The organism is Microbulbifer maximicatervae (SeqCode) (genome assembly GCF_056231245.1).
Genome location: NZ_CP174334.1, coordinates 1,633,871 through 1,691,541, shown reverse-complemented (window position 1 = coordinate 1,691,541; position 57,671 = coordinate 1,633,871). Strand labels below are relative to the sequence as shown.

At 47.0% G+C, this 57,671-nt stretch carries 60 protein-coding genes and 5 tRNA genes (1 of these 65 cut by a window edge); 14 read left to right on the top strand and 51 right to left on the bottom strand.

Annotated elements, in window-relative coordinates:
* Positions 1-146: 146 nt before the first annotated feature.
* The 8 genes from ACJJIS_RS07345 to cysC all read right to left on the bottom strand — a co-directional run bounded on the left by ACJJIS_RS07345 (position 147) and on the right by cysC (position 9,924).
* Positions 147-803 (bottom strand): sulfotransferase family protein, encoded by a 657-nt coding sequence (locus ACJJIS_RS07345; RefSeq protein ID WP_475709870.1) that lies wholly within the window; start codon positions 801-803, stop codon positions 147-149.
* Positions 804-806: 3 nt separating this feature from the next.
* Positions 807-4,076, bottom strand: a complete 3,270-nt coding sequence (locus ACJJIS_RS07340; RefSeq protein WP_475709869.1) for an HAD-IA family hydrolase — start codon at positions 4,074-4,076, stop codon at positions 807-809.
* A gap of 96 nt (positions 4,077-4,172) precedes the next feature.
* On the bottom strand, positions 4,173-5,042 hold the full coding sequence (locus tag ACJJIS_RS07335; RefSeq protein WP_475709868.1) for an NAD(+) kinase: 870 nt from the start codon (positions 5,040-5,042) through the stop codon (positions 4,173-4,175).
* A 185-nt stretch (positions 5,043-5,227) separates the two neighbouring features.
* On the bottom strand, positions 5,228-6,214 hold the full coding sequence (locus ACJJIS_RS07330) for a 1-aminocyclopropane-1-carboxylate deaminase/D-cysteine desulfhydrase (protein WP_475709867.1): 987 nt from the start codon (positions 6,212-6,214) through the stop codon (positions 5,228-5,230).
* Between the two features lie 240 nt (positions 6,215-6,454).
* A tRNA-Asp gene (locus ACJJIS_RS07325) sits at positions 6,455-6,531 on the bottom strand.
* 27 nt (positions 6,532-6,558) lie between these two features.
* Positions 6,559-6,634: transfer RNA gene (locus ACJJIS_RS07320), tRNA-Val, on the bottom strand.
* A 100-nt stretch (positions 6,635-6,734) separates the two neighbouring features.
* Complete coding sequence (locus tag ACJJIS_RS07315) at positions 6,735-9,101, bottom strand: DUF6351 family protein (protein ID WP_475709866.1); 2,367 nt, start codon at positions 9,099-9,101, stop codon at positions 6,735-6,737.
* A gap of 193 nt (positions 9,102-9,294) precedes the next feature.
* Positions 9,295-9,924, bottom strand: a complete 630-nt coding sequence (cysC, locus tag ACJJIS_RS07310) for an adenylyl-sulfate kinase (RefSeq protein ID WP_475709865.1) — start codon at positions 9,922-9,924, stop codon at positions 9,295-9,297.
* Positions 9,925-10,956: 1,032 nt separating this feature from the next.
* Between cysC and nhaA the strand changes: the two genes are divergently transcribed.
* Positions 10,957-12,387 (top strand): Na+/H+ antiporter NhaA, encoded by a 1,431-nt coding sequence (gene nhaA, locus ACJJIS_RS07305; RefSeq protein WP_475709864.1) that lies wholly within the window; start codon positions 10,957-10,959, stop codon positions 12,385-12,387.
* 114 nt (positions 12,388-12,501) lie between these two features.
* On the opposite strand, the gene ACJJIS_RS07300 is transcribed toward nhaA, so the two are convergent.
* Positions 12,502-12,897 carry a universal stress protein gene (locus ACJJIS_RS07300; RefSeq protein WP_444933558.1) on the bottom strand — a complete coding sequence of 132 codons (396 nt, stop codon included), beginning with the start codon at positions 12,895-12,897 and terminating at the stop codon, positions 12,502-12,504.
* Between the two features lie 864 nt (positions 12,898-13,761).
* Here ACJJIS_RS07300 and ACJJIS_RS07295 point away from each other — a divergent pair.
* Positions 13,762-14,900, top strand: a protein-coding gene (locus ACJJIS_RS07295; RefSeq protein WP_475708187.1) for an IS3 family transposase whose coding sequence is annotated in 2 segments (ribosomal slippage) — positions 13,762-14,011 and positions 14,011-14,900 — 1,140 coding nt in all. Because the reading frame shifts where the segments join, the coding sequence is not laid out codon by codon here.
* Between the two features lie 132 nt (positions 14,901-15,032).
* On the top strand, positions 15,033-15,173 hold the full coding sequence (locus ACJJIS_RS07290) for a DNA-processing protein DprA (RefSeq protein ID WP_475710341.1): 141 nt from the start codon (positions 15,033-15,035) through the stop codon (positions 15,171-15,173).
* Between the two features lie 185 nt (positions 15,174-15,358).
* Here the strand turns inward: ACJJIS_RS07290 and ACJJIS_RS07285 are convergent, their stop codons facing one another.
* A complete protein-coding gene (locus tag ACJJIS_RS07285) occupies positions 15,359-16,189 on the bottom strand; it encodes a glycerophosphodiester phosphodiesterase family protein (protein ID WP_475709863.1) in 831 nt (276 codons plus the stop codon).
* A gap of 829 nt (positions 16,190-17,018) precedes the next feature.
* Here ACJJIS_RS07285 and ACJJIS_RS07280 point away from each other — a divergent pair.
* Complete coding sequence (locus ACJJIS_RS07280) at positions 17,019-17,297, top strand: hypothetical protein (protein ID WP_475709862.1); 279 nt, start codon at positions 17,019-17,021, stop codon at positions 17,295-17,297.
* 1,607 nt (positions 17,298-18,904) lie between these two features.
* Here the strand turns inward: ACJJIS_RS07280 and ACJJIS_RS07275 are convergent.
* The 38 genes from ACJJIS_RS07275 to ACJJIS_RS07090 all read right to left on the bottom strand — a co-directional run bounded on the left by ACJJIS_RS07275 (position 18,905) and on the right by ACJJIS_RS07090 (position 51,875).
* Positions 18,905-19,759 carry an RbmA family biofilm matrix protein gene (locus ACJJIS_RS07275; RefSeq protein ID WP_475710340.1) on the bottom strand — a complete coding sequence of 285 codons (855 nt, stop codon included), beginning with the start codon at positions 19,757-19,759 and terminating at the stop codon, positions 18,905-18,907.
* A 151-nt stretch (positions 19,760-19,910) separates the two neighbouring features.
* Complete coding sequence (locus ACJJIS_RS07270; RefSeq protein ID WP_475709861.1) at positions 19,911-20,780, bottom strand: RbmA family biofilm matrix protein; 870 nt, start codon at positions 20,778-20,780, stop codon at positions 19,911-19,913.
* Between the two features lie 144 nt (positions 20,781-20,924).
* Positions 20,925-21,794, bottom strand: coding sequence for an RbmA family biofilm matrix protein (locus tag ACJJIS_RS07265; protein WP_475709860.1), 870 nt, complete (start codon positions 21,792-21,794; stop codon positions 20,925-20,927).
* Between the two features lie 142 nt (positions 21,795-21,936).
* A complete protein-coding gene (locus ACJJIS_RS07260; RefSeq protein ID WP_475709859.1) occupies positions 21,937-22,812 on the bottom strand; it encodes an RbmA family biofilm matrix protein in 876 nt (291 codons plus the stop codon).
* Positions 22,813-22,956: 144 nt separating this feature from the next.
* Positions 22,957-23,832, bottom strand: coding sequence for an RbmA family biofilm matrix protein (locus tag ACJJIS_RS07255; protein WP_475709858.1), 876 nt, complete (start codon positions 23,830-23,832; stop codon positions 22,957-22,959).
* A 391-nt stretch (positions 23,833-24,223) separates the two neighbouring features.
* A complete protein-coding gene (locus ACJJIS_RS07250) occupies positions 24,224-24,610 on the bottom strand; it encodes a hypothetical protein (protein WP_475709857.1) in 387 nt (128 codons plus the stop codon).
* An 8-nt stretch (positions 24,611-24,618) separates the two neighbouring features.
* Complete coding sequence (locus ACJJIS_RS07245) at positions 24,619-29,934, bottom strand: hypothetical protein (protein ID WP_475709856.1); 5,316 nt, start codon at positions 29,932-29,934, stop codon at positions 24,619-24,621.
* 2 nt (positions 29,935-29,936) lie between these two features.
* Positions 29,937-30,332 carry a hypothetical protein gene (locus ACJJIS_RS07240; protein ID WP_413662480.1) on the bottom strand — a complete coding sequence of 132 codons (396 nt, stop codon included), beginning with the start codon at positions 30,330-30,332 and terminating at the stop codon, positions 29,937-29,939.
* A gap of 11 nt (positions 30,333-30,343) precedes the next feature.
* On the bottom strand, positions 30,344-32,554 hold the full coding sequence (locus ACJJIS_RS07235) for a hypothetical protein (RefSeq protein ID WP_475709855.1): 2,211 nt from the start codon (positions 32,552-32,554) through the stop codon (positions 30,344-30,346).
* Between the two features lie 3 nt (positions 32,555-32,557).
* Positions 32,558-32,824 (bottom strand): hypothetical protein, encoded by a 267-nt coding sequence (locus tag ACJJIS_RS07230; protein ID WP_475709854.1) that lies wholly within the window; start codon positions 32,822-32,824, stop codon positions 32,558-32,560.
* Complete coding sequence (locus tag ACJJIS_RS07225; protein ID WP_475709853.1) at positions 32,824-33,249, bottom strand: phage minor tail protein domain-containing protein; 426 nt, start codon at positions 33,247-33,249, stop codon at positions 32,824-32,826. Before ACJJIS_RS07225 ends, ACJJIS_RS07230 begins: the two co-directional genes overlap by 1 nt.
* Before the next feature lie 2 nt (positions 33,250-33,251).
* The gene (locus ACJJIS_RS07220) at positions 33,252-33,665 is read right to left on the bottom strand and encodes a phage tail tube protein (protein ID WP_475709852.1); all 414 of its coding nucleotides are present in this window, start codon (positions 33,663-33,665) and stop codon (positions 33,252-33,254) included.
* A 26-nt stretch (positions 33,666-33,691) separates the two neighbouring features.
* Positions 33,692-34,099 carry a hypothetical protein gene (locus ACJJIS_RS07215; protein ID WP_475709851.1) on the bottom strand — a complete coding sequence of 136 codons (408 nt, stop codon included), beginning with the start codon at positions 34,097-34,099 and terminating at the stop codon, positions 33,692-33,694.
* A 73-nt stretch (positions 34,100-34,172) separates the two neighbouring features.
* Entirely contained in the window at positions 34,173-34,832 is a 660-nt protein-coding gene (locus ACJJIS_RS07210) for a hypothetical protein (protein WP_475709850.1), read from the bottom strand.
* 206 nt (positions 34,833-35,038) lie between these two features.
* Positions 35,039-35,278: a hypothetical protein gene (locus ACJJIS_RS07205; protein WP_475709849.1), complete on the bottom strand. Its 240-nt coding sequence runs from the start codon at positions 35,276-35,278 to the stop codon at positions 35,039-35,041.
* A gap of 116 nt (positions 35,279-35,394) precedes the next feature.
* Positions 35,395-36,213 carry a BRO-N domain-containing protein gene (locus ACJJIS_RS07200; protein WP_475709848.1) on the bottom strand — a complete coding sequence of 273 codons (819 nt, stop codon included), beginning with the start codon at positions 36,211-36,213 and terminating at the stop codon, positions 35,395-35,397.
* A 16-nt stretch (positions 36,214-36,229) separates the two neighbouring features.
* Positions 36,230-36,472, bottom strand: coding sequence for a hypothetical protein (locus ACJJIS_RS07195; protein WP_475709847.1), 243 nt, complete (start codon positions 36,470-36,472; stop codon positions 36,230-36,232).
* 401 nt (positions 36,473-36,873) lie between these two features.
* Entirely contained in the window at positions 36,874-37,299 is a 426-nt protein-coding gene (locus ACJJIS_RS07190; RefSeq protein WP_475709846.1) for a type II toxin-antitoxin system death-on-curing family toxin, read from the bottom strand.
* Positions 37,300-37,311: 12 nt separating this feature from the next.
* Positions 37,312-37,476, bottom strand: coding sequence for a hypothetical protein (locus ACJJIS_RS07185; protein ID WP_475709845.1), 165 nt, complete (start codon positions 37,474-37,476; stop codon positions 37,312-37,314).
* Between the two features lie 139 nt (positions 37,477-37,615).
* Entirely contained in the window at positions 37,616-37,912 is a 297-nt protein-coding gene (locus ACJJIS_RS07180; protein ID WP_475709844.1) for a head-tail joining protein, read from the bottom strand.
* Positions 37,913-37,919: 7 nt separating this feature from the next.
* Positions 37,920-38,291 carry a capsid cement protein gene (locus ACJJIS_RS07175; protein WP_475709843.1) on the bottom strand — a complete coding sequence of 124 codons (372 nt, stop codon included), beginning with the start codon at positions 38,289-38,291 and terminating at the stop codon, positions 37,920-37,922.
* A gap of 81 nt (positions 38,292-38,372) precedes the next feature.
* Positions 38,373-38,705 (bottom strand): hypothetical protein, encoded by a 333-nt coding sequence (locus tag ACJJIS_RS07170; protein WP_475709842.1) that lies wholly within the window; start codon positions 38,703-38,705, stop codon positions 38,373-38,375.
* A 53-nt stretch (positions 38,706-38,758) separates the two neighbouring features.
* The gene (locus ACJJIS_RS07165) at positions 38,759-40,111 is read right to left on the bottom strand and encodes a phage major capsid protein (RefSeq protein ID WP_475709841.1); all 1,353 of its coding nucleotides are present in this window, start codon (positions 40,109-40,111) and stop codon (positions 38,759-38,761) included.
* Positions 40,002-40,877 (bottom strand): head maturation protease, ClpP-related, encoded by an 876-nt coding sequence (locus tag ACJJIS_RS07160; protein WP_475709840.1) that lies wholly within the window; start codon positions 40,875-40,877, stop codon positions 40,002-40,004. The genes ACJJIS_RS07165 and ACJJIS_RS07160 overlap by 110 nt, the downstream gene beginning before the upstream one ends.
* 9 nt (positions 40,878-40,886) lie before the next feature.
* A complete protein-coding gene (locus ACJJIS_RS07155) occupies positions 40,887-42,371 on the bottom strand; it encodes a phage portal protein (protein ID WP_475709839.1) in 1,485 nt (494 codons plus the stop codon).
* Positions 42,371-42,586 (bottom strand): DUF6148 family protein, encoded by a 216-nt coding sequence (locus tag ACJJIS_RS07150; protein WP_444933587.1) that lies wholly within the window; start codon positions 42,584-42,586, stop codon positions 42,371-42,373. Before ACJJIS_RS07150 ends, ACJJIS_RS07155 begins: the two co-directional genes overlap by 1 nt.
* Positions 42,535-44,592 (bottom strand): terminase gpA endonuclease subunit, encoded by a 2,058-nt coding sequence (locus tag ACJJIS_RS07145; protein WP_475709838.1) that lies wholly within the window; start codon positions 44,590-44,592, stop codon positions 42,535-42,537. Before ACJJIS_RS07145 ends, ACJJIS_RS07150 begins: the two co-directional genes overlap by 52 nt.
* Positions 44,555-45,076: a hypothetical protein gene (locus ACJJIS_RS07140; RefSeq protein ID WP_475709837.1), complete on the bottom strand. Its 522-nt coding sequence runs from the start codon at positions 45,074-45,076 to the stop codon at positions 44,555-44,557. The genes ACJJIS_RS07145 and ACJJIS_RS07140 overlap by 38 nt, the downstream gene beginning before the upstream one ends.
* Positions 45,077-45,162: 86 nt before the next feature.
* Positions 45,163-45,888 carry a hypothetical protein gene (locus tag ACJJIS_RS07135; RefSeq protein ID WP_475709836.1) on the bottom strand — a complete coding sequence of 242 codons (726 nt, stop codon included), beginning with the start codon at positions 45,886-45,888 and terminating at the stop codon, positions 45,163-45,165.
* Positions 45,875-46,102 carry a holin gene (locus ACJJIS_RS07130; protein WP_475709835.1) on the bottom strand — a complete coding sequence of 76 codons (228 nt, stop codon included), beginning with the start codon at positions 46,100-46,102 and terminating at the stop codon, positions 45,875-45,877. Before ACJJIS_RS07130 ends, ACJJIS_RS07135 begins: the two co-directional genes overlap by 14 nt.
* Entirely contained in the window at positions 46,099-46,455 is a 357-nt protein-coding gene (locus ACJJIS_RS07125) for a hypothetical protein (RefSeq protein ID WP_475709834.1), read from the bottom strand. The genes ACJJIS_RS07130 and ACJJIS_RS07125 overlap by 4 nt, the downstream gene beginning before the upstream one ends.
* Positions 46,455-46,850, bottom strand: a complete 396-nt coding sequence (locus tag ACJJIS_RS07120) for a DUF5675 family protein (protein WP_252472899.1) — start codon at positions 46,848-46,850, stop codon at positions 46,455-46,457. Before ACJJIS_RS07120 ends, ACJJIS_RS07125 begins: the two co-directional genes overlap by 1 nt.
* A gap of 219 nt (positions 46,851-47,069) precedes the next feature.
* Positions 47,070-47,921 carry a hypothetical protein gene (locus ACJJIS_RS07115; protein WP_475709833.1) on the bottom strand — a complete coding sequence of 284 codons (852 nt, stop codon included), beginning with the start codon at positions 47,919-47,921 and terminating at the stop codon, positions 47,070-47,072.
* A gap of 675 nt (positions 47,922-48,596) precedes the next feature.
* Positions 48,597-49,430: a hypothetical protein gene (locus ACJJIS_RS07110; RefSeq protein WP_475709832.1), complete on the bottom strand. Its 834-nt coding sequence runs from the start codon at positions 49,428-49,430 to the stop codon at positions 48,597-48,599.
* Between the two features lie 386 nt (positions 49,431-49,816).
* Positions 49,817-50,479, bottom strand: coding sequence for a hypothetical protein (locus tag ACJJIS_RS07105; protein WP_475709831.1), 663 nt, complete (start codon positions 50,477-50,479; stop codon positions 49,817-49,819).
* Between the two features lie 52 nt (positions 50,480-50,531).
* The gene (locus ACJJIS_RS07100) at positions 50,532-50,777 is read right to left on the bottom strand and encodes a hypothetical protein (RefSeq protein ID WP_413662507.1); all 246 of its coding nucleotides are present in this window, start codon (positions 50,775-50,777) and stop codon (positions 50,532-50,534) included.
* A 26-nt stretch (positions 50,778-50,803) separates the two neighbouring features.
* Positions 50,804-51,523: a helix-turn-helix domain-containing protein gene (locus ACJJIS_RS07095; protein WP_475709830.1), complete on the bottom strand. Its 720-nt coding sequence runs from the start codon at positions 51,521-51,523 to the stop codon at positions 50,804-50,806.
* Positions 51,524-51,644: 121 nt separating this feature from the next.
* Positions 51,645-51,875: a hypothetical protein gene (locus tag ACJJIS_RS07090; RefSeq protein ID WP_475709829.1), complete on the bottom strand. Its 231-nt coding sequence runs from the start codon at positions 51,873-51,875 to the stop codon at positions 51,645-51,647.
* Between the two features lie 100 nt (positions 51,876-51,975).
* Between ACJJIS_RS07090 and ACJJIS_RS07085 the strand changes: the two genes are divergently transcribed.
* The 9 genes from ACJJIS_RS07085 (at position 51,976) to ACJJIS_RS07045 (ending at position 56,008) form a co-directional block, all read left to right on the top strand.
* Positions 51,976-52,638, top strand: a complete 663-nt coding sequence (locus ACJJIS_RS07085) for a LexA family protein (protein ID WP_475709828.1) — start codon at positions 51,976-51,978, stop codon at positions 52,636-52,638.
* 211 nt (positions 52,639-52,849) lie between these two features.
* Entirely contained in the window at positions 52,850-53,191 is a 342-nt protein-coding gene (locus ACJJIS_RS07080; RefSeq protein WP_475709827.1) for a response regulator transcription factor, read from the top strand.
* Complete coding sequence (locus tag ACJJIS_RS07075; protein ID WP_475709826.1) at positions 53,188-53,379, top strand: hypothetical protein; 192 nt, start codon at positions 53,188-53,190, stop codon at positions 53,377-53,379. The genes ACJJIS_RS07080 and ACJJIS_RS07075 overlap by 4 nt, the downstream gene beginning before the upstream one ends.
* A complete protein-coding gene (locus tag ACJJIS_RS07070; RefSeq protein WP_475709825.1) occupies positions 53,376-53,678 on the top strand; it encodes a DUF7673 family protein in 303 nt (100 codons plus the stop codon). The genes ACJJIS_RS07075 and ACJJIS_RS07070 overlap by 4 nt, the downstream gene beginning before the upstream one ends.
* Positions 53,679-53,846: 168 nt before the next feature.
* Entirely contained in the window at positions 53,847-54,011 is a 165-nt protein-coding gene (locus ACJJIS_RS07065; protein WP_475709824.1) for a hypothetical protein, read from the top strand.
* On the top strand, positions 54,008-54,295 hold the full coding sequence (locus ACJJIS_RS07060) for a phage antirepressor KilAC domain-containing protein (protein WP_475709823.1): 288 nt from the start codon (positions 54,008-54,010) through the stop codon (positions 54,293-54,295). The genes ACJJIS_RS07065 and ACJJIS_RS07060 overlap by 4 nt, the downstream gene beginning before the upstream one ends.
* 89 nt (positions 54,296-54,384) lie before the next feature.
* Positions 54,385-54,657, top strand: a complete 273-nt coding sequence (locus tag ACJJIS_RS07055) for a hypothetical protein (RefSeq protein ID WP_475709822.1) — start codon at positions 54,385-54,387, stop codon at positions 54,655-54,657.
* A gap of 77 nt (positions 54,658-54,734) precedes the next feature.
* Positions 54,735-54,974, top strand: a complete 240-nt coding sequence (locus ACJJIS_RS07050) for a hypothetical protein (RefSeq protein ID WP_475709821.1) — start codon at positions 54,735-54,737, stop codon at positions 54,972-54,974.
* Complete coding sequence (locus tag ACJJIS_RS07045) at positions 54,974-56,008, top strand: tyrosine-type recombinase/integrase (protein ID WP_475709820.1); 1,035 nt, start codon at positions 54,974-54,976, stop codon at positions 56,006-56,008. The genes ACJJIS_RS07050 and ACJJIS_RS07045 overlap by 1 nt, the downstream gene beginning before the upstream one ends.
* A 141-nt stretch (positions 56,009-56,149) precedes the next feature.
* Here ACJJIS_RS07045 and ACJJIS_RS07040 read toward each other — a convergent pair.
* The 3 genes from ACJJIS_RS07040 to ACJJIS_RS07030 all read right to left on the bottom strand — a co-directional run bounded on the left by ACJJIS_RS07040 (position 56,150) and on the right by ACJJIS_RS07030 (position 56,512).
* Positions 56,150-56,225 (bottom strand) — tRNA-His (locus tag ACJJIS_RS07040).
* A gap of 115 nt (positions 56,226-56,340) precedes the next feature.
* Positions 56,341-56,417: transfer RNA gene (locus ACJJIS_RS07035), tRNA-Arg, on the bottom strand.
* 18 nt (positions 56,418-56,435) lie between these two features.
* Positions 56,436-56,512 (bottom strand) — tRNA-Pro (locus ACJJIS_RS07030).
* 340 nt (positions 56,513-56,852) lie between these two features.
* On the opposite strand from ACJJIS_RS07030, the gene folD reads away from it, so the two are divergent.
* On the top strand, positions 56,853-57,671 hold the 5' portion of the coding sequence (gene folD / locus ACJJIS_RS07025; RefSeq protein WP_445358093.1) for a bifunctional methylenetetrahydrofolate dehydrogenase/methenyltetrahydrofolate cyclohydrolase FolD. It continues 27 nt past the right edge of the window; the window shows 819 of its 846 coding nt (coding positions 1-819); its start codon is at positions 56,853-56,855; its stop codon lies off the right edge, out of view.

Genomic DNA, 57,671 nt, shown 5'->3' with positions numbered 1-57,671 from the left:
AAGCTATTACATTTATACTTACGTAAAAATCCAAATAGCCAATACAACCTCTTAAAATATACAAAGAGGACTTGAGAGCCCTCAGCTTCTACAAAGCCTCATTTATACAAGCTCTGTAGAAGCACCAACCTAACTTATTCTATCAATCAGAAATCGTAACCAAATAATGTTACATCAGAAGAAAATCTATCTCCCACCTTGTTTTTTGTGGCTCGCGTATAATATTCACCATAATACCTATGCTTTTTAGAGTTACTAATAAGCATCTCAGGCAAATCCTTCCCCACAAAACCCTCAATAATTTTTGCACAGCTTTTCCAGTGAGAGTTTAAATTCTCCATTCTTAAAATTAAATTTGGCATCAACCTACCATCATGAAAGATCAGAGAAGTTTGTGAGCGCAGATGTATATCAAGATCCTGATCCTTAGTGACACTGATTATATCAACATACTCCTCAAAGGGCATACCAGTATACATACCTAGCTTAAGTAACGGAGGGTGAATATTAGCCCTACAAACTTTATCGTTATAACTAGATACAAGCCTGTCCCAAGGATTTCGCACAACAGTAAACACAAATAAGCCATCAATTTTCTTTGATAGCGCCTTCGAGCTTTTATAATTGAAAGGATATTTCTCTCTATTGTGGATATTTTTTGCCTTGACAGCTTCAGAAAAGTCAACACCTACTAGAGGAGCCAAAACCTTTTTCACACTCGAATTAGCTGCTTTAGGAATCCCAATATATGCAAACGAGTAGCTTTCAAAAAGTATCGTGTTGCTATGACTTACACCGTCCATAAATTACCGCCTGTACTCGCCATGAACTATCAATGAATATATATTAATAATATCTTTTTTGATCTGCCCTCGATCACTCAGCATTTTCTTAAAATTCCTTCTTATAAATCCATTCCCTGTTTTAACATTAACATAATCATATTCTTGGCCTAAACTACCACTTAGAGTTCCGTTAGCCTGCTTCCAAAGCCCTGGGACCTGGCCATTCCCGACAACATACTCCAAACTTCTGCCGCTATACTTGTTCTCAAATGTGACCTCTTTAAACATTACAATATCTTGACGTTCAGGGCTCTCGATTAGCTCTAAGTAAGGCCCTATCGATTCATATGGCTCAAGTACAAACTCAACTCCCAGCCTACAAATCGTCTCCTCCAGATCTAAGCAAAACTCAACCACCCCTTGGTGCAAGTTAGCAGAAAATCCAGATCGGACTTCATCCCCTTCAAAAGGTAAAAACTCAGCCTCAACCTTTCTTTCACTTGTAAACTTACACCTAACAAATGACTGCTCCTTACTTAAGAACGCCAACTCAAACATGACCAAATTTTTTCGGTAAGGATGTTCTGGGCTGTTTATATCCATAAACTCTCCCAGATACCCTGAAGCGCTCATCCCTCTATCAATTATGTTGGACTGAACTCCAGCATATGTAACAAAATAATATCCTTTAAGATTCTCGATACCCATGAACCTAGAAATATAATTTTGTAATGTGCCATTATGCCCGATATCAATGATAGAGCACTTTTCACCATCAAAAGCACTAGAATTACTATAGTATTCCTTGAGGGCAGCCCGCTCTCTCTCAGCAACATCCAACAAGTGTTTTTCGCAAAGACGTAAAACTTCCCCTAACTTTTCAATATCGGATTCACTTGCAGATTTCACCTGCTTTTGGTGCTTAAAAATACTCCTAACTACAGGGCCTACAACCTCAGGATCTAGACCATAGCGGGCAGACAATAGAGTTACTGGGTCAACTGGAGAGAAGTTATTTTTCAGTATACCCAATGCATCATCTAGAGTGTGTATTGAAACAACACTCAAACTACGCCTAGAGGCATATAGATAATGCGTCTTAACACCTGCTTTCCCTGTTTTTTTCAGAAGATTATCGACGACATCTTTAACTACATGGCCATCACGTGACAAAAAGACTAAGTCAGTCACACCATCTTCCGACGCCTTACCTAAAATCCACTTAGCAAAACCATATATAAACAGGCCGACTGAACGATATCCCAGCTCAATCGCACTACCACCACCCACAGTTCTGCTTATCGTTTTAGTCAAGAAACTATCATTTCTTTGAGCTAACAAGCCTTTGAAAATTGAGTTTGAAATCTCATCCGATAGGTAAGCTTTGCTAGAAAGCCTACTAGATCGCTTGAAAAAATCCTCAATACTAGGCAGATGAATCCCTTGTACTCCATGAAGATTTGCTTTTTCAACATCTGAGATTTTATTATCGCCAATATGAACTACTGCTTTAGGTGAAACCTCAAGAGCCTCAATTACTTGAGGGAAAATATTCCCAGTATATTTAGTTAACCCCACCTCTGAAGAACTAAATAACCTGAAATAGCCTTTGTAACCGAATTCTAACAGCAGCTCTTCTATCAGCTCTACAGGATAATAGGTGTCCGTTACAATGATAACCTTTTTGCCCTTAGCCAAGGCGTAATCAAATAGCTTCTTACCGACAGGTCTTACACTTAAACACTTCAAATCAAGTGCAAACTCCCCTCTTTCAAGCTCCTTTCCAGAGGTCTGTAGTTCACTCCAGACTTCTTCCCTAAGAAGCACATCATACCTATCTCGCAGTAAGACTTCCTCTTTTAACCCGCTACTTTCAGCATTTCGTCGGCTTATATTCCTCGCTTTAGAAAAGCTACGAGCAGTTGCTAGTTGATGCTCACAAACCTGCTTAGAAAACAGATCAATGAGGTCTCCAGGCTTTTCTAGGCAACGGAAAACCAAAGTGTCAAAGAGATCAAAGGAAACAAAATCAACCTTATCAATCGACAACTTTATGCTATCTATATCAAAAGCCTGAAACTGCTGGCCAGAAGCTTTAATTGACGCTGCAGCGCCCTCTACACTTCCAGTAGATTTCCTTTTATTTAGCTGAGGGAGAGTCTTGGCAATTTTTGCAACTTTATTATCAAGGGCTCGCACAGTTCTCCGCAAGTTCTCCAATTTATTTATCTCTGGATAACTCCAATAGAACCCGAGCATATCCCTTAGGTTTTCCCCTGAAGTCAAATACTCAACGTTTGGGGCAGAGGTTGTCGCAATTACTGGAGAAAGCACCTCGGACCAAAAGCGAGGGTTAACTATACTTTTGAATATCGTCACATAGCTCCTGGTTGAATACTTCTCATACAGCTCCAATACAGGTCTATGCAGGAATTCTACTTCTTTCTCAAAATACTTTGCTTCACATGCGACAGAAGAAGAAATGGTAAGTACTTTCTTCACATCAGGATGAGCTAAAAGGTGATACGCGGGATAGCTAGTCAAACTAATATTAGAGCTGCTCTTAATATACTCCAGAATACTTTCATCACCACGCTTAACATATGGATGGCGACTATATAACACTTCGGCATATTCATTTGACGCCTTATCCAACCTATCAATAAAATCTATTGCCGTAAGCATCTTGCCATTTTTAGCAACAGCCTTGTCATATAAAGTCTGTCCAATAAACAGGGCGGTGTTTGGTTTTATACTGACCTTATCGAGAACTCGCCGCCAGCCTTTATAGGTAGATATCTTATATTTAGTGGCATACTGATATAAATATTCTTCATTTAGCTCATATTTTTTCAGAGCTTGAAAGACTTCTTTTTTAGATGATGATACCCCAAATAATATATCATCCAAATATCTACATGGATGCAACCAGATGTCAACATATGCAATGTCAGCGCGGATTAAAACATCTCGAGTTTGCTCTGAAAGCTCATACCCGACAACCAGGGCATCGCCCAAACACTCTTTCAAGTACTGAAGGGAGTCAGTATTTATAGAGCTAGCATCATAGTGGTATTGCAGCTCCTGTATATCGAGAGAAATACCAGATTTCTTGAAAAAAACCGAACGATTGAAAGTAGCCCCACCAAAAAAATCGCTTCTAAGAGCTGCCGGGCAAATACCAGTACTTAGCTCTATAGGTCTTTTTAGCAAATCAAAAAACCACCGAAGATTTGAGTCTTGCTCATCTTCACGGGTCATTAAGAAATCTGATGAAATATAAACATTCATATATTGCTGCAACTTCAATTTAATATTTAATAATGAACTTAATACACAACACGCTTTATAGCTCTAAGTATTTGACGTGCACATCATAAATCAATTTCATTCAGCCCAACCAAGCTTGGATCTGCATGTTTCATAGAAGTTATGATCTATAGGATGTATCAAGGTAAGCCTATGGGGCTTTTTATGTATTCGAATAATATCACCAGGCTCAGTAACCACTTGATCATGACCATCACACGTGACGTAAGGCCTAGCTATACTCTGCCCGCCGACAATCAATTTAAATTCGCTACTTCCTTCCACGACAATAGGGCGACTGCTAAGCGTATGCGGGTTAAGTGGAACCAGGACAATCGCATCTAGCTTAGGATGCATTATTGGCCCCCCCCCGGACAAAGCATATGCTGTAGAGCCCGTAGGTGTGGAGATGATTAACCCATCAGACCGTTGCGTATAAACAAACTGCGAGTCTATATATAAATCAAACTCTATCATTCGAATAAATTCGCCGGGGTGCAACACCACATCATTTAGTGCAGAACCTTTACCGATAGGCTTGCCATCACGAGTAACAGACATATCTAATAAAAAACGGCTCTCGGCCATGTATTTACCTGACAAAACCTCCCCAACTTTCTGTTCAACCTGATCAGGTGTAATATCTGTTAGAAAACCTAAACGACCACGATTTATACCTAAAAGAGGAACACTATATCGCGCTAAGGCCCTTGCTGCCCCGAGAAGACTCCCATCCCCTCCAACTACAATTACAAGATCACACTGCTCTCCTAACCGCTCTCTTGATGAAACAAGCGCACTATAACCAGAAACAAATACAGCTGTGCCTTCCTCCAAAATAACGGTATAACCAGCTCCCTCGAGATAAGCAATTAAGCGTCTTAAAGAGATAACAGTACTTTCACTTTCCGCTCTCCCAATTAACCCGACATTCTGAAATTCCGACACATCTCCCCCGTGGCGCTTTGGTCGCCGTATCTTTGCAAATACAACAACTATCTCTAGCTGCCAGCCGCTTAGCTAAAAGCAACTGGCGCTCAACTCCCTATTATGCCGTAGACGTGCAAATGAGTCGAACCGACCAGCAGTTCTTATGTGATTGAAAGGTCAATGATGACTAGGTTACTGTATTTTCACTGATATCCACGGCAACCCTGTAAGCCGCCAGAGTGAATCAAAAGCACCCTGCTGCCCCTGCCAAGCTTACCTGCCTTTGAACAAATAGACAGCGCCAGAAATAACTTACCTGTATACACGGGGTCTAGAGGGATTCCAGTCCCCCTCTCAAACTTATCAATAAATCCCCTTAAGCTTATTGGGAACTTCCCGTATCCCCCACAGTGAAGCCCCCCTAATAATGTAAAACCACTCCCGATCGCTAAGTTCTGCCGACTTACATCATGGGCAATTTCACGGTCGAGCAAACTTGTCGATGTTCCCCCAAGCTGATCCAACCACAGAGAAGCACTAGACTGTATGCTGCCACCAGCCTTAAGTACCTCAACACCAACAACTGGAATCCGCTCCAGGCCAGCAATCAATCCGGCAAAGGTGGCTCCAGTTCCGCAGGCAACCCAAGCTTGATCAAACTTTACCGGTGAAGTCTCCTTTATCACCTGACCCAATAGTTTTGCCCCTTTCACTCCAAGCAGCCCTGCTCCCCCCTCCGGGACAAACGACAAAGATTCCGCGTCTATTCCAATTTCACGAAGAAATTCAACCTCTTGCCTGCGGCGATATTGGGCTCTTGTCACAAAAACTAAACGCATTCCCAATCGCTCAGCATCCTGCAGAGTCGCACTGAGACTGGGCGGTCTTTCCCCCCTGATAATCCCCAATGTAGAGAAACCAAAGCGAGCCCCTGCTGCGGCCGTTGCGTGGATATGATTAGACCAAGCCCCACCGCAAGTCGCTATTGTCTTCACCCCCCCCTCCCTAGCGTCAAGTAAACTAAAAATCAGCTTGTACGCCTTGTTTCCGGAAAGCAAAGGGTCAAGCTGGTCATCTCTACGGACCCATAACTCGACTCCTGGAAATAAATGACTACCGACACGATCATAACGAACCTTCACAGCTGCCTTAGTAAAAACTTCCAAGTCCAAGTGCTCAAGAAACCCCATAAAACCCACCAGAAAACCAGTTAAACTATTTTTCCCGCCAATTTACCAGATCGCACATCTCCAGGTATGCAATAGTCACAAGAGCACTCACGGACAACAACTTATGAAGCCAGCTCATATTTGAAGAACGAGGCAACAAGAGAAGAAGGGGCTCGATAAAGAGCCGGAAATATTGAGAGGGAACAGCAGCTACAGCCAGACACAAAAAAAGCCCTCACATGTGAGGGCTTTTTTTGTGTCTGGCGGACCGGACGGGACTCGAACCCGCGACCTCCGGCGTGACAGGCCGGCATTCTAACCAACTGAACTACCGGTCCTCGGTAGTAAACTTCCTCTAAGGAAGTTGGTGGGTGGTACAGGGGTCGAACCTGTGACCTACGGCTTGTAAGGCCGTCGCTCTCCCAACTGAGCTAACCACCCTGTGCTCTTTGTTTCAGGGGCCGTGCCCCCTTGAGCGAGGCGCATATTACCCGACTGTAGATTCCTGTCAACAATTTTCACGCCAAATAATCACGTCCGATTAATTTCCATCCGATTCGTCTGGTAAAGAGACAGGAACCCCCCTCATTTCCGCTTCTTCAGTACTTGCCCCCTGCAAGACCTTACCCTGCCGGTAGTCTGGGTCTAACAGATGCCCAGCTATCTTCACTGGGATCCCCCTCGGTATCAGCTGCTCTTTTGGGCGGGCCAAGTCTTGCTCGTTGTAATTACACACACCGGTAGGAAATATTCTCTTTAGATCTGCCACACGACTGGAAATTTCTTCAGTGAATGGACCGTAGACCCCCTTCGCCAACGCCCGCTCAACCGGCTGTAAAGCGCATTTAAAGACATCATCGGTCACCGGTGCCCCCGCCACTTGCCTTGATGTACTATGGATCGGGTATACCCTCATACACTTCCCGGGAGCCTGGCTATTCCAAGGCCCATTCCAGACCTTGTCTCCAGACGCCAGCAAATTTCCTTCCTTGTCAAAGCATCGGTCATTGGCGTCATCCGGGCGGTTCTCCACTACACCTTTACCTGGGTTTTCTATGATGCTCTGCATCCAACGGTCAACTAAATCCAGCGCCTCATGCAGCGGGTTGTAGCCTTTGTCACTCATCCAAATCAGTTGATTCTCCGCATGTCCACGGGCACGCCGAATACGCTCGCGTGCAGAAAAAGAGGCAGAGCTGTGGTGCATATCAGGCTCTTTATCGAGGTAGTGCCGCAAATCAATAATGGGGATCTCTACATCCCCCAGGAATACGTGCCCGGAACGATATATTCCATTAATAGCCTCCAGACTTGCGCGGCTGCGCTTCGCCGGCTTTTGGAGTGTTCCCATATTGAGGTTTTGCTCGCTCCAAAGGGACAAGCGAACCGGAAACATATTCCCATTCATAAACCACAACTGCTCTTGGCTCTGGTCTTCTGGTGCTTTCCAGCCACCTACAGCAGCATTGACACGTAAAAATGTATCTATATTGATTTCGCCGTTCACCAGGGCTTTCAGGCCGTACTGCACCCCCTCATTGTCCCAAGAACTATTTGCGTACCCTGATGCGTTTGCACCATAAAACTGGCGAAGGTCCTCCCAGTGCGTCCAATGCACTTTTGGGACAACCTCAGCAGCGAAACTCTTAGCAAAGTGAACAAAGTTAGGGTTATTAACCAACGGTACTAAGCCTCGCCACCCTTCGACGCATTCAGTGGTTCCCTGCATCCTATCTCGGTAGCGACTATCAAAAATCCCAGCAAAAAAGCTCAACACTCCAAATTTACTTGAACCATTCTCACTGGCAGCTAACCCCTGGATAACCGTGCGCTCCTCTGCTTTTTTCCAGCGTTGATTCTGCCTATCCACAATGTCAAAGAAGTACTCCAGTGGCTCACAGTCGAAGGCATAGATTGTTTGGGACACCATATCTGGGTAGGAATACAAGGGGATAGCGGCATCTAAGAGGCCCGGAGCATTCTGCGCAAATAGATACTGCTGGATCGCTCCACCTGACCCCCCAATGCCAACGGTGTACATTGGATCCCCGTATAACGATACAAATTGCTTTTTCACTCTACGAGCAGTGTCTTCTGCCAGCCACATGTTGTAGTGGTTTCTAGTCTGATTGGCGGTCGAATAGACAATCGCATAACCGCGCGCAAGCTCATCCATTCGCCGCGTGGTGATATCTCCTTTGTTGATTTTTCCCTGGCGCCCTCCAATGCCTACGCCACCACGAAACTGATAGATCAGCCGCTTATTCCAGTTACTACCACTTGGCCTACCTGCAGACTCACCCTCTCCCCTTAATACTGCTATTGCATAAAAGTGACGGTTGATCGTGCCTGTCTCTACACGAACAATAAAATCTACCTGCTTCCCGTTTACCGTCACCTTATCGATATCATTTCTGGCCTCATGCAGATAGTGAAACTGGCCATCAGTGGTACTACGGTAAAAATAGGTAACCTCTGTAGCATGACTGCAATCCCGGCTATACCCAATAACCTCTTTTGTCTTCCTGCCCTTATCATTTAGAGCAAAGATAGGCACCCCTTCACCATCCTGGTTGTCTACCAGGGGCTGCTTATTTGTAATATTGTTTTTCCCGCAATAAAGAGGGTACCTGGCTGGGCCACTGAATAGAGTCTCTACAGGCCCGACTTCTCCCAAGCCAATAGGAAATGGGAAATATTCAGGCGGGCGGGACATCATTCGGGGGTGAGGGCCGGAATAAGCTGGCGCAGGTTGATAGTCCAACACCCCTTCAGGAACCTTCAACACCGGAGCATCTACGCTCCCGTGGACTTTTGGCAGCTGGTTATACCCATACCAAGCTGCTGCCCCCAGGCCCACTAGCACCAAGAGCAAAATAGAGAGTATCCAGCCTCTCCTAACGGACATAAGCGCCTCCACAGGAAACATCACTTTCTGTACAGCTTGAGTATATGAACGGATGTCCCAGGCTACTGGCAGTTGGCGCCGAGGAAGACTTAAAGAGGGCAGGACTTGTAGAGCGGTGCGCAGAAGCGCAAATATCTTTAGGACAAAAACAAAAAAGGGGATCTAGTGATCCCCTTTTCGAAAGCAGTGCCGCCTAGTCTTTAGCGATAATGCCTTTCTCCTGGAGAGTGGAGAGAATCACTTCCACTTCCTCTTCAAGAGTCATTTCAGCAGTATTCAGGTGCAATTCTGGTGAAACAGGTGCCTCATAGGGGTCATCAATACCAGTAAAACCTTTGATCTCACCTGCGCGAGCTTTCTTATACAAGCCTTTGGGGTCGCGTGCCTCAGCCTCTTTCAGTGGGCAGTCTACGAACACTTCCATATACGGAAGATCACCTGCTTCATGCATCTTTCTTACTAAATCACGATCTTCACGGTACGGACTGATAAAACTGGATAAAACAACCACGCCAGTATCCGCAAACAACTTAGAAATTTCGCCTACACGTCGGATATTTTCCTGGCGGTCCTCAGCTGAGAAGCCAAGGTTAGAATTGATGCCCAAGCGGATGTTATCGCCATCCAGACGGTAACTGAGCACGCCACGAGCAGCCAGAGCCTTCTCTACGGCAACAGCCACAGTGCTCTTACCAGAGCCCGAAAGGCCGGTGAACCAGAGAGTCACGCCTTTGTGGCCGAGGATACTTGCCCGGTTTTCGCGGGTCACATCACCCTTATGCCAATGGACATTGGTCGCTTTTTGCTCAACTGTAGCTGTCACTGATTACTCCAAGTCTTGAATACAATCCTAGTGTCACAGGTATCAAGCATTTCATTGCACTCTGTGCCAATGCCTGCCTGTGATATGGGCGCTAATTATCGAGTATTTGGGCGGTAAGCGTAAAGCCCTCTGTTATAACGTGTCTATTCAACTCAAAGTCTTGAGTGCATAAGCAACAAAGTGGCATTGTTCTAATAGTGGGACCGAATGGGCAAAATAACGCTATAGACAGGACTTTTTTGCTTGGAATCTGCTCCAGTGGTACTACTGCAGGCAGCATCATTTAAACCATTCTACCACTACCATCCCTTCGTTACGCGAAGGCCGAGCAAGACATCAGAGTGTTACACTAACCCATCTATAACTAGGTACTTCTATTAGCTATTGAGTGAAATAAAGAATGGAGCAAGAAGTATCACTAGTCACAAACGCTCGCAACCAATACCCACCTACATATTTTGTAAATCTATAAATTCTCACCGGAGATGTAAGCTCCTTCCGTCAGCTCCTTTTACTCGCTCCAATGAATAATATGCCGTTGAATAATCATCAGCTGGGGAGCCAAAAACAGGTAGGAAAATTTGACAAGGAGGCTCCTATGCAATGCTACTCTCCTTAACCTCAAGCAAAGAAACTTAGTAGCACCGCTACCCTTTTGGACTAGCTAGGCAAACTAAAGTAGACCATTCAAATCCATAGACAATTGGTTATTACAGTTAACACAAAAAACTATTATTCCTTACAACCCGAATACAATAAAATTATATGATATTAGAATTAAACTTGTCACCTGCCGATAAAAAGCATCGTTTAATTTCAAGTCATCGACACCCTCAACTTTTTCACACGAAGCGAATAACCCCCCGACAACTGCGCAGGTTTTCTCATTCATCATATTTGCGGAAGGCTACCGAGTGACGCGCTTTAATCTAGTTAAAAATACAAGTTCCATGGTAATCTGTGAGCCGGAATCGAGAAAAAACAGCCCTATATTTCTTAGGGTCTATAGTCAGTAAAGGAGGATGCTCAACGATGAGTAAAGGGGTTTTAAATAGATTTAAAATTCGCAAAGGAAAAATTTTTGAAGCCCCGCTAGAAGAGGCATTTGGTCGCCTGGTTACTCCTTTTGAGGAATTTATTCATCGTCAAAGCAGCAGTGGTATATTACTAATGCTCTCTGCGCTTATCGCTTTGATTGTTGCTAACTCTCCCCTACAAGAGGCTTACAAGCACCTACTTCATATGCCTATTGCGATAGGTGCAGGAGACTGGACATTTTCCCTTTCCCTACATCACTGGATCAATGACGGCCTAATGGCCATCTTTTTCTTTCTAGTCGGCTTGGAATTAAAACGAGAGTTTCTTGTGGGAGAACTCTCAGATCTCCGTCAGGCAGTACTACCTGTGATGGCCGCTATCGGCGGCATGGTGGTGCCCGCCCTACTATACAGCTCCCTTAATTTAGGTACCGAAGCCGGTCCAGGCTGGGGTATCCCGATGGCAACAGACATTGCCTTTGCAGTAGGCTGTATTGCACTACTAGGCAACCGTGTACCACGAGCAGTAGTGACCTTTTTGGTCGCACTGGCGATCGTAGATGACTTAGGGGCAATTCTCGTTATTGCCATCTGGTACACAGAACAAGTAAACATGACAGCACTCATCGTATCAGGTGGCCTGGTTGCAGTGCTCGGGCTGCTCAATGCTGCGGGGATTCGCCGATCCGCAGCCTATGTCTTTGTTGGAGGTCTATTGTGGTACGGACTTCACTCAGCTGGTGTCCACGCTACTCTCGCTGGTGTCATTACCGCTATGGCATTACCTGCCAAGCCAAAATACGATCCTGTAGCATTTAGCACCTTCGTAAAAGATATCATTCGCAGCTTTGACCGCTGCTTCCGCCCAGGTGACAAGATTATCGCTAACGATGATTTACGAGCTCGCGTAATGGGCTTGGGTAATGGCGTCAACTTAGCCCAATCTCCGCTACAACGCATGGAGACTCGCCTGCACATTCCGGTCGGGTTTGTAGTGATACCTATCTTTGCACTAGCTAACGCGGGAATTCCGGTCGACAGCTTCAGCAGCTCCGAAGCAGTACTCAACCCGGTAACTCTCGGGGTTATCTTTGGCTTGGTGGTCGGTAAGTTACTTGGGATTGTAGGGGCCACTTGGGTAGGTTGGAAGCTAGGCTGGGGCCAATTGCCCAAAGCGGCGAATTTCCAACATATTGTCGGTGTAGCATTGCTCGCAGGTATTGGGTTCACCATGTCCATTTTTATCGCAGAACTAGCATTTAGCTCACAAAATGAACTGCTTATTCAGGCGAAAGCCGGCATTCTGCTTGCATCGGTTATCGCTGGGACAGCTGGCTTTTTGGTGCTGCGTAATGCTCCCGCCTCAGAAGGCAATGAAGTCAAAAGCGAGGAGTCAGATTACCCGGCCCAAGCTACGTCCAACTAAACAGCAACATTCAAAGTAGGCCGGGCAAACTCCGGTTGCCCGGCCTACAAAAAGCGTCATCACGAATTAGGAACGAATAGAAGGCAAACTTTAAGTCAACTATGTCCCTATAACTTAGATTCGAACCAAAGTTACATCACAATGTGCATAGTTCACTATGCTATTAGCGGTAGAACCAATCAGGGAACTCAAACCTTTCTTGGAGTGAGTTCCCAGAACTATCAGATCCACCTTCCTTTTTTCAGCTTCCTTACAGATAACCTCATAAGGCTTTCCTACTTTAAGGGCCCGATTTCTCTTGCTAACCCCAAAGTCTTCCGTAATCTCCTCAAACTTCGGAATTGCACTCTCTTTCAACTCTTTTTGATAATCCTTGGGCAGGAAGCTATAAGGCAGTACATTTAAAACTACTAGCTTGCTATCAAATTTCTTAGATAGTTCTACCGCTTTAGACAACACATGCCTCCCTTCTTGAGACGCTTCTATAGCGCAAAGGATAGTATTGTACATATTCCCCCTCCAGTATATTTGACTAATAACAACTGAACTTATCGAGCACCAATTCCACCACAGCTTAAATGAAAAGAGTTCGAAGCACAAAGAGGGAAAATTAAAAAATCAACCTAATACCACCTATTATCTATTCAACCCGAACGGACTAAAGCCTCGATTATGGCACAATTCTCAAACACCATAGGAGGTCAAAAGTTATCATTTTCTTGACTAAACCTCCTGCGAACTCTAAATAATTAATATTAAACGATGAACATCTTTATCCGCGCAGATGATATTAATAGAAGAACTATCAACTTCAGAAAAATGTATACCTATTAACATCTCATTTACAGCCCTGCACTCGAAACAAAGCTTCATTTCAGAAGCCAATTGTTTCTCCAACAGGATTTGCATTACAAAGCACGGTGTCACTCAAAGGCCGAAAGAAATCTGACATGAAAGCCTCATGTGTGGCGGCTATGACTTTTTGTTAGCTGTCTACGCGTTAATGAGATTTACTGGAAAGTAAGGGGGCTCTTTTGGCTTGCACAATGGTAGCAGTAAAGATTCAACGTGGTAGTTACAAATATCCCTATGGACTAGAAGACACTCCCAATTCCCTCTCGACTGTATATGCACGCGGTAATATTAGCTTACTTAAGTAGCCTAGCATTGCAATAATTAGATCCAGAGATACGACAAAAACGGAATGAAAATAGTTCAAAAAAATGGTCAGCCATATTTCTTCTAGAAACAATGTCATCGTCAGTGGGATAATTCTAGGAGTTGACACAGCAGCCTGCAGGAAACGCTAGCTGTAGTGGTCTAATCCTTCCGGACACTTCGCTAAGATGGTAAAACTACCAAGCGAGGTGAAGTATGACAACAAAAGGTACACGTCGGCATTTCAAGCCGGAATTTAAGAAAGACGCCGTAGCGCTAGTCTCTGAGCAAGGGTATTCAATTTCTAAAGCAGCAGAGGTTGTAGGAACAACAGCCAATAACCTGCGACGCTGGATAAAGGAACTGAAGCAGGAAGAAGACGGTGTGAGGTTGGATGTAGGTGAGCGCGCAGAATTAGAGCGATTACGACGTGAAAATAAGCAGTTGCGGATGGAGAAAGAAATCCTAAAAAAGGCCAGCGCCTTCTTTGCGAAAGAAATGAAATAAAGTACAGCTTTATTGAAAAACAGCAAGGCAGCTTTCCTGTTAGGGTGCTCTGCCGGGTAATGCAAGTAAGTAAAACTGGTTATTACGATTGGTGTTGCCGTGGTAATAGCTCAATAGATGCTCAAACATGGCAACTATGCCATCGTTTGAAGGCCCTATTTGCAGAATCTAGACAGAGCCTGGGAAGTCGTCGGTTAATGAAGCTGTTACGTAAAGAAGGCTTTGAAGTCGGGCGCTATCGAGTCCGCAAGCTCATGAAAAAGCTAGGCTTGGCAGTAAAGCGTAAGAAGCGATTTACACTGACGACAGACAGTAAACATCACCTGCCGGTCGCAGAGAACCTTCTGAATAGGGAGTTCTCACCGAGTGCTAAAAATCAAGTTTGGACGACTGATATTACATATATTTGGACTTCGCAGGGCTGGTTGTACTTGGCGGTAGTGATTGATCTCTATTCGCGCCGGATTATTGGTTGGCATCTAGATCGGAAGATGGAAACGGCCCTGGTAACTCGTGCGTTGATGATGGCTGTCAATTTGCGTTCGCCCCCAAAAGGTCTCCTGCATCACTCTGATCGTGGCAGTCAGTATGCCAGCCATACCTACCAAACGTTATTGAGTCAGCATGGGATGGTGTGTTCAATGAGCCGTAAGGGAAATTGTTGGGACAACGCACCGACTGAACGTTTCTTCAGCAGCCTGAAGCGGGAGTGGGTAACGGGAAACCTATATCCGACAAGGGAGGATGCGGTAGCAGATGTAAGAGCCTATATTGCTTATTACAACTCACGAAGAATACATACAACACTGGGAGACCTAGCCCCTATCGAATTTGAGAAATGTGCTTAAAGAAGTGTCCGGTTGGAGTTGACCACAACAAGCTTCTAAAGGTGGAACAATTGCAACCTCACCTACGGATTGCATACAGAAAACCCAAGATCAAATTATCAACTAGCAATGTAAGTATTAAAAGGTGGAGGCCTGTGGGTATCAGAGCACACCTCCCCAACAGCACTTTTTGTATGCCGGAATAGATTGCAGCTAGGCCTTTCCCAACCCTCTCTAGTTGTTGAATCTGAAGCTTCGGGAGGCTCAATGAAGTATGTAGATTTCTGCCTCTAGGCTAAACACAAACTCTTTGCATCCTGCTTTTGCCCATAAAGATCAATATTACCTTTTCCTAGAACCTTAAAAAGCCAATAAAACACTGACTTTTTAAGGTTGAAATTATCAAGTTATCACTAACCTCATTATTCTTTTACATGAAAATTTTTGTACTCGGCAATTCTGACCCCAATCTAGAAAAATTACCGTTCTCCAGCACTCTCAAGTAGTTGATAAACTCGCCCAGGGAAATCGCCAATAAACCCATCTACACCAAGGGATATACTGCGCTCAATATCATCTGTATCGTTAACTGTCCAGAGATCGACGGCTACACCTTTACTCTGAAAAAAGCGAACATAGGGCTTAGTGGTAATACTGTATGGCAGTTGGGCAACTTCAAAGTCCGGCCTGAAAGCCCATCCAAAGCCTGAACTCCAGGCTAGACTGGCCTCTATAAGTTCACCGATTGTTGCACTCGTTCTAATCTTTCCCCCGCTGATATCACGAAAATGCCCCATAGCCCTATTGTGCTGGCTAGCCACAGTAACTTGCTGTTCCATTCTGTAGTCAACAATTACTTGCCATAGTATTTCTGATAAGACCTTATCATTTGGTTTAATTTCAATGTTAAATATGGCATCAGGATAGCGCTCAAATAGTTCATTTAATGTTAAGAGGACGAGCCCTTGGTTTCGGAATGGGTAACTATCACCATTATCTAGGGTAAACTCATATCCAGCATCCAATGCTTTTATTTCTCCCAAAGTCAAATCTTCTATTTTATCCGAGACACCTGCATTTTTTTTAAGGTCTGCATCGTGATTGATAATAATGAACTGATCTTTCGACAAATGTATATCCAGCTCTAGAATATCTGCCCCCTGCTCCAATGCCATATCAAAAGCCAGGGTGGTACTTTGAGGGTACTCACCAGAAGCTCCTCTGTGAGCAAGGATATCAATAGCCAAAACCTTATTGTAAGCCATCATAGATAAAACCAGACAAGTAACGATCCTGAGCACGTTGTTCATTTAGAAGTTTCCTATATTTTAAGAGAAGAGCTATTAGTCAGACACAAACAAAAGCCAGTCCAAAATAGATTCTACAGAGAAATAGTATTGGATCTACTATTTCTCACACATATAAAGCACGAATTGACTCATTCAACCTATTTAAACTATTTAAACCATATAAGAGATACAAAAGTAACTCTTACAGCCTTCAAGGCTCTTTTTGTTCACGTATACCCAACCAAAGAACCAACCATTAAAGCACTTAAATCTGATTGATAACCCACTCTAAATGCACCCATCAGTTTTAAGCAATATAATACATTTAAATATTAAGCACTAATGCACAAATCTAGAAAATATCGCCACCAAATTCATTAACTAAACAAAGCTTCCATTATCAATTATGGAAATATCGATCAAGCTTCTGGGTTGGAAATTCCATCCTTTAAGCTAAAACAAAACATTTAGATCAAGCCAGGAAGGTTAAGAGCGGTCGAGAGGGCCTGAAAATCCTCCCCCTTCATCTATACAGGCAAGCAAAAATAAAAATATATCGAACAATATAAAGCCTAGAGCAATTTAGACCTATTTAGACCTATTATTCTTGCACAAACATGTTGCAGATCACGACAAAAACCCTCCTCAAAATGCAAAAGCATATACTGGTTAAGCTTCTATACATAAACAAAAGGGTTAGATTAGAGTGCATGGTTAGTATGTAGGTTTTTAAAAGATAAAACATACTTCTAGCCAGGCAATTAGCCAACGGCGCTTCGGCGTATTTAGCCGACAGCAACTACCCAAGGCTACCGACTCGGAGCCCAGATTTATAAATTTGGAGAATCCCATGGAAAGATACGCATTATTTACCGGTACATATAACCTACTTATGGGTGGAATAAAGGACTTCAAGCGATCATTTCACAATAAGGAGGACGCCTATAAGGAAATAGAACAGATTGCCAAAACTGATCCATTTACTCACTGGGCACAGATATTCGACAAGAGAACTGATAAGGCAAGAATTTTTAATATTGTCGATGAAAATGTGATTGAGAGCAAAATCAATGACTGCCCGAAACAATCTGCTAAATCAATGGCGAAGGCTGTAACTAAGTTTTGCTAAATAGTATTCAGCCAGCTTGTGAGCCCGCGTAAAGCAGGCTCGCAAACCCTCGCATATTTATTAGCGGTATCGAATAGCAGATACCTATGTGGCTATTCAGTAAATAAGGAGGTTCTTACTTTCCAACAATACCTGTGCGCTATCAATTCTGCGGGTATCTCTACCCCAAATCACCAATAGCAGCAAGTATAAAGAAGAAATTACTCCGATCTTAAAGCTACTCATATGATTCGGAAGGGTAGCTTCGACACAGGCGTATCCCAGTCTACAAAAATTTATAGCGCTAATAGTAAAACTGTGCTGTCCATAGGTGTATCTCGGTGAAACGGAAACCTCATGAAAAACCACTTACATGGACTAGCTCAATCTTAATCTGAAATACCCAATGAAAAGGAGGTGTTTACCGGTTTTGCTGCAGGAACCTAGACCTAAAACCAAAGATAAGCCCGATGATCCATGCTAATAATCGCATTATCAAACAAAAAATATGAAGCTCAAGCCAGTAAAAGAACTCGGCAATATATCCAAAGCTGATATGATTCAGAATGTATCGAGAGACACCTTAGAAACCGTTTCAATTCGCGACGTAGACGCCCATCTTGAGGATAATCGATGGGTATCCAACCGTAAGAACCATATTGACACAGCCATTAAAAAAACAGCCTTGACTTGTGCCCTCCTCTAGGAGCCTACCCATCGACAGATTCGAGTCATCAGTGAACTGCGTAAACGCGGTTCACTTGTGTGTCCTCGTGGCGTTCGAAGTATTTGGCTAAGATCACACTAAAAGATTTCAAACTGAGATTAATAGAGCTTGGGGCTAAGATGGAGAAGGGACTCACCCTCACCGAGCCACACGTTCAGGCCTTGGAGTGAAAGCAGCAAAGGAACAGCGATTAGAAATTTCTATCTGAAGTTGGATAACCAGCTGCTTCCAAGCTACTCATAAAAAAATCTTCATATCGTATGACAAAAGGGAGTAGGATCAGTTGAACTTCTTCCCAGTCTCTCTCTTGACAACAAATTCTATCTGCTACTCTTCACTGCCTACCATCATACTCAAAAGCTCTATGATCGGCTCCAGTATACCCACCTAACTAATATTTGAATCTTTTTAACGGGATACCGAGAAACAAAGCTTTAATATAGATTAAGGCCCAAATTGCCACACCGAAACAGAAAAGAAAAAATTCGTATAAGTGAGTTTGTAAGTCCTTAATAAACAAGGACGAATCTGGGATGGCCGACGGGGATCGAACCCGCGACCTCAGGAGCCACAATCAAACCTAAATCCATTTAACTATCATATAGTTACCGCCTATCGTGTGCAAAAGGCAAGATAGTTTACCTTCGCTCTAAGCCCCATGGTTACTCAGCTCCACAAGTTTTGGCACACACAAAGACTGTATATTTTCACAGAGTTCATATTCCAATCTCCAGCAGTTGACCCCACTAAAAGGTACAGGCTACAGAACAAAGTTCCTGCCGCATCTTCCATTTCACATGAGTATCTTCGGCACCAAGAATAGAGCCCCTGATCGAACTTGTGGTATCCGAAAGGGATAGCTGGGACACGAAAGCATCCCAACTTACCGGCAGCTTAAAACTTAGTCTGCACTTTTAGTGAAATACAGGCTATCTTTTACTCGACTACCGGTGCCTGGATCAGTGACATACCAAATTAGCTCATAATCTCCAGCTTCGAACCAAGCAGGTATGTTTAGATAATTTCTAGTGTAATCTTTCGCCTCAGAATAATTTAACACCACCTCCCTTGAATTATGAATGGGGTAACTATCTCCGTTGGGAAACTTGAGTACACTCCACTGCTCGAACATAACCAATGACTGCGTAGAGTCTAAATTACGAATACTTGCATCATAATTGACTCTCCCACCATAGGAAGGAACTGTGAACTCAGTAGGTTCGTCAATATCAATCGCCAACTGAATGTCGGAGACATCACCCTCAACAACCAGTTCAATATCCCAGAACTCTACAAAACCACCAGATACAAAGAGTCTAAACTGACCCTCCCCATCAAGGAAGTTATTTGCAAAAAAACTATCCCCATTTTCACAAAAATCGATATCTCCAATTTGGGGTACTGGATCAGGGTTTTCTGGTGTTGGAAGGTCGGTTAGCATCGACATTTTCATAAATTCGTTAAAGAAACCATCAGGCCCGACTGTTTCACTTCTAAACCCATAGCCTGCAAATGAGGCATCACCATCTTTAGGCTCAGTGTTGATACAAATTTTCTCGATAGAATCGAACTTATAGCCGATATCTAACTCCACCTCGTAATCAAATCCACTCTCCATCTTAAAGGGGTATGGTTCACCTAGATCTATTTTAGTACTTATCGTGTCTGCTTGAACCAATGCCGATGCACATACTAAGGTGACACCAGCGATAGATTTTTTCAACACAGCCTTGTGCAGAGTGCAGCTTGCATTCATTTTTTTCAAAATCACATTCCATTAGATACATTGTGAGGCACAACAATACTTCAGACAGTTTTTTTAAATTCAGCCCTAATAGTGCAAAGCCCGTAGCTATATAGGGACAACTGGGACACATAAGCACCCCAGCCTGCCGGGAGCTTAAGGCTTAATCGGCACTTTTAGTGAAATACAGGCTATCTTTCACCCGAACCCCAGTGCTTGGATCGGTGACATACCAAATTAGCTCATAATCTCCAGCTTCGAACCAAGCAGGTATGTTTAGATAATTTCGAGTGTAATCTTTCGCCTCAGAATAATTTAATACCACATCCCGTGACTTATGGATGGGATACTTATCCCCGTTGGGAAGAGTGAGTACGCTCCATTGCTCAAATGTAACCAATGATTTCGAAGAGTCTAAATTACGAATACTCGCATCATAATTGACTCTTCCTCCGTAGGAAGGAACTGAAAAATCGGCAGATTCATCAAGCACGATCGCCAGCTGAGTATCAGAAGGATCACCTTCAATAACCAGCTCAAAGTCCCAAAAATCTACATAACCACCGGACACAAAGAACGTAAATTTACCTTCTCCATCAAGAAAGTTACTCGCCAAGATACTGTTTTCACCTGCACAGAAGCTGATATTTTTCATCCGTGGAAGCGGATCGGGATTTTCTGGAGTTGGAGCATCGACAAAATAAACCATGCGCGTTCCAAACGATAACTGTACACTTTCAGAGCCAGGAACAGGTTCACTTGCCACACGATAGAATGCCGCAGAGGCAAAGCCTTCTTTAACTTCAGTTTTAATACAAACTTCTTCAATGCTATCGAATCGATAGCCAACATCTAAATCTACCTCGTACTCAATTCCATCTTCCATCCTGAAAGGGAACGGCTCACCTAGATCTATTTTTGTGCTGATTGTATCTGCCTGAGCCAGTGCCGATGCGCAGATTAAAGTGATACCACCGATAGAATTTTTCAATACAGCCCCGCAATGGGAGTATTTATTAGTTAACTTCTTCAAAATCACATTCCATTAGATACATTATGAGGAACAACACTACTTCGGACAGTTTTTTAAAATTCAGTCCTAATAATGCAAAGCCCCTGGCTTGAGAAAGGGAAAACTGGGACACATAAGCATCCCAGCCTGCCGAGAGATTAAAACTTAGTCGGCACTTTTAGTGAAATACAGGCTATCTTTCACCCGAACCCCGGTATTTGGGTCAGTCACATACCAAGTCAGCTCGTAATCTCCGGCCTCAAACCAAGCAGGTATATTTAGATAATTTCGAGTGTAATCCTTCGATTCAGAATAATTTAATATCACATCCCGTGACTTATGGATGGGATAGTTATCCCCATTGGGAAATTTAAGTACACTCCACTGTTCGAGTGTCACCAAAGATTGTGCAGAATCTAAATTACGAATACTTGCGTCATAATTGACTCTCCCTCCGTAAGAAGGAACTGAAAACTCGGCAGACTCATCAATTGCAACTCTTAACTGAGTATCAGAGACATCACCTTCAACAAGTAATTTAAGGCTCCATAACTCTACATAGCCACCAGATACGCTGAAATTAATCTCACCTTTTCCGTCAAGAAGATTCTTTGGCAATACATTACTTCCCTCCATACAATGATTGAAGTTTTGCACCTGTTTACTAGGGTTGGGATTTTCTGGAGTTGGGAGAACAATGGAAGGGTATAAAGGTACCGAAATCCATTGTCCAACTAAAGGCGGGTAACCTGGGTTTTCATTTTCCACTTTAAAAACTGCATAGTCCGCATCCCCACCTTTAACTTCAGCATTGATACAAAGCCTTTCAATACTATTGAATTGAAAGCCAACATCTAACTTCACCTCATGAGTAATTCCATCCTCCATCATAAAAGGATACGGTTCACCCAGATCTACTTCGGTACTGATCATATCTGCCTGTACAGATACCGATGCGCAGATTAAAGTGATACCACCGATAGAGTTTTTGAATACAGTCCGGCAATGAGGGTATTTATTAGTTAACTTCTTCAAAATCATATTCCATTAGATACATTATGAGGCACAACAATACTTTGAACAGCTTTTAAATTCAGTCCTATTAATGCAAAGCCCGTGGCTTGATACAGGGAAAACTGGGACACATAAGCGCCCCAGCCTGCCGAGAGTTTAAAACTTAGTCGGCACTTTTAGTGAAATACAGGCTATCTTTCACCCGACTGCCGGTGCTTGGATCAGTGACATACCAAATTAGCTCATAATCTCCAGCTTCAAACCAAGCAGGTATATTTAGATAATTTCGAGTGTAATCCTTCGATTCAGAATAATTTAATATCACATCCCGTGACTTATGGATGGGATAGTTATCTCCATTGGGAAACTTAAGTACACTCCACTGTTCGAGTGTCACCAAAGATTGTGTAGAATCTAAATTACGAATACTTGCATCATAATTGACTCTTCCCCCGTAGGAAGGAAGAGAAAACTCAGCAGACTCATCAAGCTCAATCGCCAACTGAACGTCCGAAATATCACCATCTACAACTAGCTCAAGGTCCCAGAAATCTATATAACCATTAGACACATTGAGTGTAAATTCACCTTCCCCATCAAGAAAGTTTCTTGCTAAGATACTATTTTCTTTCTCACAAACATAGATGCTTTTTTGCAACTGTGAAACAGGGTTTGGGTTTTCTGGTGTTGGAAACTCTATGCTCCTCATCAACCACACCGATCGCGAAATAGTAGCAGGGATAGTGAAAGGCCCTGCAGGTTCACTTTGCACTGAATAAGATATTCTGTTACCAGTTCCATCATCAATTTGAGCACTAATACAAACTTCATTAATGGTATCGAATTGATAGCCAACATCTAAATCTATCTCGTACTCAATTCCATCTTCCATCCTGAAAGGGAACGGCTCACCTAGATCTATTTTTGTGCTGATTGTATCTGCCTGAGCCAGTGCCGATGCGCAGATTAAAGTGATACCACCGATAGAATTTTTCAATACAGCCCCGCAATGGGAGTATTTATTAGTTAACTTCTTCAAAATCACACTCCATTAGATACACTATGAGGAACAACACTACTTCGGACAGTTTTTTAAAATTCAGTCCTAATAATGCAAAGCCCCTGGCTTGAGAAAGGGAAAACTGGGACACATAAGCATCCCAGCCTGCCGAGAGATTAAAACTTAGTCGGCACTTTTAGTGAAATACAGGCTATCTTTCACCCGAACCCCGGTATTTGGGTCAGTCACATACCAAGTCAGCTCGTAATCTCCGGCCTCAAACCAAGCAGGTATATTTAGATAATTTCGAGTGTAATCCTTCGATTCAGAATAATTTAATATCACATCCCGTGACTTATGGATGGGATAGTTATCTCCATTGGGAAATTTAAGTACACTCCACTGTTCGAGTGTCACCAAAGATTGTGTAGAATCTAAATTACGAATACTTGCATCATAATTGACTCTTCCCCCGTAGGAAGGAACTAAAAACTCAGCAGGTTCGTCAAGTACAATCGCCAACTGAGTATCAGAGACATCACCCTCTACAACCAGTTCAAAGTCCCAGAAATCTACATAGCCACCGGACACATTGAATGTAAATTTACCTTCTCCATCGAGAAAATTCTGTGCCAAGACACCATTTCCATTCCCACAGAAATTTATGCTTTTTTGTAGCTGTGGTTCGGGGTTTGGATTTTCCGGCGTTGGGCTAGGCATGCTAATTGCGAGCGTTTGCGCAACAGACTCAAAACGTGGGAAAGTGAAAGGCCCTGCAGGTTCACTTTCTGCTGAATAAAATGCTGAGCCAGCATTTCCATTTTTAACTTCAGCGTTAATACAAATTTCTTCAATGGTATCGAATTGATAGCCAATATCTAAATTTATCTCATGCTTAACTCCATCTTCCATCCTGAAGGGGAACGGCTCACCTAAGTCTATTTTTGTACTAATTGTATCTGCTTGGACCAATGCCGATGCGCAGATTAAAGTCATACCAGCGATAGAATTTTTCAACACAGCCCTGTGCAGAGGGGAGTTTATAGTCAGTTTTTTCAAAATTAAAATCCATTACATACATTATGAAATACAACTTACTTCGGACAGTTTTTTAGAGCCGAATCCCGATAAAGCAAACCCAGTTCCTTGACAATCAAACATTTATCAAATGTCTTGGTAGTTTCAATCTAAGAAAAATAACTTTATCGGTTTGCTAGGCTATAACTGTCCGAAGCATTGTATTTTACCCTTCCCCATCCCTACAAAATTTTTTCCTACCTAACCGTACCAGATACAATAAAAACTGAAGGCGGCACTACTAATTAATCTGGTTATCCCAATAAATATCTTTACGCGAAAAAAATTGCGTAAACACCTCAGCCAAGTTTATGCCTATATCCCCAACAACCATCAGTAATAATTCTTGGCGATTAGCCCCTAACTGTTTTAGTCACCCGCTAGGGATCGCCATAGCCGCAATAGAACTATGCACGGCAAGCCGATTGGCCACTTCAACAATACAGTCAGACACTAAACCTGCGGCCTCATCAACGACGCTCACGGTCTGACCAGAATTCGTGGTTAACGTCTTAGTAGTGACATAAACCGTATCCATAGAATCGCCGGCCGCATCAATCTTCACATTATTCTGGCTATCAATTACGGCAATAACGCATTTGAGCACGGCCACCGCCTGGGCTTCAGCGTTCGCAGACTCTGTTTTTTGAGTAATGGTTGCTCGCACAATGGTGCCGGCGCTATGGCCATCATCGATAGTGTAAGCAAACTGCCAATCAGCCAGGCCTGGCACTCCATCTAAAACGGAAAAACTGGGCATGTCGCCTCCTAAGGTTTTATATCGATATTGTGAGTGATTACTCGGTGCTCGGGGTTCACACCGGCGGCAAATGAGATTCCACCGACAGAGATTTTGTAGACGGTGCGCAAGCCTGCGCACTCGACGTTAACGACTTTTTCCCAGGTCAGCGGATCACAGTTATGCAGGGTCCCAAGCGCAACGCCCACACAATCCTGAGCCAAGTAGACGCGCCCTTCTCTATCCGTAACTGGGGTTTCTCGACTGCAAATAACTTGCGCACCAGTCTCCATCGTCAACACTACGCAGAGCACATTGTCCTGGGGTTTAACGGCTTGGATCGGTGCAAAGTGAGTATTGGAGTCACCCACATCCCAGCATTCGATTAAATCTCCAGGGTGGCAGTTATCTGCTAACAATCCATCGCGCAACCAGGTACCGGCTGCAACGCACCAGGGATCAACCGGGGTGGTAGTGCCACCACCATCTGAAGGGGTTGTGATAGTACCTACAGTCCTTCTACCAATCCCAGCAGAGAGCTTCCAAATCTGTGTCGTTGTGTAATAGGTAACACCACCACCTGTATAGTGCGGGTCATCAACATAGATGTAATACTTGGTAGAAAAACTCAGACCGGTTATGGAGCCGCTATTGTAGGTAACGGTATAACCACCATACTGAACCGTATGGCTCGCAATTGTGATTTTTGCGGACGAGCCGTCATCTGATGCGGAAATGATATTGCTGCTAGTTGGTAAAGCGGGTATCGATCCAACATTTTGTGGAAGACTGCGCTGGTCCGCAATTTGGCCATATTCATTCAGTCCACTCATGTATTGGGCAAACCCAATCAGTGGACGCGGGTTCTGATAGATCCCACCGCTCTCAACACTCTCTGAATCAGTGAGGTGTAATTCTCCTATAACAATATGATCATCAGTGGGATTAAAGCTGACGTGCTTGGAACTGCCATCATAATAATGCGCTCGAAATTCGCCGCGCTCGATGCTGACACACATAGCGCTATAGCTACTGTCCCAATAGCCAGTGCTCGCACGCACAACAATGTAAAGCAGCCCAGCATACCCAGGATTTAGGTGAATACTGGGAACCACCAGCATCTGCCCATTCCACTGAAACCAACCGGGCAAGTTTGCATTGGGATTTCCAGTCGCATCAAACCCGCAAAGCATGGCTTCACCAGGGGTTTCATTATCCCCCAAGTTTGTCCCGCTATTGATTTTCAGGTAAAGACCATTGCCGGTCGGCTCAACCTCATCAATGCGGATATAGTCAAACTGAGTGCGCCCGATTTTATCGTTGTAATTGACAATTGCAGTGGGAGAAAAGTAGCGCACGTCCGCGTGCAGTTGAACGGGCTGGGCAATTGAGTTGTAGCCCAAAGAAGTTTCCACTTCGGCAGCATCACTGGCATTTCCTTTAAAGTAGCCCGTGTACTCTTGCCACGCCTCACCTGCTGCCTCGACGCCTGCGCAGGCGATATAGTGCTGCGTTCCGACAGAATCATCCCCATTGCGATTACAGCGAGTGCCATCAGCACGAAAACCAGCAACGCCTATAAATAGGCTTCTATCTGTATCGCCTTCATTGAAAACAGTAGCGCGAGCCCGAAGGCGGTAGAGCTTAACCGGATCAAAGGGGAAGCGCTCGATATACTCAATAAATGCCTCGCCATTGGATGCCAGAGTTCCCGTACCATCACCGCCAATGCGCAAAACATTACCACCAGCGCGGGCCCCAGAATCTTCAGTTTTCACATAGTAGATATTGTCCTGAGTATTGCCCCCAATAATCGGCCAGTCTTCCTTTGCCGTGGAATCAACAAATGCTTCAATAAATACGGAAGCAGAAGCCTGCTGTGCGCGCAGCTGGGCCCGGCGCACACTCTGCATTGATCCAATGAGGATGCCGTCATCAGTAAACTGACCGGTTGTTTCGTCATAGCCAATAATATTGCGGGTGGAGTCAAACGCTTTTTCTCTCGTAGCGTCTATCGTCGCACTGAGCAATGCGGTTTTTTTGTCGTAGGCGTATTCCCAATTGCTGTCGAAAATAGTGCGGCTAATCGCGGTATTTTCTTGGCGGTCGTCCCAGGCTGGTGTTAACCCCTGCAAGTAACTGGTGAGTGCTGTTAGTGCATTCGTAAAATCAGCTCGCTCAGCATCCAGCACGGTACCCACATTACTGGCCAAGATATCCAGATCCGTTTGATCGCTAATTAACTGATTGTATTCGCGAATCACCTGCAGCTTTTCATTCTTGTGCAATACGCCATCAGCGGAAATATTGCCCAGGTCTTCCAGCGCTGCCTCTGCATCTTCCTTGGCCTCCTCTGCAGCATCCAGAGCTACCTGTAAATCGGGGTCGAGTGCTGGATCTTCCTGATCTGGGTACGGCTCTCTTGACTTGGGTACAAACAGCAGCTGTACGGCATTTGCACCCAGGCAGGTGCTGCCCAGGCCAGCATTACCGGGACTGCTGGGGCTCTCCCCATAACAGGCAACAATTTTGCTACTCGTAAGCACTGGCATAGGGTTGTCGGTGCCGTCCACCAAAAGAACAATCCCACCTGGGGCACCGCCGCCCCCGCTGCCGCCGGCCACACCCCGAATCCCTACCAAGCCTGCACTTGCATCCTCACCGGAGGAATCAATTTTGCCGGAAACCCCAAAAGCGATTCCCCTCGCTACTACAACAAGCCCCGCGCCACCTGCGCCGCCGTCACCCCCTCTTCCATCTCGCTCGTGGATATTATCCACTCGGTTGTAGTAATAACCGTCTCCACCATCTGCGCCGCCGCTACCGCGTATATCGTCGGGAATCCCTTGAAGGTCGCCGGCATAATTTTCGAGATTGAGCGGCGGCATGACTTCATTTCGGCCGGTGACCACCTCACCACGACTTGAGCGGTAAATATATCCGGACTGATTGAAGCTGCCCGACAAGCTGCCATCACCACCACGGCAGGAACCCAAAAAGCCAACGCCGGTATTTCCAGGAACACCGGCCAGTGAACCCTCGATCTGCAAGACACCGCGCACCCGCAGCTCCACATTGTTGGGCACGGAAAGCGTGAGACCTGCCGGTATAGTGAGGTCGCCCAGGTGGTAATAAATCGCACGACTATCGGTGCTGCCGGTCAGTGTGCCGTCTGCCGTAAGAAAACCATCAGCATCGATGCTGAGGCCGGCGGCCGCCATTTCTGTGCCTTCGCTCGCATACCAGCTATCAGGCAATTCAGCGCTGGTACTTTTGGATTGATCGGCAACCATGCCGGCAGGTTGGTAGCTTCCGAACAGGTCAACACTGACCGCGCCCGTCACTTGGTTAATACTGACTCTCTGAACCTCCATAGCCCGATCTAAGCTGTATTCATCCATCCCTAAAGCAGGAAGTAGCCGGATGTAATCCAGCTCATAGCTATAGTCTGCAGTGTGGTCATGGCCAATATCGATGCGGATTAGCTCGATATCACCGCCGGTCCAGTCGTCCTCCTGGGATAGATCCAATACAAATTCTTGCCACTCATCTTTAACACTGTTCATCCGCTCGATAAGATCGAGCATTTCATCCGCGCCCGCTGAAAAATAACTGCTACTTCCGGTGTGTTTGAAAAACAGTTTACTGCCTGTACCTGCAGCGATCGGCTCATCACTGGTGCGACGAATGCGCAACTTTATATAGGGCAGATCCACACCAGGAAAAGTGGGGGAGAAACTGCGGCTAATCCAGGGATTCTCACCAACGACATTAACCGCCAGCACTCCATCTTTCACACTGGATGAGGTGATACCATCGCGAGGTGTCCAACCCTCGTTATCACTGGTAAAGTTAAATTCATAGGGGCGATCCCCTCGAATCGAGTGATCGCGCAGCTGCGGTAAGCTCACCCGCACTATATCCCCTACTTCCAGGTCATTCTTACTTGGGAGTAAACCCAAGCGCAGACTCAGCGGCGGACCAGCAAAGCGATCCCTAAGCGCATCAAAAGTGTTTTTAATCGTAGTGTAGGTATGGCGTGAATTATGGAGCCCTCTAAATGCCAAAGTGTGCTGTTTTGCCTCACCGTGTACAGCGATTGAATCAGCATCAAGTACGTGGTTTGTACGCAGATACTTGCCGTCAAATCCAGGCTGCTCAAACCAACTCCACTCAACAGAAAATACATTCCGCACACCCGCCAAGCTATATTTCAGTTCACCAAGGCTAGTAACATCATCAGGACCAATTGTCGCTACACTTCCAGAATCGGCGAGTACTCCAGCCATACGACGAAACCCCAACTGGCCAGCAGCATTAACTGGCATAAATGCACCGAGCAACAGATTGATTTCAGTCTCGATAAACTTCTTGCCATCCGTTTCTTCGAGTCCGTCGAATCTTAAAATCTTACCTTTGGAGTGGTCGCTGGGCTTGTACCAGTCTGAACCTATATTTTCGAACTGATCGCGGACCACATAGCTAGGATCTATCCCTAGATGCCAATTGCTGGGCAGTGCATCATCGGTACCTAAGATAGTGCCAGTAAGGAGCGCATACGCCAGCTGAGGGCCTGGACCTTCCAGGTAAACAAACTCTTCTACTTCTAACCCGCTTTCATCATCGCTGTCTTCTGGGAGTATATGGTCACGGGCATAGGTACCGAACAGACCTCGAGTACAGCCAGTAAAGCTACTATCGGTTTTACCGGTAGCCCGAACAATTTCGAAACCATCCTGATATTTAATTTTCAGGTAATAAACTGATTGATTCGGGGCATCGCCATAGGCTGAGGTGTGCGGGCTTGGTTCGAAGCTGCTTGCATCGTAAACTTGTAGGATAACGTCAGATTTAGAGAAGTCTGCAGATAAGCGCGTACTGTTAAGTACAAAAATATCACTGCGCATTTCCCGCTGAATATCCCGGCAACGCACACGGTAAATACCGTTCGTGTAAGAAATAGACTCCTCAGCAATCTGAGTCTGCTCAAGCCTAAAATTCTCCCAAGCAAGGCCAGCAAAACTTTGATATAAGCGGACTGTACTTCCCTTAATACCGCGCCCCTGCTCCAGCTCATCACGCAGTACATAGGATAACTGAGCGGCGATATCGACCACTTCAAAGGAGATTGCTCCTATCTGTGCCAACCCCTGCTCAGGAATAATTTTTTGGCTGGTGGAACTGCACTTCTTTAAGGTCCCAAGAATCGCATTGGCAGGAAGCCCGGGAATATCCGTATGACTACTGATATAGAGCGGCATGTCATAGCCAATCTCAATCACCAATCGCAATTGCCGCTGCGGAGCCTGGTTATGCAAATCAAATATTTCAGTGCTGTTGCGCATAATTAAGCAATCACTTGAACCGTGGTAAACGAGAAGATAAAGCGACCATCTTTCTGCCGCTTTTCTTTGAAGGATTTAAATTTGAGCTGCACTTGTTGGGGATCATCAGCAAGCGCTAACGTTCCGTAAGCATCGAAAGTAAAGAACTCACCGAACGCGCAGCTTCTTTTGAACTCACGCCAGCGTACGAGCTCTGTACTGGTAAGCTTGAGCGGCACTGTCTGGCAAACGTATTCCTCTTCGAGGCGATAGACCGTGTACTCGCTTTGTCCACTGAGCGCTTTATGTTCTTTACCTTCAAGCCGGTCACTGCTGTCATAGCGCTTCAACTTCGCTTCAATCTGGAAGTCACTACCATCACCAACTAGTGAGCGAGTTGGAGTGTATTGAATCAGCATGAGCTACTCCTTTATCCAGTAAGCTCTAGAGCTTGACGGCTGTTCTTATCGAACAGCACCAGTTCTCCCTCACTCATCTTGGTTTGAATTTCTTCTATAAATCGTTCACCGCTATCGCCAACGACATCTCCCTGAATCTGGATAATCACTTGAGAAGCTGGTTGTTGCGATTCCCCTTCGACTACCTCATCAATACCAGACACACCAGGGCTCTCTACGGCTGAACCCGTTGTGCTGATACTGGGTGCGGCAGCACTGCCTGAAACGCCGCTGGGCGCTTGCAAATCAGACAGCATCCCAGCTATTTGAATGCCCTGACCAATAGCTCCGGCAATCATGGGAATATTTTGCGGGTATCCAATTTCAGAAGCTTTTGCGATATTTTTTACAAGGGAAACCCCGGTAGAGAAAACGGCCATTGCCATCTCTGCTTTCGCAGCTTTTTGGTTATAGGCCGCTGCTGCCGATAGCACTTGGCTAGCTCCAGTAACAAACAGTTGAAGTCTGCTTTTATTGGATGCCTTCTCGAACTTTTCACGCTGCTTTCGATGTTTGTTTTCTAAAAGGGTGAGATTGCGCTCATAGGTATCGTGCGCAATTAACTTGCTGGCGAATGCCTGATCCAGCAGTGCCATTTCTTCATCTTGTTGTACCTGCAGCTGTTCCATTTCGGTAAGCCAGGAAAGCTGCAACGTCTCCAAGCGGGCAACCATGCGCTGGCGTTCTGCTTCAGTTAAACCATCCTCACCGATCAGCCCCTCTTCGCCTTCACCATTGGCCGTGCGTTCCTGTTCTTCAGCCATGGCCATTTGGAAGCGCTCTTTCTCACGATCAGCGTATTCCGTGCGTAGCGCTTCAATGGATTCAAATCCCCGCCTGGTAAGCTCTTCCTCAGCAACTTGCAATCCAGCTATTTGTTGGAGCCGCTGTTCATGATCCAGTTTTATTTTGCCTTGTTGATTGGCTAGGAACTGATCCAGCTGTATTAATTGAGCAGTGCCCGCCTCCTCTGCCATTGCGCGCTGTTGGGCTATACGATCACGCTCAGATTGCTCCCTCGCGGCTACTGCGGCTTCTTCAGCTTTTCTCTCTTCATCCTGCCGCTTTTTCTGCGCGGCTATTTGTTCACTCTGTAGCTCAGCAAGTTGGCTGCGTATCATTTCAGATCTGTTGCGATGGATTTCGACCTGAACCTGAATGCCTTCGGCTTCTGCCTTGGCCAGCATTTGCTGATGCCACACATACTGGTTATGCAGTTCAGCAAATTGTGTACGCTGCTTTTCCTCATCGGTAGGCGCGAGTCCGCGCCGCAGGGTATCTACGGCACCGGTTAGCTTATTAATACCGGATGTCGCAATGCTGGTGGAACCCGCAGTTTCACTGAGCCCCTCAAGAAACTCCTGCCAGGACTGCGCCAAGGAATCAGTAGCACCGGTAAGGCCACCCGCTTCAGCAGCACCAGCACCGCCCACCTGCTGCTCAAGCTTTAACAGAATCATGCGCTGAGCTTCCATCACCCGCCCAGATTCCTGCATGGTTTTAATCTGTTCTTTTTCTTGCTCAGTAAAACTTACCCCAGACCGCTTGAGCGAAGTTAAGCCGGTCGATGGATCTTCTAATGCCTTACCCAGCTGCAGCGCTGCATTCTTGCCATCGCCTCCCATCACCGCTGCCAAATCCTGACTTAGCCGAATAGCGTCATCGAATACTGGGCCTTGAACGCCTTTAAAAGTGAGTAACACTCCTTGGGCTTCATGGATACCGGTAACACTGGCCAGGGTTGCGCGGGCCACTGAACGGGCTTGTTCATCCAGCTGCTCTGCAGTTCGACCACTGGCACTACCGGTCGCCTTCAGCAGTGCCTCAATCTTGAGCTGACACCGCTCCATTTCTTCACCAGCACGAATACTTTTGTACATCACGGCTGTGACACCAGCGATCGCGACACCAAAAGTCGCCCACGCCAAGTTCCCACTGGTAAGCAATCCATTAAGCGCACCGACTCGACCAGAAACACCCCCCAAGGGACCATCGATAGCGGCGACACCCTGTGCAGCTCCGCGCATGGAACGGCCGAACATATCACCCGCTGCACTGGTGGACTTCAGTTCTCGGGTTAGCTTTTTATTGCGTGCAGTAGCTTGGTCCATCTCCCGCTTATATTGCGTGGAGCGCAGCTCCAGGTTGGCCACCATCGTGGCCATGGAAGTTTGTTTTGCCATTGCTCAACTCATGGAGTTCCAGATTGCGATTTGCTGTTGCACGGTTTTGGGTTTGCGCGCTTGAGGTAGGTATTGAGAGACTTTGCCTCCCAGGGTGCCGGCAGCGATATGGGCGAGTTGCCACTGCTGCACTTCGGTCTGTAAGGGCCGCTCGGAGTGGAATTCATACCAGTGATCCAACTCGGTAGAACTCATGGAGCGCAACATATTGAAATAATCGGGACGATTAAAATCCCGCGCGAGCTGCCGGGCAAAGTAAAAACCCGGCACTAGCCTTTTTTTTCGGTGCCCTCGCTTTCTATTTCGCTATCCGCCTCTTCAGTTTGGACATCGACAAACAGCCCGGATAGCTTAGCCGCAGGGACATAGAGCACATCGATCAATTTAGGCGTAACACCGCGAATCAGCCGCTGATGAATATCTTCCAGTGAATCCTGGCAGTCCGGCTTCATCCAGATGGCATAGGCAACCAGCAGTAGTTTCTTACTCACCTCCCCCATACGAAAAGCCCAAAGCTGGCCAAAGGTCTCCAGCTGAGTTTCCGGTAACTCTTCATCTTGGGGGAGTGGAATATCTTCAGTAGTTTTTTGCAGATACTCACAGCGGTGGTAGGCACTCAGTTCAAAAAGCTCGACTTCTTGCTGACCGAAAGATACGGTTTCAGATTCTAAAATAGGCGCAGGTACAAAACTCATGGTTAGCTACCTGCGGTTACTGAGGGTTTACCGGAAATCTTAAACTTCACGGTGCGGGTGATCTTGTCATCCTTGGGTACCGCCTTACCCCAGCCGGTAATATGGCCGGTAAATTCCACGGTGGTACCTTCTGGGTATTCAACCTTGTAATGCTTATTGGTATCGGAGTCGTAATCTGCGCGCAGTGCCTGCTGGCCGCTGTCGGTCTCTTTCCAGATCAAGGTAATTGAAACCTCGCCGGCATCACGCAAGCCGGAGGGGTCGTAGTCCATATAGCCGCTGGTGCCATCCATCGGGGTCATATCCACAGAACTGCGGGACTCTTCACCGGGTTCAAGATCCAACATGCCCGCCACCTGTAAATAGGAGCTGCCATCATCACTGCGATAAAACTTGGTTTTGTAACCTTGTGCCATAGTTATGATCTCATTAGGTTAAGTAATTAAAAGTCTGTGGGTTCACTGGAATACTGGGCGCTGTAGGTCAGGCGCACTTCGCCCAGCGGGTGATCTTGGTCGAGGGCAAATTGCGTTTGGTTCAGCAGGAATAACTCACAGGTGTCCTCAAGAGAGTCATCTTGCAGGACGCTTTCAATATCGGCTGCAGCCTGATCCAGCTCGACATAAATATCTCCGTTGCTCTTCACTACTGCGGCAATAGTGAGATCCAATTGCCGACTGGTGCCACCGTCCATTTGGTGGTCCACCGGTTCATTCGCAAAGCCCACAATAATCGCCGGCAGCTTTTTCGGGCAGATGCCCTCTGTGGTACCGGCCGGGGGAAAAGTGTAGCCGGATAGGGTTTTTAGCTTGCTTAATACGGCATCGCGGATGGTGATGCGTTGGGTCATTAGGATTGCTCCGGGAATTTTGGGCATAAAAAAACCCGCTGGTGCGGGTTAAGGATCTTACTTAATCAAAACTTTAACTTTGTGAATCACTTATTTTGAATACCTCAACCAGGAAATCTCTTACCAAACCCATAGATTCAAGCACATAATGATGCTCAATCATTATGACGCCTTCTCCTTCAGAGTAGAGACCTTCAATATTTTCTAACCTAGTTACTTTTTCTGGTTTAACCAACTCGGTATTACCCTCAGCGTGAGCTAAACAATTTCTTAAGAGTTGAAAATCAACAATCTTACTCCACAACCGTCCTAAATCACCTTTGCCAAAGTCAGCAACTTTAAGGTCTTTAGAAAGAAAGGATTTACAGCGTTCTATCCCTTTATCACTCGAGCTGACTTGCCCGAATTCCGCATCCTTTTGCCGACAAATAACCGTCATAGAATTTTCAAGAAATGCATACAATCCCAAAATCGCACCAATTCTATGCACTCTAAAGAAAAAATGATCGAGTTCTCGTATATCATCTGATAAAAGCTCTTTCACCCCTTCCATTTCTGGATCGTCGTAAACCTCCCTATATCTATCGCACATAGTGTCATATTCAGACTTATGAATATTTTCAACCTTCAAGAAAGCGTCTTTCAATACTGAGATTCGCTTATCTATTAGATCGGCATTAACAGGGTGAAGCAGGTGGCTATAAGGGGCCGGCTTAAAAGAAAATTCGTTCATATGATACCTGTGACGTTTAGCAACTATTTAGAAATTACAACAATCTCATTGTTGCCAACCTATCACAGAGGCTGTATTAAAATCCAACAAACCTACCATATGAAAAAGGCAGCAGCTGCTGAACACCCAAAGGAGAGTGAGAATTGGGCGAGCGCTATTTCCCTGCGGTATTGTATTCACGCTCACAGCCGCCATAAAAAGAAAACTCAGCCCTCTATATCTGGGGAATTTAGCTGCTCCAGCACCTCGTCAAGAAATCCAGCCAACACGCCTTGAGCTTCAGGCTGTGGGCAAGACAGCTCATTAACTAACTGTCTTGCCCAACGGCGAACCAACAGTTCGGTATCCATTGCATCAACATCACGCAGGAACTCACACGCCAGCTGGCGACCTGTTGATTCAGCCCCTTGAACTTCACCCGTTTCAAATTCGACAATTTTATTCATGCTGCCTCTTCGTCCATTTTGGCTTCCATCCAGCGCCTTACCTTCAGCGCCATTCAGTCTTCAGTATCCCAAACCGGCAATTCGCCGGTTTGGAAGGGTGCGATGAAGTACCGACCCTAGACGACTTTTAAAGACGGCCCCCCTGGCAACTTATCGCGGAGCTGTTCCGCGTACCGGGCAACCTCTTCCAATACCGCTTTACGCCATTTGATTTGCTGTACTGGGGCACCGCTGGAGTGGTTCTTGCCAGTATCGCAGTAGCGGCCAAACTCTTCCCCTTTAGGCAAGAGCTCCCAGCGCTTCTGCTTTGGCTTATATTCCACGCGCTTCTGAAGCCCCATACTCTGAAGGATGGTATTGAACTGTTGGCCGCTCATTTCGTACGCTTTACCCAATTCCGATGGGGTATAGAGAGGTTCGTTATTCTCGGCCTCCAGGTGGGTTACCCCCATTAGCTTCATTGGGCTGATGCCGGTGGTTTCTTCCACTACCCGATTGGCCAGTAAGATTGCCTGATTACCCTTCATACCCATTCGCTTGGCTAATCCGTGGGCCGCCCCAAATGAGCGATTGGCCACTATCAATAACTTGTCACCTGATAACTCTTCTTTAGGTTCACCGTATTGACCCGTCTTGCGAATGCTGGGCAGAACCTCATGAGTTACCCAGCGTTTGAACGCTTTGGCTTCAGACTTCTGGCTTGTCAGGATTACCGAGTACAAACCTGCCTCATTGATGAGGTTCACACCACGATTTCCAAAACCGCCGATCTGGCGGTTTTGAACTTCGTCATCATCCAATTTACTAGTCATCTTATGGGCATCGGAATACCCAAGCACTTCTGCTACATCCTTCGCGATAAACCACGGCTCACCATCCTGCTCAATGACACGTACTTGGCGGCTTTTGAAATCAAATGGAATCACGTTACTCATAATCACTCTCCTGTGGTTAATGTTCAGTACTTTGCTTCGCAGCCATACGTTCGGCGGCGTAGGTCAATCCATCCAGGACCGCGCCCTCTTCGCCACAGAGGGCATTGAGTGCGGCGGTTTTTACTGGGGAGTCGGGCCATTCCAGAATGTGCTGGCGGGCCAGGTTTAAATACTGCAATTCACGCAACTGCTGGACATGAGCCGGCTGTAGCGCAGGTTGGGAGTGATTAACTGTGGAGATTGCGTGGGTACTGGCCATGGCGGCCTCCATGTAGTTTTAGAGGTGCCGCTTTGCTGAGGCGGCGGGACTCACTAAGGCCTACATAGAAGCCCGGGCGCTATTCCCCCAAAGGGGTGTTGTATTTACGCCTATCTCATCCCGCCATTACAGGCATTTCGCGCACGGATTTCGGGCGCAAAAAAACCGCTGCTAACGGGTGCGGGAGACCGCTATGTAAGTTTTAGGCCTCCAACACTACACGCCAAGCACGGTTTAAACAATACCTTGTCACCAATCTCCAGTTAATCACTCCAAATATATGGTTTTCTATACAGCCCGTTTCCGCAGGCAATAAAAAACCCCACCAGCGCTAACTGGTAGGGTTTTTTAAGTGCTACTCAATAAAGAGAGTAGCGAGCAACTATTAACTAGTATCTATCTTAAATCGGCTCCACTTCAGGAGTAGTGCGCAATCTCCGGAGCTTAGCCTTTAGCCAAACTGAAAAATCGTTATTGTCCTTCCTGCCTTCGGCAAGATCTACAATCCAATCTGCCAGCACATCATCGGGAGCCACTATCGTGAAACCATTCCCCTCAAGGAAGGTGAATGTCGATACCAGGGCCGTCCGCTTATTGCCATCATTGAAAACATGGCCGCGAGCAATCGCTTCGGCATAGATGGCTGCAACCTGCTCTATACCTGTGAACTGCCGATAGTGAATATTAGCGAAGATACGCCCGACAACCGCTTCTGCGGACATGCCGGGCTTGCTGCCAGGAAGGCCGGGGTACTGCTCCAAAATGGAGTCGTGTATTGCCTCAATATCCGAGGCGTCTAAGTGCGATAGGTCGTCCACATTGACCATTAGAAAGCCTCTTTAGCGGTCCTTTAGGATCTCCATAGCACGAGCGTGCTTATTGATCAGGCGCTGACTGATCGCTTTAACCTGATTCCTATCGACTACCTTGACTTGGCGCCCGTCGATGATCTTGGTGTGGGTCTCGACTCTGGTCGCAGGGCTCTGAATCGCTTGAATAGACATGATATACCCTCCCTTTCTTATTCGCGCCGTTAAGCACGTTTTGCGCATATCTGCGCGGTGTTGAGAAAGTGTACCACTGCGTATGACAGAAGTGGTAATTTTTGCCCTCTCATCTTTGGGTCATACAAGTATCCATCACCTACCCATCCACCAACACCCGCCAAACCACCCCATCATCCGCCAGCCGCTTGCGCACCTTATACTCCACCCCACCCAACGTAATCACCGCATCAGAGTTGTAAGCTCCCACCTCACTCACTAGCAGACTCAACTCTACACGCGGCACCCGCACGCGCTCCTCATCATCGAAGTCATCAATCTCCTGCTCAAAGATCACCAGGCAATCAATAGGTTCACCGTCGCTACCATCGTCATAGGTAGCGGCTTTGCCCCATTTGCGGAACGCGCGCTCTGCGGCTCTTTGGTCCAGGTCCATGAATCACCTAGGCCTTCACCGTGCCCGGTACGCCGGTAAACTTGACGGCAAAACTGGTAACGCCATTCCCGGCGGCCTCTGCGGCGAAGACGGTGGAGCCGGTGATATCGCCAGTGGCTGCGGTGGCTGCATTACTATCGAATGAGCTGGAGGCGACCACCCAGGTGAGGGTTTCGCCCTGATTGATCTCTGCGGCGGATACCTTGGGCACGCTGAATACGCCATCAATGGCAATCACGCCGGAGGCGCCCACGGCGATATCATCCATCGCCACACCCAGGACGGCACCTGCGATTACCACCTGGCCGGAAGTAATCACTGCGCTGGTGTTGTTGGTGAAATCGAGCATACGCCCGTCTTGTACAAAATTCGTAGCCATAATATTTTTCTCAGTGGATAAAGCAGTAGAAATAAAAAAGGCCGCGCGATGCGGCCTTTTTCAAAAAAATCGATTATAAATTTAGTTAATAAGCTGCGTATAAATTAACTCACAGTTAGAGGTATTCTCTTCAACTCTGAACTTCAAGGACTTTTGAGCAATAGAAGCTGACAAAAGCATTGAATAAATCTCAGAGTGTAGCCCGTTACCTTTTGTCAAAGTAATAAATCTACCCTCATTTAGGGTGCAGTTCAGCGATGACATATCAGCGTCAAGCTCAATATGAATATTCTCTGTACCACCATGTGGATAAAGAGTCGTGATATTTGCCGAACAAGAGTTAGCACCACAGGACCCGGCAGATACAAAATTTGAAAATAGGAATAATAAAAGAAAGATTGGTAATTTCTTCATAGTCTCCTCAGACCAATATTAACTTTAATAACTAGAACTAGAGCACCAATTTGTTAGGCTTTTGGTGTCTTAACCATTCCCTTAGTATCCCAGGCTTTGGCTGCGGCATCCAGGCGGACTTTGAATTCCACCCCGTCGATATTCCAGCCGTTTTGCTGTTCCAGCACTGGAGCCTGCTGACCATCCAGATAGAGCACTTCGATGGTGTCGTGCACTACCGGGTCGGCATTGAGGTACCAGCCGTTGTGTCCGCTAAGGCGCGCATCAGAGAGCACTTCGGCAATATTGCGCACGCTGTTTGGAGTGGTGTTGTTTTTAGTGGATTCGCCCACTTCGAATTCGGATTCCAGAGCAACCTTTGCGCTGCCTTCGTCGGCAATATCACAGAGCAGGAACTTGGGCCGGATATTGAGCACTGCGCTGCCATCCTTTTGCTTGCCCATCAATACCCGCGCGGCATCAATGCTGGCGGTATTGATAGATGCAGTGCTGGCTAAGTTTTTGCGATCCGCATGGAACAGGGCTTTTCCATCTGCCATTTTGGGGTTGTTGAGCAGGATGCTGAACACTAGATCCCCTACGGTGCGCACGGCGGCGAGGCCCATCTTTTGTGGGATTCGGGTAAAGGCTCCCAGGTCGTCATTAATAATCGCCTGGCGGTTAATAGAGAAGAGTTCCCCGTAAGTCGCCAGTGCGGCAGTCTCGGCCCGTTCGCCGATACTCACATATTTAAATTCTGCCCCGGGTGCGACTTGGCGCAGTGAGGGGAAGCTGCCCAGGTCCGTGCGGGTTGTTAGTTTAAAGTCACTGAGGTTGCCGACGCTGGTAAAGTGCGGGAAGATCTCTTGTGCTTCTTCATAGCCTTTCAGCATGGATTTATTAGCAATATTGCCAAGGACAGTCGCGAAGTCACCAGAGCTATGGGTAAACGCTGCGGCGACCACACCCATCCGATCCAGGCCGGACAAGCTCTGTCCATGGGCCTGCATCAGAAAACGGGCAATCTCCATCATAGTGTAGCCACTGAGTTCATTGCCCTCTGTGCGCTTTTCACCGAGGGCACGTACGGCAATGGCATTTTCGGCATCGGCCTTAAGCCGTTTAATACCCTCACCTTCCTGCACCACTACGCTGTAGCTTTGTACTGGGGTTGGGGTTTGATTGCCCAGGGCTGCGAGAAGTTTGTCTTTGGCGCCCTGCACTGAGCAGTCCATATCATTGAGACATTCCTGCATCACAACACTGTGCGCTTCAAAACCTTTAAATGCGGCCGTGATATCCTCTTTGCGTTTTTTCTCATCCGCTGCAAATTGTGCTCTCGCATCGGCGACAATCTGCGCTTTCATTTCTGGGGTGACCTCGGTCGCAGCGGTTGCAGCTGGCGTGGTGGAGGTAGTTTTCGGCATGGCTTGCGCCTCCTTGGGTTGGGGTGTCTGCAACCGCAGACGGAGTAGATGGATTATTAGGAGCTGAAATATATTTTGTGATTGAAGCGGTAAGCTCAGAGGCGTCCCCCAAACCATTTACCAATATGCTGTGGGTTACTTCCGCAGCGCTTTCGGTGCGAATAGGTTCAGGCGTATTTTTGAAAGACGACACCAGGGATTTACTGGCACAAGCCTGCATCTCAATAGCTTCGGTGGTACCAGCCGCAAAACCCGCAGCTAACGCTTCCTCACCGATATACCAAGTCTCGTCATCCATTAATGGTATGAGCTGTTCTGTATCTAACTCGGTTGCATCAGAGTATTCACGGACCATCACATCGCGCACTCTAGCCAGTAAATCGCGAGCCTTCTCCATAGCGCGATAATCTCCCGATACGCTACGGGCTGGGTTATGGATCATGAAGTAGCCGTTTGCGGCAATATGCCTTTTTTCAGGCTTTGCGGTGAGAAACAGAATGGTTGCCATACTTGCGCAGAGCCCATCAATCCAGCACTCAATTTCAGCTGGATGCTCCTTCAGCAAGGTATACATGGCAGTACCGTCATACACACTTCCACCGGGAGAATTGAAACGCAGATTAATCTTGCTAATGTTGCCCAGCCCACGTAAATCCCTGGCAAATTCACTAGCAGTGATTCCCCAAGCTCCGATCTCGTCATAAATAAAAACTTCAGCTACGCCATTGGCCTGGGCCTTAATGTCGTACCAGGATTGATCTGGCATGAGTCACTCCTACTCGGAATCAGTATTTTCTGCGGGGACCGCAGTGCGTTTGGTTGGGGTGGTGATCTTGTTTTCTCGCAGCTTTCTCTGCCAGGCAGCAGTCTGCTTAACCACATCGTCCGGCTTCTTACCACGGCGGCGAATGGTCTGCTGTGGGCTGGCTAGGACATTTTCCAGTAGCGTTTCATCGGCGCTGGCTTCATGTACCGGATTAATCCAGGGCATGACCGGGGTAATAAAATCTACGTGCATTAGCGAGGATGGGTCGACATCTCTCGGTACTTTAAAAGCATCGGCCAGTAAGCCCATCTGCACCCAGCGCCGGGTTGCCGGTTCTACGATTTCCTCACAGAATTCCAGGCTAAGGGTTTCGTAGTTTGTCCACTGCTCTACCAGCTCCTGGCGCTGTGCGCTGTAGGTGCCGTTGTAGTTTTTGCTAATGCTGCTAAAGCTGGCCATGGTGCCGGCGGCAGCCATGCGGTGCATGGTTTCTAAAAATGGCGTTAGTAGACCGCTGGGGCGATTACTTTGAATGGTGCCGACAGATTCCCCGGGGCGGAGATCGTCATAGATGGCACCGGCACGGATATCGAGGGTGCGGTTTCCTTCATCATCCCAACTACCATCATGCTCGTACTCAGTAGGGCTGCCCTTTTGAATAAAACCCACCATGGCTGATGCAATCTTGGCAGCGACACGCTCGTTTTCTTCATAGTCTTTAATATCAGTAAGGCGATTCATTACCGCTGCAAAGATGGAAACCCCTCGGGTTTGGTGCAGCCTGCGTACAAATTTCAGGTGCTCGATATTTTCAGCGCTGTGGAGCCTGCGCTTCATACGCCAGTTAAATGAAGCCCCTGGATGTTCGTCGTACAGCCAAAACCCTGAAGGCTCGCCCCAGGCAGATTTCTGAATCCCTTGAACAATGCGTTTACTGGGATCGTTGTAATCCACCGGCAGAAAATCCGGCTCCAGGCATTCGATGGTGTAAGGCACCGGAGTGCGGTGCTTTAATCCGGGTACTGTGCCCTGCAGGTGCCGCATTAACGTTTCACCGTCTCTCAGCCAGGTATTACACAGAAGCCGCTGCGTTTTCCCCCAGCTAAACTGCCGAGTACATTCCGGGCGCCTTGCCCATTCCTTGTGGGCATCATTCATTTGGCTGGCAAAATCATCGTGGATATCGCCATCCCAAGTCTTCGGTTGGAATTCCACATCGATGCCGCGCGGGCCAACAATGTTGTTTACCAAGGTCGTGAGAATGCCAAAGGCAAAATCGTGGTTTTGCTCCAGATGCCGTGCCTGGCCGCGTAGGGTCTCCACACTGCCTTCCAGCACCAAATCCCCGCTGCGATTATCACCGGGGTTTTTTCTGAGCCGGCTGGGTCGCGCAGCTTCATAGGCTGCAGCAACCTCCAGGGCGCGACGAGCTTGCACACGGCGCAAGGCAGCCTCGGGCGCAAAAAATCCGATGACAGAATCTAATTTATTCATCAATTAAAATTCGCGTAGGCGGGCCCAGGGCGTTTGCCCGCGGCCTTTAAGGTTTCAGCAGTTGCGCGACGTTCCCACTCCTGACGCCCTGCACGGATTTCCTGTAGGTTCTCGGCAGTAAACTGGCGGCCATTGATTACCGTGGATTTACCGGCGAGCACGTCTATCTCGGCCTCGATATAGAGGTCGACCATTTCAGCTGCGGTTTTAGACATTTAACTATCCAGTAGGGAGCCGGCAGGTTGCGCTGGCCGCCGTGATTTTTTCGGGGCTGGCTTGGGTTGATCTGATGATTGACCGGGTTCGCTAAACAGGGTGCGCTGGCCCAATCGGGATTCGATAGTGGACCATTTTTTTCGTTATATTTGTGCATGCCCATGGCGTGGGCTGCGTGTAAGGCGTAGACCTCAGTATCCGTGCCCTCATTGGGCCTGCCGGGGCGCTGCTGCCAGGTTTCTCTGCCTCGGTTTTTCTTACTGGGTGCTTTTACCTCTGCGGTGACCTGCTCCCAGTAGTCCTGCCGTACATGCTTGCAGCTGTGCATATAGGCACTGGTGCCCAGCAGGCGCTTGGCAATTAGGTCTTTGGCCTTGTGGGTGCCAACGATATAAACCTTTACGCCGTAGCGGTCGGCTTTAGTCCGGCGCTTAGGGTTGTTGAAATCGACCTGCTTGGGCTGTGTGAATATTTCCTTGGTGCCGAAATCGTTACTGTCACCCTTAATCGCCATCACTAGCACACCACGATATTTTTTATCGCGGGTTCGCACCCAGTGATAAACCGCGTTACTGGTGCCGCCATCGGAAGAGTCAATACTTACCGCCGCTGCGCGGATCTCGCCGAAGCGCTCGTGCTTAAAACTCTGGAACACCAACTTATCCAAGGCTGCCCAGCAGTCATCTTGCTTGTCTGCGGTATCGCCATCGATCTCACCCCAGTACATCTGCCAGCTTTCTTCATTGCGGCCATAGACGCGAATGGTGATTGCGAGTCGATCGTGCTGTACATCAATGCCCACCGTTACGAGCAAGCCACCCTCAGGACAAACTAGCTCTGGATAATCCTCTGCCGCTTTCTGTAGTTCCTCATGGTCAAGCAAGCGACTGGCGGCGTACTGGTAGGGCCTGCCCAGTTTGTTGTTCTGGAAAACAATTCGTGCAGATTCATCGCCGCTCTTGGCTTCGTGCTCGGCTTCAAGGAAATCCTGCACCACATCGGCAAGACCAGTGCCGGGGATACAAACGTAAAGTTCCGATAGCTCCATAAAGGTCTCTATCGGTTCGATCTCATCTTGCTCAAAGTCTTCACCACATTGGGTTTTTACCCAGCCAGCAAAGTCATCGCCATTTTCCAGGGCAGTTTTGCAGGTCTGCAAAATATTGGCCTGGCGGCGGTAGTCATCCCATTTGCTGCCACAGTGCGGGCAGCCATACACAGCGCTTTCAGGCTGGTGCAAGCCGAATACCGGGTGCGGTGTGCCACCCTCTTTCTCCAACCAACTGACGTTTTCCCAGTCCAATACATGAGACTCACCACAGTCATGACAGGTAATCGGTAACACTCGCATGGTGCCGAGTTTGGTGTAGTGCTCCACCTGGGAAAGATCAGCAACCGCAGGCGTGCCACCGATAATTAATTTCTTATTGCGCATCCGCTTGAGGCGTTCGCGCAGGTGGCGAATGGAATCGCCCTGATCACCAACATCTTTGTTGGTATCGTCTGGCTCTTCTACATAGCCCCGACGAGCTGAAGTAGATTTCACATTGGAAATTGAGTTGGAGCCAATGGTGCGTACTTCACCACCGGGGAATTTCTTCCGCGTTGAATGGCTACCACCTTTGCGGCTGGTGGTGACATCGATCACCCGGTTCACTGCCGGTGAACCTTCGATAATCGGCACCAGCTTTTCATCCATAAACAGCCGCCCTTTTTCATCCTTGGGAAACAGCATCAGGATGCGGGCTGGCTCGGTTGCGGCAACTTTGCAAATATCGGTGGCCAGCAACACCGTCCAGCCAATTTGCGCGGCCTTCTGCATAACCACCATCCACGACACTGGATTATCCAGTGCGTGCATTACGCCCCAGAAATATGGCACATAATCGTTGCGGTAGTAGCCCGCGTTATCGCTATCCTCAGACGGCAGTTTGATATTTTCAGGCAACCACTCAATCAGTGGGACTTTAGGCTGTGGTATCCAGGTCTCCCGAACCTCCCTCACCAGCCTGCCCAGATTCGACCTCGTAACTGCCAATAGCTCTGAGGGCAGCGTCAATGTTTGGCTGTAGGGGTTCTCTGTCGACGGTAATGGCATACTGACTTTCGATAGCAATAACGATGCTTTCTACCGCTCCTAAAAATTCGTTCTTACCAATGGTGGTCCACTCCACCATCGCCTTACGCACAGACTCAATATCAAGGGTTAGCTGATCGTCTTTATAAAGCTCTCGCATTTTCAGTTGAGCATTCACCTCAGATTCAATAGCTTGGGCCATATCGCGACGACTGCGAGCGTCGCTGACCTGGCGGCCAGCAGCTTCTGTCCTAAGTCGCTCGCAGTATTCTTGAAACCAGACCCTATAACTGGCACCTTCAGTGAAGACCCCAGATTTGTAGTGCTTGGCAATAGCCGGTTGAGAGGCACCCACTAAGCGAGCAAATCCAGACTGAGTAGCCTGATCATTCAGTGATAGGTTGTCAGCCAAGGTATAACCCCCTAGGAAATTTCAGGTATCTGTTAAAAAAACGGGGTCCGAATTACCCGTGTGCTCCCCCCCTCAGGAGGACCCATTCAGCGCCTCTTTGCGGTCGCAATCGCATGGTCCATGGCTTTATCAAGTTCTAATGGCAAATGCCTACGAGCTATGCCGTCAGCAATCCGAAAGAAAGGAAAGCGCTTGCGGTAGTCTGGCTTTCCCTTTAGGAAAATAAGAATGGGCTTTACTGTTGGACGCCGTTTACCCCCAGCCCTTTTCCAAACACCCAACACTCCGTTTACCTTTCCTACAAAGTGCTTGCCTGTTGGCCCTTGAGTACTATTTGCCCTGCCCTTTTTGGTACCTGAACCAGCATGGAGTTCTGCCAGAATCTTCTTATAGGTACCTACCGAGATATTCCCATGCCGGTTTAGCCTTGCTGCTTTTCCATGTACGGCATACATACCTGCAGGCAGTACACCTAAATGCCGCAGGGCACGCTCAAATCTCTTATCGTTGCGCTTCATATCGATAACCGACGGCGCCAAGTATTTACTCGGTGCCGTGCCGTTGGTTGCTTGATCACGAATAAAAATCTTCGCAACACCCGAGCGCTTAGTGGCTTTCTTCACCAGTACGGAGTTCATTGTCAGTTTCGCTGGATTTGCAAAGATGCGCCCAATTGCTGCGCGCTCTTCTCCACGTATACGAAAGGCAACGTTATTTAGGGCAACCGAACTGGCATAAGGTAATTGCTTCTTCAGTTCAGCAGCTGCTCGATCAAACTTTGAGGTATCGAGCTTTACACTAACGTCCATCATCCCCGCCCTGCTGCTCTTGCAGCTTCAAGCGCTTGTGGTTGTAATACCAGTTCACAATGAACCCACCCAAAGCAATCAAGAAACCACCTACCGCCAATATCTCTTTTGCTGCATATCCACCAACTACAGCAGTACCCGCAGCAACCGTAGTGGTTGCACTGGCGACCTTCTGAACCATGGCTTCCCTCGCTGCCTCTTGAGCTACAGTGTTCACCGCTTAACCTCACTCACCCACGACTTCACAAAATAGAAACCGATGATGATGCTATAAGGCTGCACAACCACATCAACTAGCAGACCCTTTAGGTCTGCTACAAAAGGCGCGTTAAAAGCCATGGCCGCCGCAATAAATAAAACCAGCAACGCCCAAACCAATGTCACCAGAAAGGCAATTAATCTTCGCGCCCGGTTCTGCGGCTGCGTGGCCTCCAGGTATTTCAGATACCAACGAGATTTTTCCTCATTGGTAAACCACACCGCATCCACAGTATTCACAGTGGCATCCAGCACTTTGTTTGCCGACTCGGGGCCAGCAAATAAACCCTTAACTCCAGACCAAATACCCATCACGGATACTCCGGCACATAGTGCGTGATTGTTAGATTAAACTCATGAGGCAGCAGCTCTCGCAATTGCTGCATTGCCCTGCGGGATTGCGTCACCCACCAACTGCCGGGAGCCAGACTAGAGCCAACCCCAATGCAGCCCTGCACATCTGCAGCATAATTTGCTGTATGGATCAAGATTTTTGAACGACTAGGCACTTCCAGTAGCTCCCACACATTGGGGAACCTTGGTGAACTATAGGGATTACAGGAATAAACCCCTTCAGGAATACAGCTCTCGAAAGGACGATTACCTAACCACGGGCGCTCGACCGTATAAAACACACAGTCGCGCACCCTTAGCCGTCCCAATGTGGCATTAGGCCCATAGGCAAATCGCTGCAGATTGCAATTCATGAAGTTCTACTCGCAGAGTATTGGAATAGAAAACGGCACCCAAGTGAACACCGCCAAGTACAGAAAATCAAAGACTAAAAAATGAAAAAACCCGCACAAGGCGGGTTAAGAGCATGGTTAAACAATCTTTTTAAAAAGTAACTCTATGAAATACATAGACAAGCTAAATTAATCATATTCTTTAACCACAGATCAAACTTAAAGACACAGTCAATCTGATTAATTATCGTAAGCAGCACTCAGTAAATATGAAAGAGAGATAGAACCTGTTTCTACCATATCACCATATTCGCCTCTTGCCGTAATTTTAATGTCGTAATCTTCACTTCCATCTGACTCAGTAAATTTTGTAACATCAATATTTAACGGATCCACAAACAATGTATTACCAACATCGTAAGCAGGATAATATATAACTGACTCTCCTTTCCCATACCATAGCACATCAATAACAAACGCCTTTTCACCCCTAGTATTACCTGGCATGGCAACTACTTTATTTTTAAGTGACAATTTCACTCGACTATCATCTAATGTGAGCTTTTCGACATCAATCACCTTACTTGGATTTGCCGCTTTCAATTCTCCCTCAACAAAAGCTAGACGTTTTCCATACTCATACGCATCTCCATTAGCACCTAGCTCAACAAAACTTTCGTAATCAGATACAGCAACTTCAATGGCGACAAATTTACCATCTTCATTTAAACGATCAAGATTATCTACGCGCACATTAACCTGGCGGAATACCCAAGCATTATTAACTTTCCCGTTAAAAACCCAGCTATCCCCATTGGGATCATTACCACTAAATAAGTTTTTTACTAACAGTTTTGGTGCATGGGCGTACTCAATTTCCAAAGAAGTAAGAATAGGAGTAGCCCTAGGCTCCGCCTGCTCGACAGTCAACGTTACGGATTTAACATCATCCAGATCAAGCCCCGAATACTCAACCTCTCCTCCGCCTGAATAAAAATTCTGCAGTTCATACTTGAAAGTTTTCGCCTGAGCAACGCAGGCCAATAACGCCACAGAAACGACAAGTGTTTTAATTGCACTTTTAAATAACATAAAAATCTACTTATAAATATATTTAGAAATTGGACCAAAACAGAAAGCAACCTCAATGCACAGAGTTACTCTTTCCAATCTGGCAAACTAAAAAATCACAACAAGGTAAAACCACGACAAGAAATTGAAGTGGAAAATAGAGCTTCTATAGAAATAGAATTGCTACAGAAGAAAACCTTAAAAATAGCAGTATGAAAAACTCACCCTTACCCTCCCTGACAGAAAACACCTAGTAAATCCAGGTGGGAATTTTATAGCACAAACATGCCTCAGTAAATGATAAAAACCTAACTGGTGAGCCATTATTAGGACGATAGAACTAAGTAACCCAGTTAAAACCTTTACTCATAGAATTATCTACCAGCCGAGTTCAATATAAGTAAATTATACAAACTCCGATACCTGATAACAGACTAGGGAATGCCCGCATTCTCCATCACCTGAATAACATCCTGGATAGGAAACTTACCCAGACCCATCTTTGGTGGCACAGGCGGGCCATGTCTTCTATTAGGCAGCAGCCTCGTAGCGAAAAAATTAAGGGAAACAAAAAAACCCGCACAAGGCGGGTTAATTTTTATGAAATAAGTATCGCTACTGAGCAACTTTGGCCAGATTATTACTGACTTAGATAAATAGCGCACCTTAAGCTTTAAATCAAAAATAAGGGTGCAATTAAAGCTCGTAGGCCTCCATCAGAATGTCTCTCAGATAAAGGTGATGTGTCCCGACCATATTACCTTGCGCATCTTTAGCTTTAATGCTTACGACTGTTTCACCACCCTCAGGCTCAGGCTCAGACACCGTTGAAACTTCTAGCTCGTATGCCTCAAAAAACTTTGTCTCATCGCCGAAAGGTGCATTAAAGTGAAAAACTTTTTTTCCCTTTCCAAACCATAGTAATTCGATAACAAACACCATCTCACCATAGCTTGAATTTGGATCAAGAATTGGATTATCTCTTAGAGACATTTCAAACTGACTACCGTCAACTGTTAATGATTTGACATCAATAACTTTTCCTGGAGTCACATCAACCAATTCTCCAGCAGCAAGAAATATCATTTTGTCATAATTTAGTGGACTCTCTACCCCAACAAAGTTATCAACGTCTGAGGCAAAACCCTCAATATGAACATTCGTGCTACTTATCCTGTTAGTATCCAAGCCATTTACTACAACATCAAGCTGACGATACACCCAAGCGTCATCAACTGTTGCAAAAAGCTTCAAATTTTGATCATCCGCTTTAAAATTTCTTACTGATAGACTTGGTGCATCAGGGAAATTAATTTCCAATGAAGTAAGTATAGCTGGTACATAAGGATCAGCTTGATCGACTGTCAGAGTCACAGAGCTAGCACCCTCTAAATTTAGGCCCGGATACTTTAGCTCACCGTTATGTGAAAATAGATCCTGAAGCTCATACTTAAACGTTTTAGCTTCTGCACTAAGGGCAATTAGGGCCACAGAAACGGCCACTGCTTTAACGGCATTTCTAAAAAACATAAAAACTCACCAAAAAAATATATTGAATTAACTAGTGAAAGAAGAAGTAAAACTTACAGCACACCTTAAACTAAGTAAATTAAATTGAACTTAATTTAACATCCTTTTCCAGTACGATCTTACCAAATAAAGAAATTCAAAATTTCACGAACAATATCTTTCTCATTCACCAGAATTAATACAAACAGAACGCGTAAAAACCCAGCGCTTGATCACACTTTGTAAAACAGCCATTCAAAAAATACATAAAGTGCGATTAAAGCTTGAAGAAACTTACTGAGTTAACCAACTTCCAGGCACAAAAAAACCGGCTCAGTGGCCGGTTTAATTTTGCAAAGCAGAAAAACTGCACGCTAGGAAATTTATACCCCCTCAGGACAAAGCTGTCAACAAGCGGCTTTAAGCCGCCCTCTGTACTCCTGCACAATCTCAGAAACAGGCCCTAAAGCTCTTGCGGGTAAAGGGTCCAAGCGCCGTTGCAAACGTTTCCAAATTTTTACCCACTCCCTATCCCACCGCTTTTTGTCACACCCTAAAATTGTCCGCGCTTGGCCCAGGTCTATTAATCGGCCATTCACATCACGTAGCGCACACGCATTAATACAAAATAGCGCTAGCTGGCTAACCTTTTCTCGCGAGTGCGGCTCTTCCCATTTGTCGAACTCACTCATCAAGTACCGCAACAGAGCCGCTCGCTCTTTGATTCTTGAGGCTGGCGGGGCGTAGGCGGCCATGCCCCAGCAGTATGCCAATGGATCACACTCTCTCAACTTTGCGACTGCATCTTGGATTAATCCCTTTTCACAAGCGTCCATGATGCGGTTGCCGCTGTCCTTGGCTCCGGGGGTTTCTTTCGCAACTAGTGTTGGGGCTGCAACCCGGCAAATGACTTGGTTGGCCCTCCCCTGCACCTCTCCGCGAATTACAACTTTTCGCCCTCGCCCAGCTGAGGTAACCGTACTTCTGCCGCCCATGGCCTCATAATCAAATGCAGCTGTGGAGCTATCAAAGGCGTCGTGCCACGCTTGTCTAGCACTTTCGAATTTCATGTCATGCCCCCCAAGCAATTTTCTAGCAACCAAAAACCAACCACACACCCCGTCAAGCAGCCTTCGGCATACTCTCGTAGTAATCCTGAAATCGCCTTTCAGCTGCGTGCAAATTATCGCGGTGATAGGTGCCCAGGTAATTTATGTGGCCCTGGTTTATCCAGAATTGGGTAACCACCGTATTCGCGAACACAACCTCCACGAGGTGAGCGTACTTGGTGCGGAATACGGCTAGGGGGCTGATGGGGTTGGTTGTGGCAATCCTTGCGATGGCTTCTGGGATGGTGACTGTGCACATGGTGAGCGCTCCTTGGTGATTGAGTTTTACCAGCGTGTATCTGACAACAGGTCGTTAATCGATCGATCCCGCGTTTGTTTCGCCCCTTGCGCTTGGGGTGGCGGTGCTAGGCAGTTCTCGCGTTTTAGCCAGTTACGCCAGGTGGCAAGCCAATCGAGTTTTACGCCCCGCTGGCCGGGTTGGGATATCCAATAATCGCGGAAGCTTTCGGCAATGTCGTGGATTCTGGGAATCAGGTCTGGGCGGAGGCGTTGGGCTTCGGTGCGGAATTTGTCTGTGAGAACCCAGTTTCCAGGCAAGCGTGTGCCGCGTTTGGAGTTGGCGCGATTTGGAACTGTGCCTCTCTCTACTGGTTTCTTATTGGTTCTTACTGGTTCTATAGAGAAGGACGTGTTGTCATTTTCACCGGTTGGGTGCTCAGATTTCACCGGTTCGTGTTTTATTTTCACCGGTGAAGATTTTTCACCGGTGAAATCATTGCACCGGTTTACGTGTAAAAAGAGGTCATAATTGGTTCTGCGCCCATTGGATTTTTCGGCGCTCAGGTAGCCCAATTCTTCCAACTCTTCGATGGCATTAATCACCGAACGCTTTGTGCATTGCGCAACATCGGCCAGGTAGGAATTACCCGGATCACACTGCCCCGTGTCACTGTTATGGCAATCGGCCAACGCAATCAAAACCAGCTTTGCGGTTGGTGTTCTAGTCCTGCGTTTAATGGCCCATGCAGCGGCTTCAAAGCTCACCACGCACCTCCTGTATAAATTTCCATATAGCGCACCTGATTACCGCCCTACACCACAAGCAGCAAAATTACCAAGTCACAACAGAGGGATTTGGTAATGATCAATAATTCGGTTTCATCGACTAGCTTGCATGTTGGATGTCTGCGAGCTGTTCGTATCTCTCCGGATACAGAGACTCAAGTTCAGAAATCTCTCCGTCAGATGCTTTACGTAATCTCTCGGCCAAACCACGGCCAACTGCGCCACGCGCAATTGCAATCTGCTTAAAGTTGGCAAAAGTAGTACCAGCCAGCTTGGCAACTTGCTCCACTCTCTCTTTTGGATACGCGTAGTAGAACTGTCGTGGTGTCATTAGTTAGCCCTCTTTGACGAGACAATAGGGAATTACTATTCCTCCGTCAATAGTAATTCCCTAATACCTGTTAGTGTTTTACTAATGGCATAATTAAGCGATGGAAATCAAAGACATCCGCAAAGACAACCTCAACCTGCTAACTGATAAGTACGGCAGGAACGCTATTTCTGAGAAGCTGGGCTACCCAGACAACAATTACATCAACCAGCTCTGCGGCGGGCATACCAACATTGGCTCCCGTACTGCCAGGAAAATTGAAACTGCTCTTGGATTGAAAACTGGCTGGATGGATTGGCCGCAAGCTAACGAGCCCGACACATCTATCTCATCAGATAATGTGACAAGAGGTCCTGAAATTAAGGGGCGCATTCCACTTATCAGCTGGGTCCAAGCTGGAAAGTTTTGCGAAGCAATGGATCTTTTACAGCCAGGCGATGCCGAAGAATGGCTACCCTGCCCTACGCCTCACTCTGACCATGCTTATGCACTTAGAGTAAAAGGTGACAGCATGGCAAGTCCGTACCCAGGGCAAAGGAGTTACCCAGAGGGAATCATAATCTTCGTAGACCCAGAGAAAGCCGTGGTGAACGGTAGCCGCGTAATCGCCCGCTTAAATGGTGAGGCTACCTTTAAGACTTTTGCAGAGGACATGGGGCGTTTATTTCTGCGCCCGATCAACCCGAACTATCCCACACTCGACATTACAGATTTAGAAGTTACTTTTTGCGGTGTAATCATTGGATCTTTCTATCCAGAATAACCTGCTCTAAACACTCCTCTTCAGACAGCGGTTGCACGCAAATCATGCGACCGCTAACTCAAACTTCACTGCATATTTTTCCTCTTCGGGCCTTTTGCAACACAAGCAAATAACTTAGTGGCGCGTAAACACTCTCAAATAGTGTTTTTCTATTGACCACAAAATAGTGTTTTACTATTGTCGCCTTATCGACAACTAGTAGGGCACCCAAATGCACTCAACGATCAATGTCACCCCTCTGGCCCCACGCCAGGCCGAAGCGCTGGCATATCGAGCCCGAGGCCTCTCCAACAGGGAGACCGCAGCAGCTATGCGGTGCTCCGTAGCCAATGTCACCAACTTGCTGGCTGAATGCTTTTACAAACTGCATGCCCGCAATAGCACTGAAGCGGTGGCCAAAGCGGTTAAACACGGATTAATTCAATTTGCTCTGATCGCCTCAATTCTTAGTGGCATTGGTACGGATGCGCAGGAGCAGTTGCGCACTCGCATGCAGCGCCGCCCCACCACTCAAACTATCCGCATTCGCAATAACTACGAGGGCATCGTATGACCGCCACAGTCTATGTACTCCCAAAAGCTCAAATCCAAAGTGACAACCATCGCCCCAGTGGTAAATCCGGGCCAATTATCGCTAGCAGTCAAAAGCATCACCGCGCGATAAAAGCATCGCTAAAGCCCACACCGGCATCCTCCTCACAGTGTGACGATTGGCCCCCGTTTGGAGGTGATGCGGCATGACTTATTTCACCTCAAAGCAGAGCGTGGAAACTCTACTTACTGTAGCCAACGGTTACTCCGGCGCTAGCGCAATTGCTGCACAGGTATTGCTTTCAGCCTGGAATAGCAATGATTTCACCGTCCCCGTTGCAGAACTCTCTCTGCTAGATGGTGACAACTATCAGCACGCACTTAACGTAATCACGCTTCGCTACATGGGCAAAGAACCCCAAAGCGTTATTGCGCATGGCGAGAAAAAATTTCGCACCCTTCAGGTCGAGTGGTCTCACCTTGAAACTCAGAGAAAAGGTGCAGCATGAACCAGTTGCAGCAGCTACCGCGAATACACTGCGCCCACTGCGGAAAACCCGCAGAGCCGGTATTCAACGGGAAGCTGTTATTGCGCGGCTGGAGTTGTCAGCTTTGCAAATATTGGGAGCCGGCAATTGGCAGGGAACGGAAGTTCAAAAAAATAGTAGGGACGAACCATGAATGAATTCTCCCAACTACTACAAATCACTCAAGACCTAATGGCCACGGTAGAAACCCAGCAGTTACAAATAAACGGTATGCAAGAGCAAATAGCCGCACTCTCCGAAGCCATCCAATGCCAACCATCGGAAAAAAATTTGAAGGACCAGGAGGCAGCGTGAAAAAGGAAAAACTCTTCACCATCACCCAGGCAGCCCGAACTTTAGAAATGGGCAGAAACAACCTGTTAAAGCTACTGCGAAATAGCGATCTTTTGCACAGCCGTGAACCTATGCGCAACTCACCGACAAAGGCCGCCGTACAGCAGGGACTGCTGGTTGCAGAGAATGATGAATATAACCGTGGCCCGGTGAAGGTGCCGTATATCAATACCAAAGTGACATCGAAGGGCATGGTGTGGATTCGGGATCTGATCGAAAAAAAATCCATCTGCCAAGCTAGCTAGAAATTTAACCGCGCCCCGGCGCATTCAGCCAGAGGTAACCATCCTTGGGCTGCCGGTATGGAGCCCATTTTTTAAAATGGGAAAATCCAATGGAAAGATACGCACTGCTTACTGGCACCTACAACCTATTGATGGGGGGCATCAAAGATTTCAAGCGCTCCTACCCCACTGAAAAAGAGGCCTTCGAAGAAGTACAGCGCATCGCTCAAAATGACCCCTTTACCCACTGGGCTCAGATATTCGACAAGAAAACTGACAATGCAAAAATTTATCGCATAGTCGACAAAAAAATTATTGAAGAGAAGCCCAAAGACGGCCCTCACCCAGAATCAAAACCCAAGGCAGAACCGCAATACGCTTGATCTTAATTAAAAATAGTTTTCTCAGCCCGCCAAGTGCGGGCTTTTTAGGTAGAAGACAACAACGCGAGGGATATGCGATGAGCAAGCTACTAACCAAGCATGAAATAGCCCGCCTCACCGGTGCTGGTGTAAATAATACTGAAGAACAAAAACGTGTTCTGGACGCAAACAAGATCCCTTACGTACTTAAAAAAGATAAGTCCCCCGCCCTAACCTGGGATATGGTTAATCAGGCCACTCTGGCCCGTAGTACCTCAAAACCAACCCTACCAGGTGCTAATCTGCCAGAAGGCTTTAACCTGGGAGCAGCTAACTAATGGGCAGGCGTCGCAGACCAGAAAATTCATGGATGCCGCCATATGTAGAGCGGTACAAAGACGAGTATCGTGTCAATCGTCGCGGGCATCCAACAAAGCACCTGGCTAAACATGATGCCAGTAGGTCAGAAGTTTGGGGAGCTTACGAGCGCTATCAAGCTGGATTGGAGGAAAAAGCCTTCACGTTTTCAGATTTGATTGACCTTTATTTCGCATCACCCCAGTACACGAAACTCATCAAACCCCAGACTCAGAAAGATTATTTACGCTACAGCCAGCGAGTAAGAAAAGTTTTTGGGGAAATGCAGCCCGACTTGATTACTTCGCCATTGGTTCAGATGTTTGTAGACGCCCGAGGGGCCGAACACCCTGCGGCAACCAACCGCGAGCGAACTTTCCTTAGCATTGTTATGAAGTGGGGAAAGGCACGAGGATTTGTCAAAATTGAAGACCCCACTACCGTAATCAAAACGCTCAAGGAAGGACCAGGGGGACGCTACATAGAGGATTGGGAATACCAAGCGTTCAAGCAATGGCTCAGCGAACGCGGCCATGTTATGCATCGGTGCGCCATGGAGATTAGCTACTTATGCGCCGCCCGCCAGCAAGATGTACTCGCCCTGACCCGCGCTGACATACGGGAAGATGGTCTATTAGTTGTCCAAGCAAAAACGGGCAAAGCTCAGCTGAAACTCTGGAGTCCAGCATTACGGGAAGTTGTTGACCGCGCTCTCAATGCCAACATTCGCGCGCAAGTGCAAACTACTCACCTCATCCGCAATCGTGCCGGACGTGCCTACACTCGCACCGGGTTTAATTCAGTCTGGCTTAGAGAGCAACGGGCAGCTCTGGCAGCCAATGCCATAAAAGAGCGGTTCCGCTTTCACGATCTGAAAATTAAAGCTGTCAGCGACTTTGAAGGGGATGTACAAAAATTCAGCGGTCACAAAACTCGCAGCATGGCAGAGCGCTACAATCGCACCCCCGACAGAGTGGTTTCGCTCAATAATCCAAGTTCGAAAAAGCGCCGTTGATACTGGATAGGCGTACAGACAGACTATGAAGAAGTTGGGCCAGTGTACGAAATTACCACACTGAATTACCACACTGGCGCCCAAAACTAAAAAACCCCGCACTCGGCGGGGTTTTAAGTCCTTGATAAACAAGGAAGAATCTGGGGTGGCCGACGGGGATCGAACCCGCGACCTCAGGAGCCACAATCCTGTGCTCTACCAACTGAGCTACGGCCACCATAAAAGTGATATACTTCAGCACCTTGTGGCAGTACTGATTGCCGGATACCTCTTGCAGCCAATCTGGCTTCAGACTAAGTCCTTTTTGCCAAACCAGCACCATCTTGTGAAGATGGCACGCCCGGCAGGACTCGAACCTGCGACCATCCGCTTAGAAGGCGGATGCTCTATCCAGCTGAGCTACGGGCGCAAGGTGAACCCGGAAAATTGGTCGGGGCAGAGGGATTCGAACCCCCGACATCCTGCTCCCAAAGCAGGCGCGCTACCAGACTGCGCTATGCCCCGTTTTTCCAATCATTCGCACCTCTTTGACCCTGTTAACCGCCCCGTAGGTGGTTGTGTAAGTCGCTGTAGCTGCGAAGTGCGTGCATAGTAATGATACCCCCGGCCCATGTCAACGCTTCTAAGCTATTATTTTTAAAGAAGTTTATCCTTTTGCCTATCTGGGCCCAGAAGTGGCGAAATTATTTCCAACCTGTGCGAAAATGGCGCACTTCGCGAATCCGACCGGATAAAAAGTAAGCGTTTTTAAAAATCGCCGGCTTCCGCCCTTCTATATAAAGTAGGTGCTGAAGCAGATTCCGGTCTATTAGCCATCGATTTTTTACTGTTAGAGATAGTATCTATGTCTGCACTGGTTCTGGACGGCAAGGCCCTGGCACAGAAAACTGAAGAGGAACTCTCGGCTCGGGTAGCCGTACTAAAGGAAAAGAGTGGTGGCCAAACGCCAATCCTGGCGACCATTCTAGTAGGTGATGACCCCGCCTCTGCCACTTACGTAAAGATGAAGGGCAATGCCTGCCGCCGAATCGGCATGGACTCCCTCCAGGTGGAACTGCCCTCCTCCACCACCACTGAGCAGCTGCTCGCCAAGATCGAAGAACTCAACACCAACCCCAACGTCCACGGCATTCTGCTCCAGCACCCGGTACCGGCGCAGATCGATGAGCGCGCTTGTTTTGATGCGATCAGCCTGGAGAAAGATGTAGACGGTGTAACCTGCCTGGGCTTTGGCCGTATGGCAATGGGTGAAGAGGCCTATGGTTGCGCGACTCCTAAAGGAATTATGCGCCTGCTGGAAGCCTACAATATTGAACTGGAAGGCAAGCACGCCGTGGTTGTGGGTCGCAGCCCCATTTTAGGTAAGCCGATGGCGGCCATGTTGTTGAATGCCAATGCCACCGTGACTATCTGCCACTCCCGCACCCAAGACCTGGCCGAACATATCCGCCGCGCCGATATCGTAGTGGGCGCCGTGGGCAAGCCTGAGTTTATCAAGGCCGAGTGGATTAAGGATGGCGCGGTGGTTGTGGATGCCGGTTACCACCCCGGCGGTGTCGGCGATGTCGAGCTGGGCCCGCTGACTGAGCGCGCTGCCGCTTACACCCCGGTACCCGGCGGTGTTGGTCCCATGACCATCAATACCCTGATCTATCAATCTGTC

What these genes read in the sequence shown, in the direction of transcription:
- ACJJIS_RS07345 (WP_475709870.1), bottom strand. Translation starts at nt 803, where the DNA reads ATGGACGGTGTAAGTCATAGCAACACGATACTTTTTGAAAGCTACTCG.
- ACJJIS_RS07340 (WP_475709869.1), bottom strand. Translation starts at nt 4,076, where the DNA reads ATGAATGTTTATATTTCATCAGATTTCTTAATGACCCGTGAAGATGAG.
- ACJJIS_RS07330 (WP_475709867.1), bottom strand. Translation starts at nt 6,214, where the DNA reads ATGGGGTTTCTTGAGCACTTGGACTTGGAAGTTTTTACTAAGGCAGCT.
- ACJJIS_RS07315 (WP_475709866.1), bottom strand. Translation starts at nt 9,101, where the DNA reads ATGTCCGTTAGGAGAGGCTGGATACTCTCTATTTTGCTCTTGGTGCTA.
- nhaA (WP_475709864.1), top strand. Translation starts at nt 10,957, where the DNA reads ATGAGTAAAGGGGTTTTAAATAGATTTAAAATTCGCAAAGGAAAAATT.
- ACJJIS_RS07300 (WP_444933558.1), bottom strand. Translation starts at nt 12,897, where the DNA reads ATGTACAATACTATCCTTTGCGCTATAGAAGCGTCTCAAGAAGGGAGG.
- ACJJIS_RS07285 (WP_475709863.1), bottom strand. Translation starts at nt 16,189, where the DNA reads ATGAACAACGTGCTCAGGATCGTTACTTGTCTGGTTTTATCTATGATG.
- ACJJIS_RS07280 (WP_475709862.1), top strand. Translation starts at nt 17,019, where the DNA reads ATGGAAAGATACGCATTATTTACCGGTACATATAACCTACTTATGGGT.
- ACJJIS_RS07275 (WP_475710340.1), bottom strand. Translation starts at nt 19,759, where the DNA reads ATGAATGCAAGCTGCACTCTGCACAAGGCTGTGTTGAAAAAATCTATC.
- ACJJIS_RS07250 (WP_475709857.1), bottom strand. Translation starts at nt 24,610, where the DNA reads ATGCCCAGTTTTTCCGTTTTAGATGGAGTGCCAGGCCTGGCTGATTGG.
- ACJJIS_RS07245 (WP_475709856.1), bottom strand. Translation starts at nt 29,934, where the DNA reads ATGCGCAACAGCACTGAAATATTTGATTTGCATAACCAGGCTCCGCAG.
- ACJJIS_RS07240 (WP_413662480.1), bottom strand. Translation starts at nt 30,332, where the DNA reads ATGCTGATTCAATACACTCCAACTCGCTCACTAGTTGGTGATGGTAGT.
- ACJJIS_RS07235 (WP_475709855.1), bottom strand. Translation starts at nt 32,554, where the DNA reads ATGGCAAAACAAACTTCCATGGCCACGATGGTGGCCAACCTGGAGCTG.
- ACJJIS_RS07225 (WP_475709853.1), bottom strand. Translation starts at nt 33,249, where the DNA reads ATGAGTTTTGTACCTGCGCCTATTTTAGAATCTGAAACCGTATCTTTC.
- ACJJIS_RS07220 (WP_475709852.1), bottom strand. Translation starts at nt 33,665, where the DNA reads ATGGCACAAGGTTACAAAACCAAGTTTTATCGCAGTGATGATGGCAGC.
- ACJJIS_RS07215 (WP_475709851.1), bottom strand. Translation starts at nt 34,099, where the DNA reads ATGACCCAACGCATCACCATCCGCGATGCCGTATTAAGCAAGCTAAAA.
- ACJJIS_RS07210 (WP_475709850.1), bottom strand. Translation starts at nt 34,832, where the DNA reads ATGAACGAATTTTCTTTTAAGCCGGCCCCTTATAGCCACCTGCTTCAC.
- ACJJIS_RS07205 (WP_475709849.1), bottom strand. Translation starts at nt 35,278, where the DNA reads ATGAATAAAATTGTCGAATTTGAAACGGGTGAAGTTCAAGGGGCTGAA.
- ACJJIS_RS07200 (WP_475709848.1), bottom strand. Translation starts at nt 36,213, where the DNA reads ATGAGTAACGTGATTCCATTTGATTTCAAAAGCCGCCAAGTACGTGTC.
- ACJJIS_RS07195 (WP_475709847.1), bottom strand. Translation starts at nt 36,472, where the DNA reads ATGGCCAGTACCCACGCAATCTCCACAGTTAATCACTCCCAACCTGCG.
- ACJJIS_RS07190 (WP_475709846.1), bottom strand. Translation starts at nt 37,299, where the DNA reads ATGGTCAATGTGGACGACCTATCGCACTTAGACGCCTCGGATATTGAG.
- ACJJIS_RS07185 (WP_475709845.1), bottom strand. Translation starts at nt 37,476, where the DNA reads ATGTCTATTCAAGCGATTCAGAGCCCTGCGACCAGAGTCGAGACCCAC.
- ACJJIS_RS07180 (WP_475709844.1), bottom strand. Translation starts at nt 37,912, where the DNA reads ATGGACCTGGACCAAAGAGCCGCAGAGCGCGCGTTCCGCAAATGGGGC.
- ACJJIS_RS07175 (WP_475709843.1), bottom strand. Translation starts at nt 38,291, where the DNA reads ATGGCTACGAATTTTGTACAAGACGGGCGTATGCTCGATTTCACCAAC.
- ACJJIS_RS07170 (WP_475709842.1), bottom strand. Translation starts at nt 38,705, where the DNA reads ATGAAGAAATTACCAATCTTTCTTTTATTATTCCTATTTTCAAATTTT.
- ACJJIS_RS07165 (WP_475709841.1), bottom strand. Translation starts at nt 40,111, where the DNA reads ATGCCGAAAACTACCTCCACCACGCCAGCTGCAACCGCTGCGACCGAG.
- ACJJIS_RS07160 (WP_475709840.1), bottom strand. Translation starts at nt 40,877, where the DNA reads ATGCCAGATCAATCCTGGTACGACATTAAGGCCCAGGCCAATGGCGTA.
- ACJJIS_RS07155 (WP_475709839.1), bottom strand. Translation starts at nt 42,371, where the DNA reads ATGAATAAATTAGATTCTGTCATCGGATTTTTTGCGCCCGAGGCTGCC.
- ACJJIS_RS07150 (WP_444933587.1), bottom strand. Translation starts at nt 42,586, where the DNA reads ATGTCTAAAACCGCAGCTGAAATGGTCGACCTCTATATCGAGGCCGAG.
- ACJJIS_RS07135 (WP_475709836.1), bottom strand. Translation starts at nt 45,888, where the DNA reads ATGATGGACGTTAGTGTAAAGCTCGATACCTCAAAGTTTGATCGAGCA.
- ACJJIS_RS07125 (WP_475709834.1), bottom strand. Translation starts at nt 46,455, where the DNA reads ATGGGTATTTGGTCTGGAGTTAAGGGTTTATTTGCTGGCCCCGAGTCG.
- ACJJIS_RS07120 (WP_252472899.1), bottom strand. Translation starts at nt 46,850, where the DNA reads ATGAATTGCAATCTGCAGCGATTTGCCTATGGGCCTAATGCCACATTG.
- ACJJIS_RS07115 (WP_475709833.1), bottom strand. Translation starts at nt 47,921, where the DNA reads ATGTTATTTAAAAGTGCAATTAAAACACTTGTCGTTTCTGTGGCGTTA.
- ACJJIS_RS07110 (WP_475709832.1), bottom strand. Translation starts at nt 49,430, where the DNA reads ATGTTTTTTAGAAATGCCGTTAAAGCAGTGGCCGTTTCTGTGGCCCTA.
- ACJJIS_RS07105 (WP_475709831.1), bottom strand. Translation starts at nt 50,479, where the DNA reads ATGAAATTCGAAAGTGCTAGACAAGCGTGGCACGACGCCTTTGATAGC.
- ACJJIS_RS07100 (WP_413662507.1), bottom strand. Translation starts at nt 50,777, where the DNA reads ATGTGCACAGTCACCATCCCAGAAGCCATCGCAAGGATTGCCACAACC.
- ACJJIS_RS07090 (WP_475709829.1), bottom strand. Translation starts at nt 51,875, where the DNA reads ATGACACCACGACAGTTCTACTACGCGTATCCAAAAGAGAGAGTGGAG.
- ACJJIS_RS07085 (WP_475709828.1), top strand. Translation starts at nt 51,976, where the DNA reads ATGGAAATCAAAGACATCCGCAAAGACAACCTCAACCTGCTAACTGAT.
- ACJJIS_RS07080 (WP_475709827.1), top strand. Translation starts at nt 52,850, where the DNA reads ATGCACTCAACGATCAATGTCACCCCTCTGGCCCCACGCCAGGCCGAA.
- ACJJIS_RS07075 (WP_475709826.1), top strand. Translation starts at nt 53,188, where the DNA reads ATGACCGCCACAGTCTATGTACTCCCAAAAGCTCAAATCCAAAGTGAC.
- ACJJIS_RS07070 (WP_475709825.1), top strand. Translation starts at nt 53,376, where the DNA reads ATGACTTATTTCACCTCAAAGCAGAGCGTGGAAACTCTACTTACTGTA.
- ACJJIS_RS07065 (WP_475709824.1), top strand. Translation starts at nt 53,847, where the DNA reads ATGAATGAATTCTCCCAACTACTACAAATCACTCAAGACCTAATGGCC.
- ACJJIS_RS07055 (WP_475709822.1), top strand. Translation starts at nt 54,385, where the DNA reads ATGGAAAGATACGCACTGCTTACTGGCACCTACAACCTATTGATGGGG.
- ACJJIS_RS07050 (WP_475709821.1), top strand. Translation starts at nt 54,735, where the DNA reads ATGAGCAAGCTACTAACCAAGCATGAAATAGCCCGCCTCACCGGTGCT.
- ACJJIS_RS07045 (WP_475709820.1), top strand. Translation starts at nt 54,974, where the DNA reads ATGGGCAGGCGTCGCAGACCAGAAAATTCATGGATGCCGCCATATGTA.